This is a genomic window from Streptomyces sp. NPDC056169, assembly GCF_042268445.1.
GTDB lineage: Bacteria > Actinomycetota > Actinomycetes > Streptomycetales > Streptomycetaceae > Streptomyces.
In genome coordinates, this window is the sequence record NZ_JBHJUO010000007.1 from 343,057 (window position 1) to 384,080 (window position 41,024).

The following is a 41,024-nucleotide window of genomic DNA, read 5'->3' on the forward strand; positions in this document are numbered from 1 at the left end:
AGTACGGGTTGTAGACGTGCGAGGCGTAGAATGTGCCGGATGCGTCGGCGGCCTCCCGGGCCGCCCGGGCGGTGGCCTCGCGGTCGCCGGGCACCTCGACGACGCGGGCTCCGTGCGCCCGGATCTGCTCCAGCTTCTTCGGGGACGTGCCCTCGGGTACGTACACGAGGCTGTCGAGCCCGGCCCGGGCTCCGTACGCGGCGATCGCCGTGCCCGCGTTGCCGCTGCTGTCGGCCACGACCCGGTCGAGGACCCCGGCGCGCGCCAGACGCAGGGCGTGCGCGGCGAGCATCACCGCGCCCCGGTCCTTGAAGGAGAGCGTCGGCATGAGGAAGTCGAGCTTGGCCGAGACCGTGTCGGTGAGGGGGACGAGGGGCGTGCGGCCCTCCCCGAGGGTCACTTCGGGCCCGTACGGCATCGGCGGCAGCGCCTCCTCGTACCGCCACAAGGAATTCACACGTGACGCGAGGGACGTGAGTGACGGGAGGGAGGAGGGCTCCGGTGTGAACTCCAGGTCCCAGGGGCCACGGCACTTCGGACAACACCAGGTGAGCGCGTCCGTGGAGGAGTGAACCTGGCAACGGGGGCACACGTAGGCGGTCATGGGGCCAGCATGTCAGCCGTGTGACACGGCTGTGTCGGCTCCGGCGTGACCCTTGTGTGATTCCTATGGATCCGCCAATCTTTCGCTCGGCAGCCGGGCATGGGAAGCGGCGTGGACACCTCGCGCCGTCTTGTCATGCTCATGCCTTCCCCCACAGCAACGCACCACCAATGAGGAGGACCCCTCACATGTCAGTGATGCGTGATTCACGTCGCCGAACAGCCACGGCCGCGGCCATCGCCGTCGCAGCCCTCGCCCTCGGCTCCGCCTCCACCCTCCCGGCCGTCGCCTCACCGGCCGCCGCGGAGGGCGTCATCGAGAACGCCGGAGCCGAAGGCACCATCGCGGGCAGCTACATCGTCACCCTCGACGAGTCCGCGCAGGCGGAGACCGCCAAGGGCCGGGCGGTCGCCGCCAAGTTCGGCGCGAAGATCAAGCGGACGTACACCTCGGCGATCAACGGCTACTCGGTCGAGCTCTCCGAGGCGCAGGCGAAGAAGCTCGCGGCCGACCCCGCCGTGAAGTCCGTCGCGCAGAACCGCGTCTTCACGATCGACGGTACGCAGCCCTCCCCGCCGTCCTGGGGCCTCGACCGGATCGACCAGAAGGCCCTCCCGCTGAACCAGAGCTACAGCTACCCGGACACCGCGGGCCAGGGCGTCACCGCGTACATCATCGACACCGGTGTCCGCATCAGCCACAGCGACTTCGGCGGCCGCGCCTTCAACGGCTACGACGCCATCGACAACGACAACACCGCCCAGGACGGCCACGGCCACGGCACCCACGTCGCCGGTACGGTCGCGGGCACGTCGTACGGCGTCGCCAAGAAGGCCAAGATCGTCGGCGTCCGCGTCCTCGACAACTCCGGCTCCGGCACGACCGAGCAGGTCGTCGCGGGCATCGACTGGGTGACGCAGAACGCCGTCAAGCCGGCCGTCGCGAACATGAGCCTCGGCGGAGGCGTCGACACCGTCCTCGACGCCGCCGTCCGCAACTCGATCGCCTCCGGCGTCACGTACGCGGTCGCCGCGGGCAACGACAGCGCCAACGCCTCCAACTACTCGCCGGCGCGCGTCTCCGAGGCCATCACGGTCGGCTCCACGACCAACACCGACGCCCGGTCCAGCTTCTCCAACTACGGCACGGTCCTGGACATCTTCGCGCCGGGCTCCTCCATCACCTCGTCCTGGAACACCGGCGACACCGCCACCAACACCATCTCCGGTACGTCGATGGCGTCCCCGCACGTCGCGGGCGCCGCGGCCGTCTACCTCGCGGGCAACCCGACGGCGACCCCGGCCCAGGTCTCCACGGCCCTGACGACCGCCGCCACCCCGAACGTCGTCACCAACCCGGGCACCGGCTCCCCGAACCGGCTGCTCTTCGTCGGCGGCGGCACCACCACCCCGCCCACCGGCCCGAAGTTCGAGAACACCGCGGACTTCGCCATCGCCGACAACGCGACCGTCGAGTCCCCGGTCACCGTCAGCGGCGTCACGGGCAACGCCCCCTCCGCCCTCCAGGTGCCGGTGAACATCGTCCACACCTACATCGGTGACCTCCAGGTCCAGCTGATCGCCCCCGACGGCTCGGCGTACACGCTGAAGGCCTTCGGTACGGGTGGCAGCGCGGACAACATCAACACCACGTACACCGTGAACGCCTCCTCGGAGGTCGCCAACGGCACGTGGAAGCTGCGCGTCACGGACAACGCGAACGCCGACACCGGCAAGATCGACTCCTGGGGCCTGCAGTTCTGAGCCCGTCCCGGTACCCGTAGGAGCTGAAGGGTGAGGGGTGGTCGCCCGCGGGCGGCCGCCCCTTCGGCGTACCCCGGGTCGGTTGGTGCGGGGGCCCACCGCGTACGATGCGCGCTCGTTCGCCTGTTCGCATCAGCCGCCCCGAGGCGCCCCGAGCAGCCCCAACCCGCCCCAACAGGAGCACGTCAGCCGTGGAGCCGACCCAGCCGCCCCAGCAGCCCTCGTCGCCCCAAGGAGCCCCGCAGCAGCAGGGCTGGCCCGCCCCCGGCCCGTACACCTCGCCAGGAGGGCCGTACGCGGCCGGTCCCTACGGCGTCCCGCCCGGCATGCCCGCCCCCTACGGGCAGCCCAGGCGGACCACCAACGGGCTCGCCATCGGCTCCCTCGTCTCCGGCATCGTCTGCTGCCTCCCGCCCCTCGGTCTGATCCTCGGCCTGATCGCCCTTCCGCAGATCAGGAAGAGGGACCAGGCGGGCAAGGGGCTCGCGATCGCGGGCATCGTCCTCTCCGTCGTGAGCTGCCTGCTGCTCGTCCTCGGCCTCGTGACCGGCGGCATCGGCGCGGCCGTCCACGGCTTCAAGGAGGGCGTGGACGAGGCGTCGCGCACCAAGTCGCCGTTCGAGCTGCGCACCGGCCAGTGCTTCGGCGACGACGGCAAGCTGAAGGACGAGTACGCGACGGACGTCGAGATCGTCGACTGCGCGAAGCCGCACGACGGCGAGGTCACCGGCACCTTCAAGCTCACCGGCTACGACAAGTGGCCCGGCGAGTCGGAGCTCGACGGGGTGGCGGAGAAGCGCTGCGACACGATCAACTCCGCCTACGCGCTGGACACCTGGGGCGTCCCCGTGGACGTTTCGGTGTACTACTACATGCCGAGCAGCCAGAGCTGGCGCCTCGGCGACCGGACCGTGATCTGCGCGTTCGCGAGTGGCGAGGGGTCGTTCTCCGGTTCGGTGCGGTCCGACGCGAGCACCCTGACCGCCGACCAGGAGCACTTCCTGAAGACCGTCAACCCGATCGAGACGGTCGGCTTCCGGGAGCCGGAGGACGACCCGGACGAGGACTTCGCGGCCAACAAGGCATGGGCCGGGGAGATGCTGGCGGCGATCGGATCGGCGCGCGCCGGTCTGGGCGAGCACTACTGGCCCGGCGCCTCCACGGCCCCGGTCGCGGCGCTCGGCAAGCAGCTCGACGCGGCCGCGAAGCAGTGGCGGAGGCTGGCGGGGGCGGCCGACGCGGACGCCTACTGGGAGGCGTACGACACGGCCTGGGACACCCTGCCCGAGGACCTGGGCGCGAAGGCACGGACCGGGCTCGGCCTGACGGACACGCCGCCGGTGCACGACGGGGCGAGCAGCTCGGCCTGACGGGCGGCGGAGGGCGAACGGGTACGGGTACGGGGCCGGGTACGGCCTACGGACTGCGGGGCCGGGTACGGACTGCGGGGCCGGGTCTCCTTAGGGAGGCCCGGCCCCGTCGTGCGTGTTCCGGAGAGGTCTAGCGTCGGGTCAGGCCACGGTCGATCGCGGTGATCAGCTCACCGTCGGGGGTGTCGCCGTCGAGGGACCAGATCATGGCGCCGCCGAGGCCCCGCTGGCGGACGTAGGTCGCCTTGGTGCGCAGCACGGTGGGGTCGTCGTAGGTCCAGAGGGTGGTGCCGTCGAAGAGCCAGGCGTGGCCGTTCCGGTAGCCGCGGTGCAGCGTGTACGTACCGGAGTCGGCGAGCGTCTTGAGGTGCTTGTAGTCCTCGGATCCGGCGGCCCAGGTGGCCGGGGCGGGTCCGGTCGCGGGCTGTCCGAGGCCGTCGCCGCCGCCGGTGACGCCGGTCCAGCCCTGGCCGTAGAAGGGCATGCCGACGACGAGCTTGTGGGCGGGGGCGCCGCGCCGCAGCCAGGACTTCACGGTCCCGTCGACGCTCCAGTCGTTCTTGGCGAAGAGCGCGGACTGCTGGGCCGTCGTGGTCTCGCCGGAGACGTGGAAGTCATAGCCCTGGAGGTTCACGAAGTCGAAGTCCCGCATGATCTTGGCGACTTCGAAGCCCGCGTCGATCTTGGCGGGGGCGGTGGGCACGTACGCGCTGAGGTCGTAGCGCTTGCGCTGGGGCAGCGAGCGCCCGTAGGAGTCGAGCTGGGTGCGGAACTCCCGTACGAGCTTGGTGAAGTTGGGCTTGTCCTCGGGGCGGATCACGTTCCCGGGGGCGCCGTCCGAGCCGGGCCACTCCCAGTCGAGGTCGATGCCGTCGAAGAGGCCGGCGGCGGCTCCGGCGCCGCCGCGGGCGCCGTCGACGGGCAGGTTGCCCTTGATGTACGTGTCGATGCAGGAGGCGACCAGCGTCTTGCGGCCGGCGTCGGTGCGCACGGCGTCGGAGAAGTACGCCGATCCGCTCCAACCGCCCAGCGAGATCATGACCTTGAGGCCCGGGTTCTTCGCCTTCAGCTCGCGCAGCTGGTTGAAGTTGCCGGCGAGGGGCTGCTCGGCGGTGTCGGCGACGCCGTCCACCGAATCGGCCGTGTCGACGGGGCGCACGTAGTCGGCCCACGGGTCGGAGCCGGGCACGTTGCCCATGAGGCACTTCCCGTTCGAACCGACGCTGCCGAAGGCGTAGTTGATGTGGCTGAGCTTCGCGGCCGTGCCGCTGGTCTCCAGGTCCTTGACCTGGAAGTCCCGCCCGTAGATGCCCCATTGGGTGAAGTACCCGATGCGCTTCAGCGAGTGGGTGGGGGAGGAGGGCTGGTGCGAGGGCTGGTGCGCTTCGGCCGTGGGGGCCAGGGTGGCGAGGAGGCCGAGGGTGGCCGCTGCGGCGGCGCCGAAGGTCAGCTTGGTCAGGGCTCTGGGGCGCATGGGCTCGTTCCTGTGCGAGGCGGGATGGCGCGTGCGAGGTGGAGCGTGCGAGGTGGAGCGTGCAGGCAGGAACGTATTGGTCTGTACCAATAAAGGTCAAGAGGTGCGGTGGGGGCGGGATGGGGGCGAGGCGGGGGCGCGACGGGGGTCCGGCGGCGCCTACTCGCGGTGACCGTGGGTAGCAAGGCCTGCGACCGGCGCGTCATCACTTCGAGTGAAACTTTGGCCCATGCTTGCGGATTGCGACCGTCGGTTGTCAGTCTGTAGCTGACAGTCAACCTGAGGGGAGTGTCCAGTGACATTCGGTGAGCAGCCCGCCTACTTGCGCGTGGCGAGCGATCTGCGGGAGAAGATCGCCAACGGCTCGCTTCCGCCGCACACCCGTCTCCCGTCGCAGGCGCGCATCCGCGAGGAGTACGGGGTGTCGGACACCGTCGCGCTGGAGGCCCGCAAGGTGCTCATGGCCGAGGGGCTCGTGGAGGGCCGCTCCGGCTCGGGGACGTACGTGCGGGAGCGCCCGGTGCCGCGCAGGATCGCCCGCTCGGGCTACCGTCCGGCGTCCGGAGCCACCCCGTTCCGGCAGGAGCAGGCGGCCGAGGGGGCCCGGGGGACCTGGGAGTCGCGCAGCGAGCAGGAGCCGGCGAGCGCCGAGGTGGCCGCCCGGCTCGACATCGAGCCGGGGGAGCGCGTGATGCGCACGCGGTACGTCTACCGGGACGGGGGCGAGCCCATGATGGTCTCCACCTCCTGGGAGCCGCTCGCGGTCACCGGCCGGACACCGGTGATGCTGCCCGAGGAGGGCCCGCTGGGAGGCTGCGGCGTCGTCGAGCGGATGGCCGCCATCGACGTGGTCGTGGACAACGTGGTGGAGGAGGTCGGCGCCCGCCCCGGCCTCGCCGAGGAGCTCCTCGCGCTCGGCGGGGTGCCGGGCCATGTGGTCATGGTCGTCGAGCGGACGTACTACGCGTCGGGACGGGCCGTCGAGACGGCGGACGTCGTGGTCCCGGCCGACCGCTACCGCATCTCCTACCACCTGCCGGTTCGCTGAGGGGTGTCCTGCCCGGGGGTCCTGCCCAGGGTGTCCTGCCCGGGGGTCCTGCCCGGGGTGTCCTGCCTGTCGGGGTCGGTCGGGCCCTGCCCCGGCGTGCCGGGTCCGCGGATGTCCTGCCGACCGGTGAGCGGACCCGGCTGTCCGGGCCGCTTGACCGGGAGTTAACGGGGCGTCAGTCCGCGTAACCGCCCGGCAATCGCGGACCGCGACAAGTCGTCATGCCCGGCTCCTACCTTCCTGCTCCGTACCCGCGATCCGGTCGGACGACAGGAGCCCTCATGACGGACACGGTCACCACACCCACCCCGGAGCCGGGTGGGGGCACCTCCCAGACCCTCCAGGTGCCGGACGAGGTCACGCCGCCGCCCGGGCCCCGCCGCAGCTACGCGAAGCTGGCCGCGGACGAGAGCCGCGAGGACTACTCGCTGCGCTACGCACCGCACTCCTTCCGGCGCTGGTCGCCCGCCACCGTGGCCGGCACGGCCCTCGGCGGCATCGCCTACCTCGCCGACTTCGCGATCGGCGCCTCGATCGTCTTCACCTACGGCTTCGGCAGCGGCCTCGCCTCGATCCTCACCGCCGCCGCGATCATCTTCCTCACCGGCATCCCCATCGCCCGGGCCTGCGCGAAGTACGGCCTGGACATGGACCTGATCACCCGGGGCGCCGGCTTCGGCTACTTCGGCTCCACGCTGACCTCCCTGATCTACGCCTCCTTCACCTTCATCTTCTTCGCGCTCGAAGGCTCGATCATGGCCCAGGCCATGCACCAGGCCGTCGGTCTCCCCGTCGAGATCGGCTACCTGGTCACGACGCTGATCGTCATCCCGATCGTCTTCCGCGGGATGGGCGCGCTGGCCAAGGTGCAGGCCTGGACCCAGCCGATCTGGCTCATCGGCCTGGTGCTGCCCTTCGCCGTCCTGGCCTTCGAGGCCCCCGACGCCTGGGGCGCCTTCGGCTCCTTCGGCGGTACGGAGGGGGCCGGCGCGGGCTTCTCGTGGATCGGCTTCGGCCTCGGCACGGGCGTCGCGCTCTCCCTGATCGCGCAGATCGGCGAGCAGGCCGACTATCTGCGCTTCATGCCCGCGAAGACGGAGGCCAACAAGCGCCGGTGGAACCTCGCCGTGCTCGCCGCCGGACCCGGCTGGGTCGTCATCGGCGCGGCCAAGCAGCTCGGCGGCGCCTTCCTCGCGTTCGTCGCCCTGGAGGCCGTCGGCAAGACCCACGCCCTGGAGCCGATCGCCCCGCAGATCGAAGCGCTCAAGCCCTGGCTGGGCTCCTTCGCCCTGCCCGCGGCCGCGGTCTTCGTGATCGTCTCCCAGATCAAGATCAACGTCACCAACGCCTACAGCGGATCGCTGTCCTGGTCGAACTTCTTCTCCCGCGTCACCCACCGCCACCCCGGCCGCGTCTGGTACATCTTCCTCAACCTCGCCATCGCGCTGACGCTGATGGAGATGAACATGTTCGCGGCCCTCAACAAGCTGCTCGGGTTCTACTCCAACGTCGGCATCGCCTGGATCGTCGCCGTCGCCGCCGACCTCGTCATCAACAAGAGGGCCGGCTGGAGTCCCCCGTACATCGAGTTCAAGCGCGCCTATCTGTACGCCGTGAACCCGGCCGGCTTCGGCGCCATGGTCATCGCCTCGGCCGTCTCGATCCTCGCCTTCTTCGGTCTCTTCGGTACGTACGCGGAGGCGTTCTCCACGTTCATCGCCGCCGCCCTCGCCCTCGTCCTCTGCCCGCTGATCGCCTGGGCGACCAAGGGCCGGTACTACCTGGCCCGCCCGAACCCGGTGAACGGACCGGACGCGGCGGTGGCCGACGAGCGGGCGACCCACACCTGCGCGGAGTGCGAGACGGCGTACGAGCTGCCCGACATCGCCGACTGCCCGGTGCGGTCCGGCCCCGTCTGCTCCCTCTGCTGCTCGCTCGACGCCGAGTGCGGCGACGTCTGCCGCAAGGAGCCCGAGGGCGCCGGCGCCCCCGTCCTGCTGCCACTGCCGACCGTTCCCCGGGCTGCCCCCGGCGCGTAGCTTCGGCCTCCCTCCGTCGGTTACCGGCCGATCCGTATCTCTTTGTGAAAACTCATATCCGCTGTGTGAAGGTCAGGCGTAAGCTCCGGCATATGCGGATTGCGGTTTCCTGGAGATCGTTGGAGATGCCCGGACCGGCGGAGGGAGAAGCCTGATGAGCGACAGCGGCGCCGATCTTCCCTGGCTTGTCATACGGCAGGACGACAACGGCAACCGCTACCGCGTAGGGCGGTATGCGACCAAGGACGAAGCCCAGAAGATCGCGGACAGCCTCGACGACCGCGGTCACCGGCAGCTCTACTGGGTCGAGCGCATCGGCACCCCGGCCCTCTGAGTCCGGCGGGCGCCGTCCGGCCCGGGCTACGCTCGCGCCCATGACGGAACGCACCACCGACCCCACCGGCCCCACCGCGCCCCATGGCACCGACCCCGGTGTCGTGGTCGTCGTCGCGGGGGCCGTGTACGACCGGGGGTGCCTGCTCGCCGCCCGCCGCAGCGCCCCCGCCGAGCTCGCCGGCCGCTGGGAACTCCCCGGCGGCAAGCTCGAACCGGGCGAGAGCCCCGAAGAGGCCCTGGTCAGAGAGTTGCGCGAGGAGCTCGGCGTCGAGACGGAGCCGGGCGAGCGCATCCCCGGCGAGTGGCCGCTGAAGCCCGGATACGTCCTGTGGGTGTGGACCGCCCGGCTGCTCTCCGGCGAACCGCGCCCGCTGGAGGACCACGACGAGCTGCGCTGGCTCTCCCGGCACGAGCTGGACTCGGTCGACTGGCTCGACCAGGACCGCCCGGCCGTCGCCGAGGCCGCTCTGAGGCTCCCGCCGGCTCCTGTCGACGGAGCGCGCGACTGAGTCTCTACGCCGTTCGTGCCACCGTGCGCCCACGGCTGCGCCCGACACGATATCCCGCACCAAATATCGGGTATGTCCTGATTGATCCCCTGGAAGGGGACGCGGGCCTTCCTGCTGACACACGGCTGGGGAAGTGATCGGGTGTGATCGACACCGACGGCGACTGTGCCGAGTGGCACTTCCCGGCAGAGGCCAATGCCGTGCGCACCGCCCGTCACGCGGTGCGCGAGACCCTGAGGGCCTGGGAGCTCGACGCGGCCCTCGGTGATGTGACCGTCCTGCTGGTCAGCGAGCTGGTGACCAACTCCCTGCGATACGCCTCCGGGCCGATCGGCGTCCGCCTGGTCCGCCCCCGCTCCGACGGCGCCGGACCCGCCCCGCACTCCGCGCTGCTCGTGGAGGTTTCGGATCCACTTCCGGATCCCCCGACGGAGAGACCCGCGGGACCGGAGGACGAAGGGGGCCGCGGACTCGGACTCGTGGCCTGTTCCGCACGGCGCTGGGGGACCCGTAAAGGAAGTACGGGCAAAACCGTATGGTTCGAGCTGGCTCTCCCTGGTGAGTAAACAGGGTGGGACAACGATCACCGACACTCGGTCCGAAGCGAACGAGACCACCCTGTGATCGTGAACGTCGTGCCGTCGGGGCCTGCCGTATTGAATACTGCGGGCATGGCCGGTCCGGTGCGGTGAGCTGGAGGGGACGGTCGCGTGAGCGAGATATCCGAGACGGCGAGCGGCTTCGTGTGGCAGAGCAGCCCGCCCGGCTCCATCTATGACTACATCCGGGTCGCGTCCTTCTCGATCGGGCCCGACGGCCTCGTCGAGCAGTGGAGCAGGCGAGCCGTGGACCTCTTCGGCGTGACCGCCGAAGAGGCCAGGGGCAAGGACCCGGTCGAGGCCTTCATGCCCGCCGACCTGCGCGAGCGCGGTCACAGGCGGGTCAAGGAGATCCTCGACGGCAAGGAATGGACGGGCCTCGTCCCCTTCCGCATGCCGGGCGAGGAACATCCGCACGGCATCGCCGAGATGTACGTCATGCCGAGCGAGACCGAGACCGGCGAGCGGGCCGCGCTGTGCATCGTCGTCGATGTGCGCGCCCTGCGCCGCATCGAGACGGACCTCGCCGCCTCCCAGGCGATTTTCGGTCAATCTCCCTTCGGCTTCCTCCTCTTCGGCACCGACCTCACCGTGAAACGGGCCAACCAGCGCTTCGCCACCGTCTTCGGCGGCTCGGCCGACGACCACCGCGGCCGGACCGTCCACGACTACCTCGCCCGGTCCGAGGCCGACCGGATGACCGCCGCCCTCCGGCGGGTCCTGGAGACGGGCGAGTCCGTCACCGACTTCCAGATCATCGGCGCCGCCCCCGGCGCCCGGGACCGCCGCCACTGGTCCATCAACCTCTACCGCGTGCACAGCGGCTCCGGCCGGCCGGTCGGCGTCGCCGGCCTCGGCATCGACGTCACCCGCCGCCACAACGCCGCCCGCGAAGCCGCGAGCGCCCGCCGCAACCTCGCCCTCCTCAACGAGGCCGGCGCCCGCATCGGCAACTCCCTCGACCTGGAGGCCACCGCCCGCGAGCTCCTCGACGTCGCCGTCCCCGGCTTCTGCGACCTCGCCTCCGTCGACCTCTACCAAGGCCTGCTCACCGGGGACGAAGCACCGCCCGGCCGGTGGGGCAGCTCCCACGACGTCGGCTACGGGGCGGGCAGCGCCGAGCTCCGCAGGGTCGCCTTCGCCAGCGCCGTCGCCGACACGCCCCTCAGAACCGACGAGGGCCAGGGGGCGGGCAGCGGCTGTTGCGGACCCGTACCGATCGAGGTCGGGGCCGTCCACCGCTACCCGTTCAACTCGCCGTGCGCGGGAGCGCTGCGGACCGGTCGGATCCGGACGGTGCCGGGCGCCGACGGCGACCTCGTCCAGTCCACGCTGGTCGTCCCGATGGTCGCCCACGACACCGTCGTCGGCCTCGTCCAGTTCTCCCGGACCAAGGGCAGCGAACCCTTCGGGGAGCGCGACCGGGCCCTCGCCGTCGAACTCGCGGCCCGCGCCGCCGTCTGCATCGACAACGCCCGGCTCTACCGCCGCGAGCACGAGCGGGCCCTCATCCTCCAGCGCAGCCTCCTCCCGCCCGGCGACCCCGAGGCCGCGGGACTCGACATCGCCTGCCGCTACCTCCCCGGCACCACCGCCACCGAGGTCGGCGGCGACTGGTTCGACGTCATCGAACTGCCCGGCCACCGCACCGCCCTCGTCATCGGCGACGTCATGGGCCGCGGCCTGCGCGCCGCCGTCGCCATGGGCGAACTGCGCACCGCCGTCCGCACCCTCGCCCAGCTCGACCTGGAGCCCGCCGAGGTCCTCTCCCACCTCGACGAGATCGCCCGCGGTCTCGGCGCCCCCATCGGCACCCAGCAGTCCCGCACCCACAAGTCCCGCGGCCCCGAACTCTCCGAGGTCTACCTCGCCACCTGCGTCTACGCGGTGTACGACCCGGTCACCCGCCGCTGCACCTTCGCCAACGCCGGCCACCTCCCGCCCGTGCTCGTCGAACCCGGCGAGGAGGCCCTGCTGCTCGACGTACCCCCCGGGATGCCGCTCGGGGTCGGCGGCGAGCCCTTCGAGGAGGTCGAGGTCGAACTGCCCGAGGGCGCCCTCCTCGCCCTCTACACCGACGGGCTCGTCGAGTCCCGCGACCATCCCCTGGACGAGGGGCTCAGCGCCTTCCGGCGCGCCCTCACCGATCCGGCCCGCCCGCTCGAAGACGTCTGCGACCGGGTCCTGACCAGCCTGGACACCGGCCACGGCGAGGACGACATCGCCCTCCTGATGGCCAGGATCCAGGGCCTGCCCAGCGAGGCCGTGGGCGACTGGCGGCTGCCCAGGGAGCCCCGCTCGGTCGGCCGGGCCCGCGAACTGGCCCGCACCCAGCTGAAGGCCTGGGACCTCGAACCCCTCGTCGACACCGTCGAACTCCTCGTCAGCGAGCTCGTCACCAACGCGCTGCGCTACGGCGAGGGAGAGATCCGCCTGCGCCTGCTGCGCGACCGCACCCTCGTCTGCGAGGTCTGGGACGCGGGCCTGGTCCAGCCGCGCCGCCGACGGGCCCGGGACACCGACGAGGGCGGTCGCGGCCTCCAGCTGGTCGGGCTGCTCAGCTCCTCCTGGGGATCCCGGCGCACCCCGCGCGGCAAGACCGTCTGGTTCGAACTGGCCCTGCCGGACGGCGAGGGGACGGCCGAACCCACGGTGGAACAGCTCCTCAGCATGTTCTGACGGACGCCGTCCACGGCGGGCGGCGGCGCACCGCACCGCCCGCCCGCCCGAGCCAGGACCGGATCAGGCCTTGAGCGCGGCCAGCCGGGCCTCGATCTCCGCGCTGTCGCCGAGCGCGTCCAACTGCTCGAACTGGGCGTCCAGGGAGGAGGCGGCGAGCTCCTGCTTGCCCATCGCCTTCGCCTCCTCCCGGCGCACCTTGTCCTCGAAGCGGCTCAGCTCGCTCGTCGGGTCGAGGACGTCGATGCCCTTCACCGCGTCCATCATGCGGTTCTGCGCCTGCGCCGACTTGGCTCGCGCGACCAGCTCGTCGCGCTTCGCCCGGAGCTCGCCGAGCTTCGCCTTCATCTGGTCGAGGCCGGTCCGCAGCTTGTCCACCACCTCGGTCTGCGAGGCGATCGTCGGCTCCGCCGTCCGCGCCTCCTTCTCCGACTGGAGCTGGCGGCCCAGCGCCACCTTCGCCAGATTGTCGAACCGGTCCGCCTCCGCGGCCTGCCCGCCGGCCCGCAGCTCGTCCGCCTTCCGGCTGGCCGCCAGCGCCTTGCCGCCCCACTCCTTCGCGGCGTCCACGTCCTCCTGATGGTCCTGCTCCATCAGCCGGAGGTTGCCGATCGTCGCGGCCACCGCCTCCTCCGCCTCCGAGATGTTGCTCGAGTAGTCGCGGATCAGCTGGTCCAGCATCTTCTGCGGATCCTCCGCCTGGTCCAGCAGCGCGTTGATGTTGGCCTTCGCCAGCTGGGTGACCCGGCCGAGAACGGTCTGCTTGCTCATGGCTCTTCTCCTTGGAGAGGGACAGGAAAAAGGAAAAGGGGACGCGGAACGCGCGCTCCTCAGAACCGGCCGCCGCCGCCCCGCCGGCCGCGCGTGCCACTGCCGCCGAAACTGCCGGGCCCGCCGCCGAAACCTCCGCCCCCGAAGCCCCCACCCGAACCTCCACCGAACCCCCCGTGTCCGCCTCCCCTTCCCCCGCCGAACAGTCCGCCGAGGATGATGCCGCCGAGCACCGCACCGCCGAGCCCGCCGCCACCGCTTCCCCCCACCCCGGTCACACCGCCCAAGCCGTTCGGGTTCCCATACGTCCGGACGTCCTGCTCGGCGAGTTCCTGCGCACGCCGGGCCAGCGCGTCCGCCTGCTGAGCCTCCGCGAGCGCGGCCTGCGGGTCTTCGGCGTCGGCGAGCGCACGCGCCTTCTCCCAGCGGCGCTGGGCCTCGGCCAGGCGCGTACGGGCCTCGCTGCCCACGGCGCCCCGATGGGTGGTGAGGTAATCCGCGGCCGCGCCGATCGCCGAACGGGCCGTCAGCATCGCCTGATCGAGGAGCGCACGGGCGCGCCGCGTGCCCGACTCGCGCTCCCGCGCGCCCTCCAGCGCCTCGTCGAGCGCCGCGTCGGCCTCCTCGACCCGGCGCAGCGCGCCGATCGGGTCGTACCGCCCGGCCTCCACCCCGCGCCGCACCTCGGCGACCACCGACTCGGCCCGGGCGATCCGGCCCTGGAGATCGGCGGTGGAGACCCCTTCGGCCGTCCCCTTCAACAGGCCGCGGGCGTCCGCGAGGTCCGCGTCCGTCTCGGAGAGCGCGCCCGGCAGCTTGCCCACCGCCTCCGCCAGCTCCTGCGCCCGCCGGTCCACGGCCTCGACGAGCCGGGCCGCCTGGTCGACGGCGCCCTCGGCCGCCCGGATGTGCACGGCCGCCGCGCCGTTGTCCCCGGTGTCGATCTGCTGGCGGGCCTGGTTGACGTGGGTCGTCGCGAACACGAGCCGGTCCTTCGCCTGCTCGATGTCGCCCGCGACGGGCGACGCGGCCGATTCCGCGTACCGCTCGCGCATCGCGGTCAGCGCCGCCTCGGCCAGCCCCATGCGCCCGGTCTGCTCACGGAACGCGGCCTCGACCGTGGCCAGCGCCTCGGGAGCGGTCCGCTCCAGGGCCCGGAGCCGGTCGAAGTCCTCGCTCTCGGCGTCGAGACGGGCGTCGGCCTCGGCGCAGCGCCGAAGGATCTCGTCGAGCATGGACCGGCGGGTCGAGTCGTCCTCGGGAAACGAGTCGTCGAGCTTCTGCCGCAGCCGGAAGGCGGCCGTCAGCTGCTCCTTGGCGAAGGCGACCGCCTCGGTGAAGGGCAGCACCGCCTCCTCGCCGAACTGGGCGGACGCGAAGCCGAGCTCCTCCTGGCTGGTGCGGACGGCGTCGTCGGTGGCGACCAGCGTCAGCCGGGCCTGACCGTCGAGCTCCTCCAGCGACGGCGGTGCGGGCTCCTTCGGCGCGCCCCAGCCCTGGCCGCCCTGCGGGGTGGTGCGGGTCTCGGTCCGCCGACGCCGTTTGGTGTACGCGTAGGCCGCCACGGCCCCCGCGCCGCCGACCAGCACCACCGGCAGGACCAGGTCGGTCGCCGAGGTGCCGTCGTCGGCCGCGGTGCCGGGGTCGGCGGGACCGGGGGTGATCGCCGGAGTGGGGACGGGCAGGCCGGCGAGGACGGCGTTGTAGCCGTTCGCCGCGCCGATGGCGGCGCCCGCCCAGTCGTTCTGCCGCAGGGCCGGTTCGATCGCGGTCCGGGCCACGTCGTCCAGCTGCTCCTGGGTGAAGCGTGAGGCCGGGTCGGCGGAGTAGCCGTACTGCCGGTCGTGGGTGGCGACGGCGAGCAGCAGGTCCTCGACGCCGAGGCCGTTGCGCTCCGCGGTGGCGTCGGCCCAGCTCTGTCCCGAGCGCCCGGAGAAGTCCCGTACGTACACGACGAAGAGCTGCACCCGCCGGTCGTCGTAGAGCCGGTCGAGGGCCTGGACCACGGAGGGGCGGCGGTCGCCGAGGGCTCCCACCCGGTCGGTGATCTGCCCCTCGCGGGACAGGGCGACGGGATCGTCGGCGTGGGCACCGTGAACGGCGGGCACGATGAGCCACCACGCCGCCACCAGTACCGCGAGAAGGGCTCGGGTGGCTATTCGCGTCACAAAGTGGAGGCTATGTCCCGGTATGAGCCTTCGCGACCGGACCGGCGCCGTCCGGAAACCGTTCGAGCCCCTACGACGTCACTGTCTGTGGCCGCCTCTACGGTGGCCCCAGTGACACGACGGCTCTTGGGGGGCTCGGGTGAACCGACGGTTGAGAGGCATATGGCGGCGGGGGCGCTGGTTCGTCCTCGCACTGGCCCTGGTGCTCGTCCTGCCCCTGCTCACCGGAGCGGTCGCGCTGCGTCTCAACTACACCGGCGACGTCAGGGAGGACGCGCGGACCCGGGGCAAGGACGCCATCTGGCTCGGGCACGCCTGGGTCGACGGGCGGAAGAAGGACGCCGACCTCGCGGCGTTCGCGGCCCGGATCAAGGGCACCGGGATCCGCGACCTGTACGTCCACGCCGGACCGCTGCGGCACGACGGCACCCTGCCGGCGGCCAAGTACCCCCGGGCGAAGTGGCTGATCGACGCGGTCCACCGCACGATGCCCGGGATACGGGTGCAGGCGTGGCTGGGCGACGTCCTCGCCACCGAGGGACCCGACGGGCTGCGCCTGGACAAGGCCGAATCCCGGGCGGCCGTGGTCACCTCGGCCCGGCAGATCCTGGACGCCGGCTTCGACGGGGTCCACTTCGACCTGGAGCCGCTGCTCTCCGACGACGGGAACTACCTGTCGCTCCTCGACGACCTCGGCGAGCTGACCCGGGCCCGGAAGGTGCCGCTCTCGGTCGCCGCCCACCAGATCGACCCGGTGCCGGCCGCGCACTCGGTGAACGGCGCGCTCAGCGGCAGCGAGAAGTGGTGGTCCCAGGAGTTCTTCGGGCAGGTCGCCCGGCGCGTCGACCAGATCGCCGTCATGTCGTACGACACGTGGATGCCACTGGAGGGCCTGTACGGCGGCTACGTCGCCCAGCAGACGAGCCTCGCCCTCGAAGTGACACCCGAATCCACCGACCTGCTGATGGGCCTCCCCTTCTTCCACGAGGACGACCTCGGCCACCACGAGAACGCGGAGACCGTCGCCGCCGCGATCCGCGGCACGAGGCTCGGCCTCGGGCGCACGGACCACGACCGCGAGCGGTTCGGCGTCGCGCTGTACGTCGACTTCGCCGCGGAGGAAGGGGACTGGGCGGCCTACCGCGAGGACTGGCACTGAGCGGGCCCCGGCCCGGCCCCGGCCCGGCCCCGGCCCCGCACCAGGTGGCGGCGCTCAGATGCTCGATCGTCTCGTAGCCGCCGCCCGGAACCTGCTCCTGGCCGTGCTCCGGCAGCATCGTCCGCAGCAGGCCGTGCTCGCTGCGGTCAGAAACGTACGACGATCCATGAAGGGTCCAGCTCCCCACTGCGGATGTGACGGGAGCCGGCGGCTGTCAGGTTCCGCCGGCTCCCGGGTCTGGTGGTGGTTGCTCCCGGGCCTCCGGGCGCTCGGAGGACCGGGGCGGTGCGGCCGCCCCGGGCCTCAGCCCGCCTGCCGGTCCGTGCGCGGCAGCTCCCGGCTGCGGCCGAGGCCGCCCAGCCAGACGGCGGAGGGCTTGGCGGTGCGCGCGAAGGTCTCCGGGTCGAAGGAGATCAGGCCGAAGGTCGGCTTGAAGGAGCCCCACTCGTAGTTGTCCAGGGCGCTCCAGTGCAGGTAGCCGCGGACGTCGAGACCGTCCTCCAGGGCGGCGGCGACCTCGGAGAGCGCCCCGGTCGTGTAGTCGACGCGGCGGCTGTCGTCGGCGGTGGCGATGCCGTTCTCCGTGACGATCAACGGGACGTCGCCGACGACGTCGGCGGTGTGGCGCAGGGCGTGGCCGAGCGCGGCCGGGTAGTACTCCCACTGCGTCAGCGTGCGCTCGCAGTCCTCCGGCGCCGGGATCGGGCCCTCGGGGCCGATCTTGGTCCGGGTGTACGACTGGACGCCGATCCAGTCGTCCTCGCGGGCCGCCTCGATGAAGACGTCCTCGCGCGGGTAGCGGTAGGCGGCGGCGGCGTCCTGGGCGCCGGGGAGGGCCTGGTAGACCTGGTTCGCGATGGACCAGCCGACCTGGATGTCGGGGTTGATCGCCCTGACCTCCTTGACGGCCGCGTGGTGGGCGGCGATGACGGCCCGCGTGGTCTCCTCGTCGGGGGTCGGCAGACCGGCCGGGGGGAAGCCGATGTCGCCGGCCTTGGCGGCCCCCGCCATCACGGCGATCATGTTGGGCTCGTTGATGGTGCAGACGTGGCCGACGCCCTCGGCGATGACGGGCGCGGTCGCCGCGACGTAGCGGGCGAAGAGCTCCACGGCCCCCTCGGCGGTCCAGCCGCCGCGCTCCTCGAACCACTGGGGCACGGTGAAGTGGTGCAGGGTGACCATCGGGCGCAGACCGCGCTCCAGGGCGCCGTCCACCATGCGGCGGTAGTGGGCCAGTTCGGCCCGGGAGAAGCGGCCGGGGGCGGGCTCGACGCGGGCCCACTCGACGGAGAAGCGGTAGTCGGTGAAGCCGAGCTCGGCCAGCAGGTCCATGTCCTCGCGCCAGCGGTGGTAGCTGTCGGCGGCGTCGAGGCTCGGCTCCTGGATGTGGGTGCCCTCGGTGTGCTCCTTCACCCACCAGTCGCTGTTGGTGTTGTTGCCCTCGATCTGGTGGGCCGCGGTCGAGGCGCCCCACAGAAAGCCCTCGGGGAACGGGTACGGGGTGTGCGTCATCGGCATGTCTCTCTGAGGGGATGTGCGTACGTCGGAAGGGGGCGGCTACTTCATGCCGGCGGTGGCGATGCCCTGGGTGAAGTGGCGCTGCATCACGAGGAAGAGCAGCAGGACCGGCAGGACGACCAGGAGAGACCCGGCCATGAGCATGCCGTTGGAGCCCGCCGACTTGTTGGGGTCCGTGGCGAAGGTCGCCAGCGCCACCGGAAGCGTGTACTTGTCGGGGTCGTTGGTCGCGATCAGCGGCCAGACGAAGTTGTTCCAGGACCCGAGGAACGTGAAGATCGACAGGGTCGCGAGGGCCGGTTTCACCAGCGGCATCACGATCCGCCAGAAGATGTACCACTCGCGGGCCCCGTCCATCCGGGCCGCTTCGATGAGCTCGTCGGGGATCGACTGCATGAACTGGCGCATGAGGAAGACCCCGAAGGCCCCGGCGGCGAAGGGCAGCACCAGACCCGCGTAGGTGTCGATCAGCTGGAGCTTGCTCATCAGGACGAAGAGCGGCAGCAGCATCAGATTGCCCGGCACCATGAGGGCGCCGAGGACGAGCCCGAAGAGCTTGTTGCGGCCGGCGAACCTCAGCTTGGCCAGGGCGTAGCCGAGCATCGAGCAGAAGACGAGGTTCGCGACGGTGACGAGCACGGCCACGATCAGCGAGTTCATGAAGTACAGCGGCAGGTCCAGCTTGTCGAGCAGCCGCGAGAAGTTGTCGAGCGTCCACTCGGTGGGGATCCACACCGGGGGACTGGCCGTCAGCTCGCTGCTGGTCTTGAAGGCCGAGAGGGCCATCCACAGGAAGGGGGCGGAGAAGACGAGCAGGCCGAGGGAGAGCAGCAGATAGACGAGGGACTTCTTGAGCCGGGAGGCCGGGGCCGGGGCCGGGGCGGGCGCGGAGGCGCGGGTGAGGCTCATTCGGTGTTGTCCTTCAGCAGACGGAGCTGGAGCACCGTGACGGCCATGATCACGACGAAGAGCACGTAGGCCATCGCGCTCGCGTAGCCCATGTGGAAGAAGTTGAAGCCCTCGCGGTACATGTGGAGCGAGACGGTGAGGGTGGAGTCCGACGGGCCGCCCTGCGTCATCACGAAGGGCTCCTCGAAGACGTTGAGGTAGCCGATGGTGGTGATCACCGTGGCGTAGAGCAGCGTCGGCCGCAGCAGCGGGACGGTGATGTGGCGGAACTCCCGCCAGCCGCCGGCGCCGTCGAGCCGGGCGGCCTCCCTGACCTCGGTCGGGATGGCCTGGAGTCCGGCGATGATCAGCACCATGACCGTGCCCGTGTTCCGCCACACGGCCATGACGATCATCGACGGCATGGCGAGTTTCTCGGAACCGAGGAAGTCGGGGGAGGTGAGCCCCACTTCGCTGAGGAGCCCGGCGATCAGGCCGTCGGAGGGGTCCAGGACGAAGCGCCAGACCACGGCCACCGCGACGATCGTGGTGACCACGGGGGCGTAGAAGCCGACCCGGAAGAAGGTCCTCGCCCGGTCGATGCCGTTGTTGAGGAGGACGGCGACGGCCAGACCGAGCAGCAGGGTCAGCGGGACGCCGATCACCACGAAGTACGCCGTGTTGAAGAGCGACTTGAGGAACTTCTCGTCGCCGAACAGCTTGGCGTAGTTCTCGAAGCCGACGAAGTTCGCCTCGAACGGGCGGGTGACGTTGCGGAGCCCGAAGTCGGTGAAGCTCATCGCCAGCGTGGCGACGATCGGGAACGCCATGAAGACCGCGAAGAGAGCGAGGAAGGGAGTGGAGAACAGCCAGCCGGCGCGGTTCTGCGTGCCGAGCGAGGCCCTCCCGCGCCCGCGCCCGGAGCGGGCGGCCGTGGCCGGTCCGCCGGCCGGGGGCGTCGCGGCCCCCGGCACGGCGGCCCCCGGCACGGCGGCCCCCGGCACGGCGGCCCCCGGCACGGCGGGCGCCGGGGTCTTCTGTCCCTTGGCCGCGCGGGCGGCCGGTCCGGTCGTGGTGCCCATGTCTCCTACTTCACGAGGCCTTCGACCTCGGACTGCGCCTTCTCGGCGGCGTCCTCGGCGGAAGCCTTGCCCTGGGTGACGGACTCGATCGCCGCGTCGACCTTGGAGGTGATCTCGGACCACTTGGGCAGGGCGGGGGAGACCTTGGCCGTCTCCATCTGCTTGCGGAAGACCTGGAGGCCGGCGTCCTCGGCCAGCGCGCCGGTCTTCCAGGCGGCGGTGTTGGCGGGGAGGTCGCTGGTGCGCTCGTACCAGTCGGCCTGGCCCTTGGCGTCGGTCAGGTAGCGGATGAACTCCTTGGCGGCGGCCTTGTGCTCGCTGTCCTTGGAGATCACCAGGCTGGACCCGCCGGCCATGGAGACGGACGTCTTGTCGGAGGGCACGGGGCCGACGGCCCACTTGCCGTCGAGCTGCGGGTACTGCTCCTTGAGGATCGACATGATCCAGGGGCCGGAGAAGAACATCGGGACGTCACCGGTGTTGAAGTCCTTCAGGACGTCGTAGCCGGGCTGGACGCTCTTCTTGGTGAGGCCCTTGTCGAAGTAGGAGCCGTACTCCTTGAGGGCGCGGACCGAGGCGGGGCTGTCGAGGACCGCCTTCCCGTCCTTGTCGACGATCTCGCCGCCGGCGGAGTAGAGGAAGGGGTAGAAGCTCTGGACGGTGTCGAGGCCGTTCCCCTGGACGTAGAGGCCCCACTTGGTGCCGGCCTTCTTCTGGTAGCCGGTGGCGGCGGCCTGGAGGTCGGACCAGTTGGCCGGGGCCTTGGCGACGCCGGCCTTCTGGGCGAGGTCGGTGCGGTAGTAGAGGACGCGGGTGTCGACGTACCAGGGGACGCCGTAGGCGGTGCCGTCGACCTCGCCCTGCTCCCAGCCGGCCGGGAAGAAGTCGGCCTTGTGGAAGGCCTGGGTGTCGACGGGTTCGAGGACGCCGAGCTCGGCGAACTCGCCCAGGTAGGAGCCGCCCATCTGGGCCACGTCGGGGAGGGTGCCGGCCGCGGCGGCGGAGACCAGCTTCTGATGGGCGACGTCCCAGCCGACGGGGGTGACCTGGACGGTCACGTTCGGGTGGGCCTTCTGGTACTCCTTCGCCACGTCGCCGAGCTTCTCGCCCTCGGCACCCATCGCCCAGACGGTGAGCGTCTGCTTCTCGTCGGCGGCGGCCCCGCCGCCCGACGAGGATCCGCAGGCGGTGATGCCGAAGGCCGTCGCGAGGGCGATGGCTGCCGTGAGGGTTCTGGCGGCGCGATGCATGGACGGCTCCTCCTTGAGCTCCGACCGGATGTATGCGCTGTCTGTAAGCGCATACATCACTGTGCTGCGGCGTCCCGGGGCTTCGCAAGAGGGGGTTGGGTCACATTCCTGCAACATGCGCGACACCCGGATGTGTCGTCCCCGTCGCCCTCCGCACCGTAAGCGTGATGTGTGGCCTATGAAAGTATTTGTGACCCATTCGTCGTCGGCTAGGTTCGTCGCCCGTGGACATCACAGAGACCCCGGGCGCGACGGCGCTCGCGCACGACTTCCCCTTCGATCCGGGCTACGGATACGGGCTCGACCGGCTCCTCCGGGTGCCGGCGCCACCGGAGCCGGAGGGGTTCGAGGCGTACTGGCGCGAGCGGTACGAGGCCGCGCTCGCGGTCGATCCCGCGCCCGAGCTCGGGGCGCTTGAGGAGGTGCGGGACGGCGTCCGGATCCACGGGGTGACCTTCGCCTCCGTCGGCGGTGTACGGCTCGGGGGCTGGCTGGCCCTGCCCGAGGAAGGTCCGGCGGAGCGGGGCTTCGTGATCGGGCACGGCTACGGGGGCCGCGACCGGGTCGGACCGGACGTCCCCCTGCCGCTGCCGCGCTCGGCCGCGATCCTCCCGTGCGTGCGGGGCATGGGCGAGCGGGGCCGGGTGGCGGGCATCCCCGACGTCGCCCTCCGGCACGTCCTGGAGGGCATCGCGAGCCGGGAGACGTACGTCGTCGCGGACTGCGCGGCGGACCTGTGGTGCGCGGCGACGGCGCTGCGCGCGCTCGTCCCCGAGGTGGCGGAGCGACCGCTCGGCTATCTCGGCGGGAGCTTCGGCGGCGGGCTCGGCGCGCTCGCCCTGCCCTGGGACGCGCGCTTCGGTGCCGCCCGGCTGACCGTGCCGACCTTCGGCAACCACCCGCTCCGGCTGACCCTGGCGTGCGTGGGCAGCGGGCAGTCGGTACGCGGGTACGCGGCCCGGCATCCCGAGGTGGTCGAGGTCCTGGCGTACGCGGACGCGGCGATCGCGGCGCGGCGGATTCGGGTGCCGGTGCTCGTCGCGGCGGCGCTGTTCGACCCGGCGGTGCCGCCGCCGGGTCAGTTCGCGGTGTACAACGCGCTCGGCGGCCCGAAGGAGCTGCACGTCCTGACGGCGGGCCACTTCGAGCACGCGGGCCTCGCGGAGGAGACGGCGGCGCTCGGCGGGGCGACGACGGCGTTCTTCGAGCGGACGCTGGGGGCGTAGCGCCCGGGGCCTACGCCGGGGGAGTAGAGGCCCCCGGGGGCCCACGCCCCGACCCCTCAGGCGGTGATCAGCAGCCGCAGCTCTGGCGCTTGGCGACGGTCACCGGGAGCATCAGGGACTCCGGGGTCCGCTCGCGGTCGCCCAGACGCTGGACGAGGAGCTCGACGGCCTCCTCGCCCAGCCGGCGCATCGGCTGGCGGACCGTGGTGAGCGTGGGCCGGACCAGCCGGCTCAGCGGGATCCCGTCGAAGCCGGTCACGGCGATGTCGGCGGGGACCCGCAGCCCCCGCCGCTCCAGCGCCTGGAGCGCGCCGACCGCCATCTGGTCGTTGGCGAAGACCATCGCCTGCGGCGGCTCCCCGCCCCGGTCGAGCAGGGCCTCGGCCGCGCGGGCACCCTCGGCCTGGGTCATCAGGGACGCCCGTACGTCAGGGGCGTCCGGCACCGGGAGCCCGGCGTCGCGGCAGGCGGCGGCGAACCCGGCGAACCGCGCCTCGACGTCCGGCGACTCCTCGGCCGCGCCGACGAAGACCAGGCGCCGGAGCCCGTGGTCCTCGATCAGGTGCCGGGTGAGGGCGCGCTGCCCGTCGGCGTTGGCGACCTCGATGTGGTCGAGGTGGTCGATCTCCCGGGGACCGGCCAGCATCACGACCGGCAGGCGGCGCGAGATGACGTCCAGCTCCTCGGTCGGCACGGTCTGCGCGAGGACCGCGAAGCCGTCGACCCGCCCCGCGACCTGGTTGACGAGCGTCTGCGGCCCGCCCTCCAGGGAGGCGGCGATCAGCAGCGCGTACCCGTGCCGCCGGGCCGCCCGCTCCATGCCGCGGATGATCTGGTCGCTGTAGAGCATGGCCGCGTCGTCGTCCTCGACGCCGTCCTCGATCCCGATCGTGTCCGGGTCGGAGTAGTCGGGGAAGCAGAGCCCGAGCACGCCGGTGGTCCGGCTGGCCAGGCCGCGCGCGCTGCCGCTCGGGACGTAGCCCAGCCCGCGGGCCGCCTCCAGGACCCGGTCGCGGGTCTGCTCGCGTACCGAGTCGGGGTTGCGGTACACCCGCGACACCGTGGCAATGGAGACGCCCGCGCGCTCGGCGACGTCGTACACAGTGGGGGCACTCACCGGCCGACCATCCGTCCTCTTCGTTGCAGTCGTGTTGGTGCAGTCGACTTGTTGCAGTGTGAAAGCGCATTCACACTAGGGCGGCGCGCGCCCGGGCGGCAACTGTGCCCCCGCGCGCCGGTGCTCCGCGGCGCGGAGGAGGATGAGGCCGTCGGCCCGATGAGCCGCCGTACCGAGGGGGAGTACGCCATGACCAGTCGTCTGCTGATGCCCGTCAGGACCGCGAACGGGACCGCGAACGGGACCGCGAACGGGACCGCGAACGGGACCGCGAACGGGACCGCGAACGGGACCGCGGACCGGACCGCCGGCCGGGGCGCGGGCCCCGGGCTCTCGCCGGAGCCCGCCGGGTCCACCCGCCCCACGCCGATCCTGGACCTGGAGCACCCGCGGGTCGTCGCGTTCGTGGCGAGGGTCCTGCGGGAGGCGGACGAGCGGGGCGCGGCGACGGCGCGCGACCGGCTCCGGACGGCCCACGGGATCATCGTCCCGACCGTCCGCCCGGTGTACTCGGTGGAGGACCGGCGCCGTGTGTCCCGGACGCTGCGCCTCGGCCGCGGGTCGTGCAGCCAGCGCATGGCGGTCCTGGAGGCGGTGGCCCGCTCGCTCGGCGTGCCGACCCGCGTGCGGGGCCTGCTGGTCGACGGCACCTTCTGGTACCCGCGCTTCCCGAGGCTGCGTCCCTTCGTGCCCGAGGAAGTCCTGCTGGCCTGGCCGGAGTTCCTGCTCGACGGCGCGTGGGTGCCGGTGGCGGAGCTCTTCGGGGCCCAGGACACGCGTACGGCGGACGGCTTCACCAACTCCGGCCCGGAGACGCTCTTCGAGGCCGTGGCCCGGACCTCGGTGGACTGGGACGCGCCGGCCGCGTGCGCGGGCTCCACCGCCCCCTGCGACCTCTCCGCCCACCTCCGTACGGACCTCGGCCGCTTCGACTCGCGCGACGCGCTGTTCGCGCGGCACGGCCAGACGCTGTGCCGCCCCGCCCGCGCCCTCGCCGAGCCCGTCCTCGGCCGGTGGAGCGCGGGGGCGGCACCCCTGTCGTCCGCTACCCCTTCCGCCGCCTGATCGTGTTGCCGAGCCACACCAGCGGGTCGTACTTGCGGTCCACGACCCGCTCCTTCAGCGGGATCAGCGCGTTGTCGGTGATCCGGATGGACTCCGGGCACACCTCCGTGCAGCACTTGGTGATGTTGCAGTAGCCGAGCCCGTGCTCCTCCTGCGCGCTCCGCCGCCGGTCGATCCCGGCCTCCTCGGCCGCGTCCAGCGGGTGCATGTCGAGCTCCGCGACCCGCATGAGGAAGCGGGGCCCGGCGAAGGCCTGCTTGTTCTCCTCGTGGTCGCGGACCACATGACAGGTGTCCTGGCACAGGAAGCACTCGATGCACTTCCTGAACTCCTGCGAGCGGTCCACGTCCTCCTGCCGCATCCGGTACTCGCCGGGGCCGAGCCCGGCGGGCGGGACGAAGGCCGGGATCTCCCGGGCCTTCGCGTAGTTGAAGGAGACGTCCGTGACCAGGTCGCGGACGATCGGGAAGGCGCGCATCGGGGTCACGGTGATCACCTCGTCCCGCGCGAAGACCGACATCCGGGTCATGCAGAGCAGCCGGGGCCGTCCGTTGATCTCCGCCGAGCACGAACCGCACTTGCCCGCCTTGCAGTTCCAGCGCACCGCGAGGTCCGGCGCCTGGGTGGCCTGGAGGCGGTGGACGACGTCGAGGACGACCTCCCCGTCGTGCACCTCGACCGTGTAGTCGGTCAGCTCGCCGCCGTCCGTGTCGCCCCGCCACACCCGGAACCGCGCGTCGTACCCACTCATGACCCCAGCTCCCCTTCCAGTTCGCCGTCGGCGAGGTACTTGGCCAGCTCCTCCTGCGCGAAGAGGGCGAGCAGGTCCGGACGGATGGGCTCGGTACGGACCCGTTCGAGCCCGATGCCGTCGCCCTCGGCACGGCACAGCAGGTTCACCGGGCGCCAGTCCCGCACCATCGCGGGGTGGTCCTCACGGGTGTGACCGCCCCGGGACTCGGTGCGCTCCAGGGCCGCCCGGGCCACGCACTCGCCGACGAGGAGCATGTTCCGCAGGTCGAGGGCGAGGTGCCAGCCCGGGTTGAACTGCCGGTGCCCCTCGACGGTGATCCGGCGGGCCCGCTCCCGCAGGGCGGCGATCCGCTCCAGGGCCTCGGCCATCTCGCCCTCCCGCCGGATGATCCCGACGAGGTCGTTCATCGTCTGCTGGAGTTCCTGGTGGAGCGTGTACGGATTCTCCGTGGGCCCCGGGGCGGCGCCGCCGAACGGGGTCAGTGCCTCCACGGCCGCCGCGTCGACCTCGGACGGTACGACTCCGCCGCCCGCCCCGGACATCGCGTACTGCGCCGCGTAGAGCCCGGCGCGCCGGCCGAAGACGAGCAGGTCGGAGAGGGAGTTGCCGCCGAGCCGGTTGGAGCCGTGCATGCCGCCCGCGACCTCGCCGGCCGCGAAGAGCCCCGGCACGCCGACCGTCGCCGCCGTCTCGGAGTCGACGGCCACGCCGCCCATCACGTAGTGGCAGGTCGGCCCGACCTCCATGGCCTCCGCCGTGATGTCGACGTCGGCCAGCTCCTTGAACTGGTGGTACATCGAGGGGAGCCGCCGCCGGATCACCTCCGCCGGCATCCGCGTCGACACGTCGAGGAACACCCCGCCGTGCGGGGAGCCGCGCCCCTCCTTCACCTCGGAGTTGATGGCCCGCGCCACCTCGTCGCGCGGCAGCAGCTCGGGCGGGCGCCGGTTGTGGTCGGGGTCCTCGTACCAGCGGTCGCCCTCCTCCTCCGTCTGCGCGTACTTCTCCTTGAAGACGTCGGGGACGTAGTCGAACATGAACCGCTTGCCCTCGGAGTTCCGCAGCACCCCGCCGTCGCCGCGTACGGACTCGGTGACGAGGATGCCCTTCACCGAGGGCGGCCAGACCATCCCGGTCGGATGGAACTGCACGAACTCCATGTTCACGAGCGGTGCGCCCGCGAGCAGGGCCAGGGCGTGCCCGTCGCCCGTGTACTCCCACGAGTTCGAGGTGACCTTGAAGGACTTGCCGATGCCGCCGGTCGCGAGGACGACCGAGGGCGCCTCCAGGACGAGGAAGCGCCCGCTCTCCCGCTCGTAGCAGAAGACGCCGGCGACCTGCCCGTTCGCGCCCTTGAGGATCCGCGTGACGGTGAACTCCTGGAAGACCTTCAGCCGCGCCTCGTGGTCGCCGGTCTCGCGGTGGTCCTCCTGCTGGAGGCCGACGATCCGCTGCTGGAGGGTCCGGATGAGTTCGAGGCCGGTCCGGTCGCCGACGTGCGCGAGCCGCGGGTACTCGTGCCCGCCGAAGTTGCGCTGCGAGATCCGGCCGTCCGGGGTCCGGTCGAAGAGGGCGCCCCAGGTCTCCAGCTCCCAGACCCGCTCGGGGGCCTCCTGGGCGTGCAGCTCGGCCATCCGCCACTGGTTGAGGAACTTCCCGCCGCGCATGGTGTCGCGGAAGTGCGTCTGCCAGTCGTCGTGCTCGTTGGCGTTGGCCATGGAGGCGGCGATGCCGCCCTCGGCCATGACGGTGTGGGCCTTGCCGAAGAGGGACTTGCAGATCACGGCGGTACGGGCGCCCGCCCGGCGCGCCTCGATCGCGGCCCGCAGCCCGGCCCCGCCGGCCCCCACCACGACCACGTCCCACTGCTGTCGTTCCACCACTGCCATCTCAGAAGAACCTCACGTCAGAAGAACCTCGGGTCGTCGAAGGCGCCGGTCGCGAGCAGGTACACGTACAGATCGCACACGGCGACGCTGATCAGCGAGGCCCACGCGAGCTGCATGTGCCGTCGGTTCAGCCGCCCGGTCCAGGTCCACAGCCGGTAGCGGACGGGGTGCTTCGAGAAGTGCCGCAGCCGCCCGCCGACGATGTGCCGGCAGGAGTGGCAGGACAGGGTGTACGCCCAGATGAGGACGATGTTCACGAGGAAGACCAGCGTCCCGAGCCCCGCGTGCCCCCAGGCGTACGAGGAGTCGCGGAAGGTCAGCGCGGTGTCGTACGTGAGGATTCCGGCGACCGGCACCGCCGCGTAGAAGAAGTACCGGTGGATGTTCTGCAGGATCAGCGGGAAGCGCGTCTCGCCCGTGTACGTACGGTGGGGCTCGGCGACCGCGCAGGCCGGGGGCGACGCCCAGAAGCCCCGGTAGTACGCCTTGCGGTAGTAGTAGCAGGTCAGCCGGAAGCCGAGCGGGAAGATCAGGATGAGCAGGGCGGAGGAGAGCCCCCACCAGCTGCCGAAGATCTCCCAGTTCGGCCCGCCCTTCATGGGGACGCAGTTCGACGCCAGACAGGGCGAGTAGAACGGCGAGACGTAGGGGGCCGCGTAGTAGTCGGCGGCGGCGAAGGCCCGCCAGGTCGAGTACGCGACGAAGGCGAGCAGTCCGGCCGCGGTGGCGGCGGGGGAGAGCCACCAGCGGTCGGTGCGCAGATGGCGGGCGGCGATGGCGGCGCGCCCCGGGGAGCGCACCCCCGTCGCGGAGCCGGGCGGTTCCGTACCTGTGGCCAACAGGCCCTCCTACGGTCGGTTGCCGGTACGTCCTACGGCGCGTGGCGGTCGCTCGCTCCCAGCCCCTCGTCGTCCACGTCCTTCCACAGCCCGCTGTCGTACGGGGCGTCGGGGATGGTCACGAGGCTCTCGGCGCGGCCGGCGGACGGCGTCGGGGGAGTGCCCCGCTCCGCGGCGATGCCGCGCTCCAGCTGGCCGACCGTGCGGACCAGGTCTTCGAGGCAGCGCTTGACGGCCGCCAGATCGTCCTGAACGGACATGGGTTGCCCTCACTTCCGCGAGCGGCTTCCGCAGGAGTGTCGCGCGTCACATCGCGCTTGGGAAGCCATGTGCACCGGATTCCACTCGTCCGGAGCGCACCGGCCCCGGGGTGTTGGGCCGCACGAGTGGGGTTTTCCGGACGTGCCGCCGTGTCGCCGTGGCCGGATCCGATCCGTCCTTTTCAGTGTATGAGCAATAGGTCTGATCATCTCCAAATGGCATAAATCTGGACGAAGGGGTACAAGTCATGTCCCAGTTCGGCGCCCCTCGCGGGAGGACATGCTCCAGGAGCCCCCGCTCCCGCACGCTCCGCTCCGTCGCCACCCTCACCAGTGCGGTCCTCGCCGTCACCGTGCTCGCCGGCTGCAGCTCCGGCGACGACGCCGACGAGGCCCAGGCCGCAGCGCAGGACAACGCCCCCGCCAAGCGCGACGCGGTCGCCGACGGCGGCACCCTGCGCTGGGCCGTCGACGCGCTGCCCACCACCCTCAACAGCTTCCAGGCCGACGCCGACGGCACCACCGCCCGCATCGCCGGAGCCGTGCTCCCCTCCCTCTACACGCTCGACGGGCGGGGTCGGCCGCAGCTGAACCCGGACTACCTGGAGTCCGCGCGGGTCGTCGAGACCGAGCCCAAGCAGGTCGTCCTCTACAAGCTCAACCAGCAGGCGGTGTGGAGCGACGGCCGCGAGCTCGGGGCCCCCGACTTCGTCGCCCAGTGGCGGGCGCTGAGCGGCCGCGACACCGCGTACTGGACCGCCCGCAACTCCGGCTACGAGCGGATCGAGAAGATCGAGCGGGGCAAGAACGACCTGGAGGTGCGGGTCACCTTCTCCAAGCCCTACGCCGACTGGCAGTCCCTCTTCACCCCGCTCTACCCGAAGCAGGTCATGGGGTCCCCGGCCGCCTTCAACGACGGGGCGCGCACCACCCTCAAGGCCACTGCAGGACCGTTCCTGCTGAAGTCGATCGACCGCGGGAGCGGCGACGTCACCCTGGCCCGCAACCCCCGCTGGTGGGGGCAGTCCGCCAAGCTCGACAGCCTCGTCCTCAAGGCCGTCCCCCGCGCCGACCGGGCCGCCGCCCTCGCCGCGGGCAAGCTCGACCTGGCCGAGATCGACCGCTCCACGGCCGAGCGGATCGCCCTCGCGCTCCGGGACGCCCGCGCCGGCCGGAACGGCGCCCAGGCGGCCCTCGCCCACGGCCCCGGCTCGGCGATCACGCCCTCCAAGGCCCTGAAGTCCTGGGCCCTCGCGTACGGCTCCGACGAGGAGAAGGCGGAGGAGGTCCAGGCCGCCCGCCAGAAGAACCAGCAGGCCATCGCCCGGTACGCGAGCGAGCAGAACACCCTCGCCGGCTTCGTCGTCCGCAAGTCCCTGGAGCCCTCCTACACCCAGCTCTCGCTGAACGGCGAGTCCGGCGCGCTCGCCGACGAGCGGGTACGACGGGCGGTGGCCCGCGCGATCAACCGCCAGGAACTGGCCGAATCCGTACTCAAGCCGCTCGGCCTCCCGGCGACGCCCCCCGGGAGCCACCTGGCCCTCGCCGGGCAGGCGGCGTACGCGGACAGCAGCGACGCGCTCGGCGACCAGGACACCAAGGAGGCGAGGGCACTCCTCGCCGACGCGGGCTGGGTCCCGGGCGGGGCGGTCCGGAAGCCGGCCGGCACGAAGGACGGCGCCGAGGCCGGCAGCGAGGCCGAGAAGGCGGAGAAGGCCAAGAAGGAGAAGACGGAGCAGGAGAAGAAGGCGGAGCAGGAGAAGAAGGGGACCAAGCCCGGCGAGAAGGCCGACGGCTCCTCCACCGACGCCAAGAAGAAGGCGAACGACACCGCCTCCGACGAGGGCCTCTACATCGTCGGCGACGACAAGCCCGGCGACCCCAGGGCCCTCCCCGCCCCCGTCATCGGTGCCGCCGGCCCCGAGAACGGCACCGGCATCCTCACCCCGGCCCCCGCCGCCGCGCGCCAGAGCGCCGCACTCCTCGCCCGGGCCGAGGCACTCGACACCGGCGCGGGCTCCGGCGCCCAGGCCGCCCACCCGGTCGCCAAGCCGGACCGGGGAGCGGCCGGGGCCTACGCCCCGCTCGGCACCGCCGCCCCCGTGACCGCGCCCCAGGCCACGCGGGCCCTCGGCAAGGACGGCAAGGAGCTCAGCCTCCGCTTCGTCCTGCCCTCCGGGCCCGGCTCCGAGGCGCTGCGCGCCGTCGGCGACCGGATCGTCCGGATGCTCGACGCGGTGGGGATCCGTACGCAGGTCACCAAGGTCTCCGACGACAGCTTCTTCAAGGACCACGTCGCCGCGGGCGACTACGACCTGGCCCTCTACTCCTGGCCCGCCTCCGCCTTCCCGGCGACCGACGCCCGGCCCATCTTCGCCAAGCCCGAGCCCGCCTCGGACGGCTCGCTCCTGGTCGAGCAGAACTACTCGCGGGTCGGCACCGACCGCATCGACCAGCTCTTCGACCAGGCGGCCGGGACGCTCGACGAGGAGGAGTCCCGCGAACTCGTCCGCCAGGCGGACGCCCGGATCTGGGCCGCGGCCGGATCCATCCCCCTCTACCAGCGCCCGCAGCTCGTCGCGGCGAAGGCCGAGATCGTGAACGCGGGGGCCTGGGGCCTCGCCGCGCCCCGCTACCAGGACATCGGATTCAAGAAGCCCGAATCCTCCAAGGGAGCAGAGCGAAACCGCTGAAAGCTCCAAAGTCTCCGAAACCGCTGGTCACAACCTCAGAAGCAGCTCAAGTTCCTTGCCCGCCGGTGACCCCGGCGGGCAGGATCGCGTCGGCCGCTTGACCCGGCCAGTCCGCTGTCACACCGCAGTCGCACCACAGCACGTTCAGACGCGGTGCCCGGAGCGTCCCCAGCGCGGCCGGGCACACAACGAAGCCCCCTGAACACCCACCGAAACCCCCTAGTAGACCCTCTCGGATCCGGGCGGGGAAGCCCCTTGCGCGGCAGCCCCGTACCATAGGACATAGCCGTGGCGCGTCCGCCCGGCGGGCGTACGAGGAACTGACGCCAATCCCACGATCCGAGAGAAGCGCAAGCACCCATGCCCACGCGCCACGACATCCGTAACGTCGCCATCGTCGCCCACGTCGACCATGGAAAGACGACCATCGTCGACGCCATGCTCAAGCAGGCCGGTGCCTTCGCCGCCCACCAGCAGCTCGACGACCGCATGATGGACTCGAACGACCTGGAGCGTGAGAAGGGCATCACGATCCTCGCCAAGAACACGGCGGTGAAGTATCACCCCAAGGACGGCGGGGCCCCGATCACGATCAACATCATCGACACCCCGGGCCACGCCGACTTCGGTGGCGAGGTCGAGCGCGGTCTCTCGATGGTGGACGCGGTCGTCCTCCTCGTGGACGCCTCCGAGGGTCCGCTCCCGCAGACCCGCTTCGTGCTGCGCAAGGCCCTCCAGCAGCGCAAGCCCGTCATCCTCTGCATCAACAAGACGGACCGCCCGGACTCCCGGATCGACGAGGTCGTCAACGAGACCTACGACCTGTTCCTCGACCTGGACGCGGACGAGGACCAGATCGAGTTCCCGATCGTCTACGCCTGCGGCCGTGACGGCATCGCCTCGCTGACCAAGCCGGAGAACGGCACGGTCCCCGCGGACAGCGACAGCCTGGAGCCGTTCTTCTCCGCCATCCTGGAGCACGTCCCGGCCCCGGTGTACGACGAGGAGGCGCCCCTCCAGGCGCACGTCACCAACCTGGACGCCGACAACTTCCTCGGCCGCATCGCGCTGCTCCGCGTCGAGCAGGGCGAGCTCCGCAAGGGCCAGACGGTCGCGTGGATCAAGCGTGACGGCACGATCTCCAACGTCCGCATCACCGAGCTGATGATGACCGAGGCGCTCACCCGCAAGCCCGCCGAGGTCGCCGGCCCCGGTGACATCTGCGCCGTCGCCGGTATCCCCGACATCATGATCGGCGAGACCTTGGCCGACCCGGAGAACCCGATCGCGCTGCCGCTGATCACGGTCGACCAGCCGGCCATCTCCATGACCATCGGCACCAACACCTCGCCGCTCGTCGGCCGCGGTGGCACGGGCAAGGGCGCGGAGGCCAAGTCCGCGGTCAAGCAGCGCAAGGTCACCGCCCGCCAGGTCAAGGACCGTCTGGACCGCGAGCTCATCGGTAACGTCTCGCTCCGCGTGCTCGACACCGAGCGCCCGGACGCCTGGGAGGTCCAGGGCCGTGGTGAGCTCGCGCTCGCCATCCTGGTCGAGCAGATGCGCCGCGAGGGCTTCGAGCTCACCATCGGCAAGCCGCAGGTCGTCACCAAGCAGGTCGACGGCAAGACGCACGAGCCCGTCGAGCGCCTCACGGTCGACGTCCCCGAGGAGCACATGGGCGCCGTCACGCAGCTCATGGGTGTCCGCAAGGGCCGCATGGACAACATGTCGAACCACGGCTCCGGCTGGGTCCGCATGGAGTTCGTCGTTCCGTCCCGTGGCCTCATCGGCTTCCGTACGGAGTTCCTCACCAACACCCGTGGCACGGGCATCGCCCACTCGATCCACGAGGGCCACGAGCCGTGGTTCGGCACGCTGACGACCCGTAACAACGGTTCGCTGGTCGCCGACCGCGCCGGCGCCGTCACCGCCTTCGCGATGACGAACCTCCAGGAGCGCGGCGTCCTGTTCACCGACCCCGGCACCGAGGTGTACGAGGGCATGATCGTCGGCGAGAACTCGCGCTCCGACGACATGGACGTGAACATCACCAAGGAGAAGAAGCTCACCAACATGCGCTCCGCCTCCGCCGACTCCTTCGAGGCGATCGTCCCGCCGCGGAAGCTCTCCCTGGAGCAGTCCCTGGAGTTCTGCCGCGACGACGAGTGTGTCGAGGTCACCCCGGAGGCCGTGCGTATCCGCAAGGTCATCCTGGACCAGAACGCGCGTGGTCGTGCGTCTTCCCGCGCCAAGAACGGCTGAGTAAGGTCGCATACGGCCGAGCGCGGCGGGGTAGGTCATCGACCTGTGATCTTCGCCGCTCTCGACTGACATAGCGTCAGCACCAGAGCCCGGGCCCCCACAGATATCTGTGGGGGCCCGGGCTTTTCGTCAAGTTCAGTCAACTCCATTTCGACGGCCAGGTGTCCGGATATCGGCCATCGCTCTCCGGTACGTGTGTTAACGGTCCGTTTCGGGGGTGTCTGTCTGTGCTCAGTTTGTCCGGATTTCGGTATCTGGGGCCTTGGTGATGTTGTCAAAACGAGACCACTTAAGTGTGGTTTACAGCCCGGGCGTACTTAATAGTTGGCTCCATTGAGCTCGGGTCAATGGGTCACGCACTGTGGGGAGTGCCGACTCACGAGCACACTCGGGGCACTTGAGTGCTAGCCGTCAGGGGTGTCGGCAAAACTCGGAGTGCCCCTCTTGTAGTGACAAAGTGGACTCATGAGGAGGAACCCATGCGCGGTGCCAAGAGCGCCAAGTGGGTAACGGGCGCGATCATCGTCGCCCTTGCTGCGACCGCCTGTGGCGGGGGTAAGAGCGACGGCGGCAGCGACGCCAAGGGCGCTGTTGACCCGAACGGAATTTTCTCCATCGAGCTGGGCGAGCCTGAGAAGCCCCTGCTCACCGGTGACACGATGGAGTCCAACGGCTCCGCGGTCATGGCCGGCCTGTTCTCGACCCTGGTCGACTACAAGGCCGACGGCTCGCTGGAGATGATCAACGCCGAATCGGTCACCACGACCGACTCGAAGACGTGGACCGTCAAGCTCAAGCCGGGCTGGACCTTCCACGACGGCACCCCGGTGACCTCCAAGTCCTACGTGGACGCGTGGAACTGGAACGCCAGCCTGAAGAACGCCCAGGGCCTCGCGTCCTGGTTCGGGGACATCAAGGGCTACGACAAGGTCCACCCGGACGCCGAGGGTGCGAAGCAGACCGCCGACAAGCTCGAGGGTCTGAAGGTCGTCGACGAGACCACCTTCAAGATCGAGCTCTCGAAGGCCGTCCCGTACTTCGGTCACAAGCTCGCCTACATCGTCTTCGCGCCGATGGCCGAGTCCTTCTACAAGGACCCGACCGCGGGCGGCCAGAAGCCGGTCGGCAACGGTCCCTACAAGTTCAAGAGCTGGGACCACAAGAAGAAGATCGAGATCACGCGGTTCGACGGCTACAAGGGCCCGAACAAGGCGAAGAACGGCGGTGTGGTCTTCAAGAACTACACCACCCTCGAGGCCGCGTACGAGGACCTGAAGTCGGGCAACGTCGACGTTCTGCGTCAGATCGCGCCGAAGGACCTCCCGGTCTACCGCCAGGACCTCGGCGACCGCGCCGTGGACCAGCCGTACTCCGCGATCCAGACCATCGCCATCGCCTTCTACGCGGACCAGTGGAAGAAGCCGAAGGCGATCGACCCCAAGGTCATCCAGGGTCTGTCGATGGCGATCGACCGTGCCACCATCACCAAGACGGTGCTGCAGGGTACGCGTGAGCCCGCGACCGGCTGGGTCGCCAAGGGTGTCCTGGGCTTCCAGGAGGACGGTGGCGCCGGCGTCACCAAGTTCGACCCGGCGAAGGCCAAGGAGCTCATCACGGCCGGCGGCGGCGTCCCCGGCAACAAGATCTCCATCCAGTTCAACGCCGACGGTGGCCACAAGGAGTGGGTGGACGCTGTCTGCAACTCCATCACCCAGGCCACCAGCGTCCAGTGCGTCGGCGACGGCAAGCCGGACTTCCAGGCCGACCTGACCGCTCGCAAGACCAAGCAGGTCAAGTCGATCTACCGCTCCGGCTGGGTGCTCGACTACCCGGTGAACGCCAACTTCATCTCCGACCTGTTCCGCACGGGTGCGGCGGGTAACCAGGGCGACTTCTCCAACAAGACGCTGGACGCGAAGATCGCCAAGGCCGACTCGGCCGCGACGCTCGACGAGTCCGTGAAGCAGTTCCAGGCCATCGAGAAGGACCTGGTCAACTACATGCCGTCGATCCCGCTCTGGTACTACAAGGTCAACGCGGGCTACTCCGAGAAGGTTTCGGGCGTGGCTTACGGTCAGGACGGCGACCCGATCCTGACCGGCGTCGAGGTCAAGAAGTAATCACCCAAGCGTAGTCCGCACGCCGTCACGGGACTGACGGATCGTCAGTCCCGTCTCGGTGCCTTACGCAGTGGCTGGGGGGCCCTTCCACGACATAGCCGTGCCCGATCGAGGGCATAGCTGTGCCATGGGAGGGCCCGTCGGTTGCCGCTGTCACATCTCAACGGAGGCATGATGGGGCGTTATGTCGCACGACGACTGCTCCAGATGATCCCGGTTTTCCTCGGGACGACCCTGCTGATCTTCCTCATGGTGCACAGCCTGCCCGGTGACCCCGTGCTGGCGATGTTCGGCGACAAGGGCGCCGACCCGGCGACTCTCGCCGCGAAGCGCCATGAGCTCGGTCTCGACAAGCCGGAATGGCAGCAGTACCTGTTCTATATGCGGGACATGATCCTGCACCTGGACTTCGGCACCCAGATCCGCAACGGTCTGCCGGTCACCGAGGTGCTGGGCGACGCGTTCCCCATCACGCTCCAGCTGGCCGCCCTGGCGTTCGCCATCGAGCTGATCTTCGGCATCGGCCTGGGCATCATCGGTGGCCTGCGCGCCGGCCGCTTCGCGGACAACCTGATCCTGATCTTCACCCTGCTGATCATCTCGATCCCGGTGTTCGTCCTCGGCTACATCATCAAGATGGTCTTCGCCTTCAACCTGGGCTGGATCGACCCGAACGTGAGCACCGAGCCGCAGCTGAGCGAGATGCTCGCTCCCGCCATCGTCCTCGGCGGTCTCTCCCTTGCCTATGTGGCGCGGCTCACCCGCACCTCCATGGCGGAGAACCTGCGCGCCGACTACATGCGTACGGCCGTCGCCAAGGGCCTGCCGCGGCGCCGGGTCATCGGCGTCCACCTGATGCGCAACTCGATGATCCCCGTGGTCACCTTCCTCGGCACCGACATCGGCGCCCTCATGGGCGGCGCGGTCGTCACCGAGGCGATCTTCAACATCAAGGGAATCGGTGGCGTCATCGCCGAATCGATCTCCCGTCGCGAAGGCTCCACCCTGGTCGGCCTGGTCACCATCCTGGTGATCGTCTACCTCGTCACCAGCCTGCTCATCGACCTGCTGTACGCGGTCCTGGACCCGAGGATCCGGTATGCCTGACGTGACCAAGACCGCCACCGCAGTCGAGGACGCCGTCGCCACCCCCTCGGTGGACGCGTCCGTCCCGGCGGCAAAGCAGGAGAAGGCCCGCAGCCTCTGGGGCGACGCCTGGGCCGACCTCCGCCGCAACCCGTACTTCATCGTCTCGTCGGTGCTGATCGCGCTGCTGCTGCTGATCTCGGTGTGGCCGACCCTCTTCACCAGCGCGTCCCCGACCGCCGGTGACCTGGTCCACCACTTCCTGAGCAAGCCCGAACTGGGCAACATCGGCTCGCCGGAGTGGCTGGGCTACGACCAGCAGGGCCGCTCCGTCTACGCCCGACTGATCCACGGCACCCGCGCCTCGATCATCGTCGGCGTCTGCGTCACCGCGATCGTCACCGTCGTCGGCGGCATCATGGGCATGATCGCCGGTTACTTCGGCGGCATCGTCGACGCGATCCTCTCCCGGATCACCGACGTCTTCTTCGGCATCCCGTTCCTGCTCGGCGCCATGGTCGTCCTGCAGTCGTTCGTCGAGCGGACCGTCTGGGTCGTCGTCTTCGCCCTCGCGTTCCTCGGCTGGACCCAGATCACCCGCGTCATGCGCGGTGCCGTGATCACCGTCAAGCAGGCCGACTACGTCCACGCGGCGAAGGCCCTCGGCGCCGGCACGATCCGGATCCTCTTCCGGCACATCCTGCCGAACGCCATGGCTCCCGTGATCGTCGTCTCGACCATCGCGCTCGGCGGCTACATCTCGGCCGAGGCCACCCTGTCCTTCCTGGGTCTGGGCCTTGCCGCCCCGACCGTCTCGTGGGGTGTCGACATCTCCGCGGGTGTCGCCCAGATCCGAGTGGCCCCGCACGTCCTGCTCTGGCCCTCGATCATGCTGAGCCTCACCGTTCTGGCGTTCATCATGCTCGGCGAAGCCGTCCGCAACGCCCTCGACCCCAAGCTGCGCTGAGGAGGGCGTAAAAGATGAGCATCATCGACAAGACCGCGACCGTCCCGGCGCCGCGCGGCGGAGCCGACTACAACGGTCCCCTGCTCGAAGTCCGCGACCTGCACGTCGAGTTCCACACCCGTGACGGTGTGGCCAAGGCGGTCAACGGAGTCAACTACTCGGTGAACGCCGGCGAGACCCTCGCCGTCCTCGGCGAGTCCGGCTCCGGCAAGTCCGTCACCGCGCAGGCCATCATGGGCATCCTCGACATGCCGCCGGGCAAGATCCCGCAGGGCGAGATCCTGTTCCGCGGCGAGGACATGCTGAAGATGTCCGAGGAGGAGCGCCGCAAGGTCCGCGGCCGGAAGATCGCCATGATCTTCCAGGACGCGCTGTCCTCCCTCAACCCGGTCCTCACCGTCGGCTACCAGCTCGGCGAGATGTTCCGCGTGCACCACGGCATGTCCAAGAAGGACGCCAAGGTCAAGGCCATCGAGCTGATGGACAAGGTCAAGATCCCCGCCGCCAAGGCGCGGGTCTCCGACTACCCCCACCAGTTCTCCGGCGGTATGCGCCAGCGCATCATGATCGCCATGGCGCTCGCCCTGGAGCCGGACCTGATCATCGCCGACGAGCCCACCACGGCTCTCGACGTGACCGTCCAGGCCCAGGTCATGGACCTCCTCGCGGAGCTCCAGCAGGAATACAACATGGGCCTGATCCTGATCACCCACGACCTCGGCGTCGTCGCCGACGTCGCGGACAAGATCGCCGTGATGTACGCCGGCCGGATCGTCGAGCAGGCTCCGGTGCACGAGCTGTACGGGCGCCCCGCGCACCCGTACACCCGAGGCCTCCTGGACTCGATCCCGCGCCTGGACCAGAAGGGCCAGGAGCTCTACGCGATCAAGGGCCTGCCGCCCAACCTGCTCCGCGTGCCCACCGGCTGTGCCTTCAACCCGCGCTGCCCCAAGGCCGACGACATCTGCCGTACGGAGATCCCGGCCCTGGCGCCGGTCACCGAGCAGGACGGCGCGGATCTCCCGGGCCGTAAGAGCGCCTGCCACTTCTGGAAGGAGACGATCCATGGCTGACCTCAGCAAGAACGACGAGGCCGTGGCCGCCGCCGTCGAGGCCCCCGTGGGCCGCGGCGAGCCGATCCTCCAGGTGCGCAACCTGAAGAAGCACTTCCCGCTGACGCAGGGCATCCTCTTCAAGAAGCAGGTCGGCGCGGTCAAGGCCGTGGACGGGGTCTCCTTCGACCTCTTCCAGGGCGAGACCCTCGGCATCGTGGGCGAGTCCGGCTGTGGCAAGTCCACGGTCGCCAAGCTCCTGATGAACCTGGAGCGGGCCACCGCCGGCGAGGTCTTCTACAAGGGCCAGGACATCACCAAGCTGTCCGGGCGCGCGCTGAAGGCCGTCCGCCGCAACATCCAGATGGTGTTCCAGGACCCGTACACCTCGCTCAACCCGCGGATGACGGTCGGCGACATCATCGGCGAGCCGTACGACATCCACCCCGAGGTGGCCCCGAAGGGCGACCGGCGCCGCAAGGTGCAGGAGCTCCTCGACGTCGTCGGTCTGAACCCGGAGTACATCAACCGGTACCCGCACCAGTTCTCCGGCGGTCAGCGCCAGCGCATCGGCATCGCCCGCGGCCTCGCGCTCAACCCGGAGATCATCATCTGCGACGAGCCGGTCTCGGCCCTGGACGTCTCCGTCCAGGCGCAGGTCATCAACCTGATGGGGAAGCTCCAGGAAGAGTTCAACCTCTCCTACCTCTTCATCGCGCACGACCTGTCGATCGTCCGGCACATCTCGGACCGCGTCGGCGTCATGTACCTCGGCAAGATGGCCGAGATCGGTACGGACGAGCAGATCTACGAGCACCCGACGCACCCGTACACGCAGGCGCTGCTCTCCGCGGTGCCCGTGCCGGACCCGGAGGCCCGCGCGCACCGCGAGCGGATCATCCTCACCGGTGACGTCCCCTCGCCGGCCAACCCGCCGTCGGGCTGCAGCTTCCGCACCCGTTGCTGGAAGGCGCAGGAGAAGTGCTCGCAGGAGACCCCGATCCTCGCGGTCCCGCAGCGCTTCCAGGGCCAGGACACCCCGGCCGCCCACTTCTCGGCGTGCCACTTCGCCGAGGAGAAGCAGGTCGTCCCGGTGCACTGACGCACCGACGCGCCGTCCGGTCCGGTCCGTCCGGACACCGAGAGGCCCCCGCCACCCGCAAGGGTGGCGGGGGCCTCTCGCGTTGCCGGGGAGTCCCGTTCCCGTCCCGCGTCCCACGGCCCGTCCCGTGAGGCCGACGGGATGCCGGCCCCGTCCGGCGCCCCTGCCTCGACCGTCGCCGGCACACCGCCCCACCACGCCCGCCCCGGGACGGGTCCCAGGCGCCGGGACACCCGGGAAGGCCCCCAGGGACTGGCAGCGTGTGCGGCGGCGCAGCCCACCGCGCCGCCCGCCGCCACCTCAGGACAAGGGGTCTCCGTGAACGCACTCACCCGCAGGTTCGCCACCGTCGGTTCGGCTCTCGCGATGGCCGCGTCGAGCCTGCTGCTCGCCACGTCGCCGGCCTCGGCGGCGGAGTCCTGCTACGCGGCCCAGTGCGAGGGCAAGGACCCGGCCGCGACCGTCTGCCAGAGCGACGCGCGCACCGTGGGCACCACCGAATGGAACGTGGAGCTGCGCTACAGCCCCACCTGCCGGACGGCCTGGGCGCGTTACAGCGGCGGCGTGAGCTTCGCCCTCACGGTCACGGTGGAGCGCCGGAACGGCGACGGGTCCTACACGCCGTACTACTCGACGCCCTACCGCGGCAACGGGGCCTCCGTCTGGACACGGATGACCAACGACGCGGGCTACCTGTCGCGTGCCTGCGTCCGCTTCGACTCGGGCTTCAGCTGCACCGCCCCGTACTAGGGAGTGTCTTGTCGATCAAGCCGGGCTCGCGGCGCCTGATGCCCAAGACACCCCCTGGACCGCAGAAGGAGCACGTCACCGTGAACACGCTCACCCGCAAACTCGCGACCGCCGGTTCGGCGCTGGCTCTCGCCGCGTCGAGCCTGCTGCTCGCCTCGTCGCCGGCGTCCGCCGCGGCGTACTGCAACGGGCCCGACTGCACCGGCAAGGACCCGAGCACCACCGTCTGCCAGAGCGACGCCCGCACGGTCGCCAGATCGAGCTTCGGCACCGAGCTGCGCTACAGCCCCACCTGCCGCGCCGCCTGGGCGCGGCAGAGCGGCGACACCGCGATGACGATCTGGGTCGAGAGCAACACCGGCCTGGAGCAGTCCGCTTACCACTCCGGCAACGGCACCGTGTGGACCGCGATGATCGACGACAGGGGCATCATCGCCAGGGCCTGCGGTCACATCATGGGATTCGAGCAGTCGTCGTGCACGACCTGGTACTAGGGGGTGTCTTGTCGATCAGGCCGGGCTCGCGGCGTCCGGCACCGCGCCTCGCCGCGTTGTCGTCACTCGCCAACGCTCCGCGTTGACTCCC

The 41,024-nt window shown here is 70.8% G+C and carries 33 protein-coding genes (1 of these 33 running past the window's edge); 20 read left to right on the forward strand and 13 right to left on the reverse strand.

The window, feature by feature from the left end:
- Nucleotides 1-604, reverse strand: the 5' portion of a protein-coding gene (locus tag ACFC0G_RS14105) for a pyridoxal-phosphate dependent enzyme (protein ID WP_376402274.1). 518 nt of this gene lie to the left of the window's left edge; only the first 604 of its 1,122 coding nucleotides appear in the window; its start codon is at nt 602-604; its stop codon lies off the left edge, out of view.
- 188 nt (nt 605-792) lie between these two features.
- Here ACFC0G_RS14105 and ACFC0G_RS14110 point away from each other — a divergent pair, with 188 nt between their 5' ends.
- On the forward strand, nt 793-2,367 hold the full coding sequence (locus ACFC0G_RS14110) for a S8 family serine peptidase (protein WP_376402277.1): 1,575 nt from the start codon (nt 793-795) through the stop codon (nt 2,365-2,367).
- Nucleotides 2,368-2,558: 191 nt separating this feature from the next.
- Complete coding sequence (locus ACFC0G_RS14115; RefSeq protein ID WP_376402279.1) at nt 2,559-3,737, forward strand: DUF4190 domain-containing protein; 1,179 nt, start codon at nt 2,559-2,561, stop codon at nt 3,735-3,737.
- Between the two features lie 130 nt (nt 3,738-3,867).
- Here the strand turns inward: ACFC0G_RS14115 and ACFC0G_RS14120 are convergent, their stop codons facing one another.
- A complete protein-coding gene (locus ACFC0G_RS14120; protein ID WP_376402282.1) occupies nt 3,868-5,211 on the reverse strand; it encodes a glycoside hydrolase family 18 protein in 1,344 nt (447 codons plus the stop codon).
- A gap of 295 nt (nt 5,212-5,506) precedes the next feature.
- Here ACFC0G_RS14120 and ACFC0G_RS14125 point away from each other — a divergent pair, with 295 nt between their 5' ends.
- The 6 genes from ACFC0G_RS14125 (at nt 5,507) to ACFC0G_RS14150 (ending at nt 12,421) form a co-directional block, all read left to right on the forward strand.
- The gene (locus tag ACFC0G_RS14125; RefSeq protein ID WP_024760850.1) at nt 5,507-6,259 is read left to right on the forward strand and encodes a GntR family transcriptional regulator; all 753 of its coding nucleotides are present in this window, start codon (nt 5,507-5,509) and stop codon (nt 6,257-6,259) included.
- Nucleotides 6,260-6,540: 281 nt separating this feature from the next.
- Nucleotides 6,541-8,298, forward strand: coding sequence for a purine-cytosine permease family protein (locus tag ACFC0G_RS14130; protein WP_376402286.1), 1,758 nt, complete (start codon nt 6,541-6,543; stop codon nt 8,296-8,298).
- Between the two features lie 154 nt (nt 8,299-8,452).
- Nucleotides 8,453-8,632 carry an SPOR domain-containing protein gene (locus ACFC0G_RS14135; protein WP_376402289.1) on the forward strand — a complete coding sequence of 60 codons (180 nt, stop codon included), beginning with the start codon at nt 8,453-8,455 and terminating at the stop codon, nt 8,630-8,632.
- Between the two features lie 40 nt (nt 8,633-8,672).
- Complete coding sequence (locus ACFC0G_RS14140; RefSeq protein ID WP_376402292.1) at nt 8,673-9,143, forward strand: (deoxy)nucleoside triphosphate pyrophosphohydrolase; 471 nt, start codon at nt 8,673-8,675, stop codon at nt 9,141-9,143.
- A gap of 143 nt (nt 9,144-9,286) precedes the next feature.
- The gene (locus tag ACFC0G_RS14145; RefSeq protein ID WP_376402295.1) at nt 9,287-9,709 is read left to right on the forward strand and encodes an ATP-binding protein; all 423 of its coding nucleotides are present in this window, start codon (nt 9,287-9,289) and stop codon (nt 9,707-9,709) included.
- Between the two features lie 144 nt (nt 9,710-9,853).
- Nucleotides 9,854-12,421, forward strand: a complete 2,568-nt coding sequence (locus ACFC0G_RS14150; protein ID WP_376402297.1) for a SpoIIE family protein phosphatase — start codon at nt 9,854-9,856, stop codon at nt 12,419-12,421.
- Nucleotides 12,422-12,484: 63 nt separating this feature from the next.
- On the opposite strand, the gene ACFC0G_RS14155 is transcribed toward ACFC0G_RS14150, so the two are convergent.
- Both ACFC0G_RS14155 and ACFC0G_RS14160 read right to left on the reverse strand, forming a co-directional pair.
- The gene (locus ACFC0G_RS14155; protein ID WP_376402300.1) at nt 12,485-13,192 is read right to left on the reverse strand and encodes a PspA/IM30 family protein; all 708 of its coding nucleotides are present in this window, start codon (nt 13,190-13,192) and stop codon (nt 12,485-12,487) included.
- A gap of 59 nt (nt 13,193-13,251) precedes the next feature.
- A complete protein-coding gene (locus ACFC0G_RS14160) occupies nt 13,252-15,360 on the reverse strand; it encodes a TPM domain-containing protein (RefSeq protein ID WP_376402303.1) in 2,109 nt (702 codons plus the stop codon).
- 151 nt (nt 15,361-15,511) lie between these two features.
- Here ACFC0G_RS14160 and ACFC0G_RS14165 point away from each other — a divergent pair, with 151 nt between their 5' ends.
- On the forward strand, nt 15,512-16,519 hold the full coding sequence (locus ACFC0G_RS14165) for a hypothetical protein (protein WP_376402306.1): 1,008 nt from the start codon (nt 15,512-15,514) through the stop codon (nt 16,517-16,519).
- A gap of 303 nt (nt 16,520-16,822) precedes the next feature.
- On the opposite strand, the gene ACFC0G_RS14170 is transcribed toward ACFC0G_RS14165, so the two are convergent.
- From ACFC0G_RS14170 to ACFC0G_RS14185, 4 genes are read right to left on the reverse strand one after another with little or no spacing between them, the layout of a single operon-like run.
- A complete protein-coding gene (locus ACFC0G_RS14170; protein WP_376402308.1) occupies nt 16,823-18,031 on the reverse strand; it encodes a glycoside hydrolase family 1 protein in 1,209 nt (402 codons plus the stop codon).
- A 45-nt stretch (nt 18,032-18,076) separates the two neighbouring features.
- Nucleotides 18,077-18,946 (reverse strand): carbohydrate ABC transporter permease, encoded by an 870-nt coding sequence (locus tag ACFC0G_RS14175; protein ID WP_376402311.1) that lies wholly within the window; start codon nt 18,944-18,946, stop codon nt 18,077-18,079.
- Nucleotides 18,943-20,007 (reverse strand): ABC transporter permease subunit, encoded by a 1,065-nt coding sequence (locus ACFC0G_RS14180; protein ID WP_376402314.1) that lies wholly within the window; start codon nt 20,005-20,007, stop codon nt 18,943-18,945. The genes ACFC0G_RS14175 and ACFC0G_RS14180 overlap by 4 nt, the downstream gene beginning before the upstream one ends.
- A gap of 5 nt (nt 20,008-20,012) precedes the next feature.
- A complete protein-coding gene (locus ACFC0G_RS14185; protein WP_376402317.1) occupies nt 20,013-21,257 on the reverse strand; it encodes a sugar ABC transporter substrate-binding protein in 1,245 nt (414 codons plus the stop codon).
- Nucleotides 21,258-21,481: 224 nt separating this feature from the next.
- On the opposite strand from ACFC0G_RS14185, the gene ACFC0G_RS14190 reads away from it, so the two are divergent.
- Nucleotides 21,482-22,483 (forward strand): acetylxylan esterase, encoded by a 1,002-nt coding sequence (locus tag ACFC0G_RS14190; protein ID WP_376402320.1) that lies wholly within the window; start codon nt 21,482-21,484, stop codon nt 22,481-22,483.
- Between the two features lie 67 nt (nt 22,484-22,550).
- Here the strand turns inward: ACFC0G_RS14190 and ACFC0G_RS14195 are convergent, their stop codons facing one another.
- Nucleotides 22,551-23,600 carry a LacI family DNA-binding transcriptional regulator gene (locus ACFC0G_RS14195; protein ID WP_376402323.1) on the reverse strand — a complete coding sequence of 350 codons (1,050 nt, stop codon included), beginning with the start codon at nt 23,598-23,600 and terminating at the stop codon, nt 22,551-22,553.
- A gap of 189 nt (nt 23,601-23,789) precedes the next feature.
- On the opposite strand from ACFC0G_RS14195, the gene ACFC0G_RS14200 reads away from it, so the two are divergent.
- Entirely contained in the window at nt 23,790-24,665 is an 876-nt protein-coding gene (locus ACFC0G_RS14200; RefSeq protein WP_376402325.1) for a transglutaminase domain-containing protein, read from the forward strand.
- Here the strand turns inward: ACFC0G_RS14200 and ACFC0G_RS14205 are convergent.
- Genes ACFC0G_RS14205 through ACFC0G_RS14220 form a run of 4 tightly spaced genes read right to left on the reverse strand, consistent with a single transcriptional unit; the run spans nt 24,646 to nt 28,407 of the window.
- The gene (locus tag ACFC0G_RS14205; RefSeq protein ID WP_376402328.1) at nt 24,646-25,416 is read right to left on the reverse strand and encodes a succinate dehydrogenase/fumarate reductase iron-sulfur subunit; all 771 of its coding nucleotides are present in this window, start codon (nt 25,414-25,416) and stop codon (nt 24,646-24,648) included. The genes ACFC0G_RS14200 and ACFC0G_RS14205 overlap by 20 nt on opposite strands.
- A complete protein-coding gene (locus ACFC0G_RS14210; RefSeq protein ID WP_376402331.1) occupies nt 25,413-27,308 on the reverse strand; it encodes a fumarate reductase/succinate dehydrogenase flavoprotein subunit in 1,896 nt (631 codons plus the stop codon). Before ACFC0G_RS14210 ends, ACFC0G_RS14205 begins: the two co-directional genes overlap by 4 nt.
- A 17-nt stretch (nt 27,309-27,325) precedes the next feature.
- Nucleotides 27,326-28,147, reverse strand: coding sequence for a hypothetical protein (locus ACFC0G_RS14215; protein ID WP_376402334.1), 822 nt, complete (start codon nt 28,145-28,147; stop codon nt 27,326-27,328).
- Between the two features lie 32 nt (nt 28,148-28,179).
- Nucleotides 28,180-28,407, reverse strand: a complete 228-nt coding sequence (locus tag ACFC0G_RS14220; RefSeq protein ID WP_376402336.1) for a hypothetical protein — start codon at nt 28,405-28,407, stop codon at nt 28,180-28,182.
- 248 nt (nt 28,408-28,655) lie between these two features.
- Here ACFC0G_RS14220 and ACFC0G_RS14225 point away from each other — a divergent pair, with 248 nt between their 5' ends.
- The 9 genes from ACFC0G_RS14225 (at nt 28,656) to ACFC0G_RS14265 (ending at nt 40,933) form a co-directional block, all read left to right on the forward strand.
- On the forward strand, nt 28,656-31,100 hold the full coding sequence (locus ACFC0G_RS14225) for an ABC transporter family substrate-binding protein (protein ID WP_376402339.1): 2,445 nt from the start codon (nt 28,656-28,658) through the stop codon (nt 31,098-31,100).
- 360 nt (nt 31,101-31,460) lie between these two features.
- Entirely contained in the window at nt 31,461-33,362 is a 1,902-nt protein-coding gene (typA, locus tag ACFC0G_RS14230; RefSeq protein ID WP_187622338.1) for a translational GTPase TypA, read from the forward strand.
- A 479-nt stretch (nt 33,363-33,841) separates the two neighbouring features.
- A complete protein-coding gene (locus tag ACFC0G_RS14235; RefSeq protein WP_376402342.1) occupies nt 33,842-35,482 on the forward strand; it encodes an ABC transporter substrate-binding protein in 1,641 nt (546 codons plus the stop codon).
- A 174-nt stretch (nt 35,483-35,656) separates the two neighbouring features.
- Nucleotides 35,657-36,589, forward strand: a complete 933-nt coding sequence (locus ACFC0G_RS14240; protein WP_376402396.1) for an ABC transporter permease — start codon at nt 35,657-35,659, stop codon at nt 36,587-36,589.
- On the forward strand, nt 36,582-37,535 hold the full coding sequence (locus ACFC0G_RS14245; protein WP_376402344.1) for an ABC transporter permease: 954 nt from the start codon (nt 36,582-36,584) through the stop codon (nt 37,533-37,535). Before ACFC0G_RS14240 ends, ACFC0G_RS14245 begins: the two co-directional genes overlap by 8 nt.
- Nucleotides 37,536-37,549: 14 nt before the next feature.
- Nucleotides 37,550-38,608 carry an ABC transporter ATP-binding protein gene (locus tag ACFC0G_RS14250; protein ID WP_376402347.1) on the forward strand — a complete coding sequence of 353 codons (1,059 nt, stop codon included), beginning with the start codon at nt 37,550-37,552 and terminating at the stop codon, nt 38,606-38,608.
- The gene (locus ACFC0G_RS14255; protein ID WP_376402350.1) at nt 38,601-39,689 is read left to right on the forward strand and encodes an ABC transporter ATP-binding protein; all 1,089 of its coding nucleotides are present in this window, start codon (nt 38,601-38,603) and stop codon (nt 39,687-39,689) included. The genes ACFC0G_RS14250 and ACFC0G_RS14255 overlap by 8 nt, the downstream gene beginning before the upstream one ends.
- A gap of 318 nt (nt 39,690-40,007) precedes the next feature.
- Nucleotides 40,008-40,439 carry a DUF2690 domain-containing protein gene (locus tag ACFC0G_RS14260; RefSeq protein WP_376402353.1) on the forward strand — a complete coding sequence of 144 codons (432 nt, stop codon included), beginning with the start codon at nt 40,008-40,010 and terminating at the stop codon, nt 40,437-40,439.
- Nucleotides 40,440-40,519: 80 nt separating this feature from the next.
- Nucleotides 40,520-40,933, forward strand: a complete 414-nt coding sequence (locus tag ACFC0G_RS14265) for a DUF2690 domain-containing protein (protein WP_376402355.1) — start codon at nt 40,520-40,522, stop codon at nt 40,931-40,933.
- Nucleotides 40,934-41,024 lie beyond the last annotated feature (91 nt).

What these genes read in the sequence shown, in the direction of transcription:
- ACFC0G_RS14245 (WP_376402344.1), top strand. Translation starts at nt 36,582, where the DNA reads ATGCCTGACGTGACCAAGACCGCCACCGCAGTCGAGGACGCCGTCGCC.
- ACFC0G_RS14180 (WP_376402314.1), bottom strand. Translation starts at nt 20,007, where the DNA reads ATGGGCACCACGACCGGACCGGCCGCCCGCGCGGCCAAGGGACAGAAG.
- ACFC0G_RS14220 (WP_376402336.1), bottom strand. Translation starts at nt 28,407, where the DNA reads ATGTCCGTTCAGGACGATCTGGCGGCCGTCAAGCGCTGCCTCGAAGAC.
- ACFC0G_RS14185 (WP_376402317.1), bottom strand. Translation starts at nt 21,257, where the DNA reads ATGCATCGCGCCGCCAGAACCCTCACGGCAGCCATCGCCCTCGCGACG.
- ACFC0G_RS14170 (WP_376402308.1), bottom strand. Translation starts at nt 18,031, where the DNA reads ATGACGCACACCCCGTACCCGTTCCCCGAGGGCTTTCTGTGGGGCGCC.
- ACFC0G_RS14225 (WP_376402339.1), top strand. Translation starts at nt 28,656, where the DNA reads ATGTCCCAGTTCGGCGCCCCTCGCGGGAGGACATGCTCCAGGAGCCCC.
- ACFC0G_RS14110 (WP_376402277.1), top strand. Translation starts at nt 793, where the DNA reads ATGTCAGTGATGCGTGATTCACGTCGCCGAACAGCCACGGCCGCGGCC.
- ACFC0G_RS14120 (WP_376402282.1), bottom strand. Translation starts at nt 5,211, where the DNA reads ATGCGCCCCAGAGCCCTGACCAAGCTGACCTTCGGCGCCGCCGCAGCG.
- ACFC0G_RS14250 (WP_376402347.1), top strand. Translation starts at nt 37,550, where the DNA reads ATGAGCATCATCGACAAGACCGCGACCGTCCCGGCGCCGCGCGGCGGA.
- ACFC0G_RS14235 (WP_376402342.1), top strand. Translation starts at nt 33,842, where the DNA reads ATGCGCGGTGCCAAGAGCGCCAAGTGGGTAACGGGCGCGATCATCGTC.
- ACFC0G_RS14240 (WP_376402396.1), top strand. Translation starts at nt 35,657, where the DNA reads ATGGGGCGTTATGTCGCACGACGACTGCTCCAGATGATCCCGGTTTTC.
- ACFC0G_RS14140 (WP_376402292.1), top strand. Translation starts at nt 8,673, where the DNA reads ATGACGGAACGCACCACCGACCCCACCGGCCCCACCGCGCCCCATGGC.
- ACFC0G_RS14130 (WP_376402286.1), top strand. Translation starts at nt 6,541, where the DNA reads ATGACGGACACGGTCACCACACCCACCCCGGAGCCGGGTGGGGGCACC.
- typA (WP_187622338.1), top strand. Translation starts at nt 31,461, where the DNA reads ATGCCCACGCGCCACGACATCCGTAACGTCGCCATCGTCGCCCACGTC.
- ACFC0G_RS14155 (WP_376402300.1), bottom strand. Translation starts at nt 13,192, where the DNA reads ATGAGCAAGCAGACCGTTCTCGGCCGGGTCACCCAGCTGGCGAAGGCC.
- ACFC0G_RS14255 (WP_376402350.1), top strand. Translation starts at nt 38,601, where the DNA reads ATGGCTGACCTCAGCAAGAACGACGAGGCCGTGGCCGCCGCCGTCGAG.
- ACFC0G_RS14210 (WP_376402331.1), bottom strand. Translation starts at nt 27,308, where the DNA reads ATGGCAGTGGTGGAACGACAGCAGTGGGACGTGGTCGTGGTGGGGGCC.
- ACFC0G_RS14135 (WP_376402289.1), top strand. Translation starts at nt 8,453, where the DNA reads ATGAGCGACAGCGGCGCCGATCTTCCCTGGCTTGTCATACGGCAGGAC.
- ACFC0G_RS14175 (WP_376402311.1), bottom strand. Translation starts at nt 18,946, where the DNA reads ATGAGCCTCACCCGCGCCTCCGCGCCCGCCCCGGCCCCGGCCCCGGCC.
- ACFC0G_RS14205 (WP_376402328.1), bottom strand. Translation starts at nt 25,416, where the DNA reads ATGAGTGGGTACGACGCGCGGTTCCGGGTGTGGCGGGGCGACACGGAC.
- ACFC0G_RS14200 (WP_376402325.1), top strand. Translation starts at nt 23,790, where the DNA reads ATGACCAGTCGTCTGCTGATGCCCGTCAGGACCGCGAACGGGACCGCG.